Annotated in this window: 45 protein-coding genes and 1 pseudogene (1 of these 46 running past the window's edge); 34 read left to right on the forward strand and 12 right to left on the reverse strand. The window is 58.4% G+C overall.

All coding sequences use genetic code 11. The features are described from left to right. Nucleotides 1–351 precede the first annotated feature (351 nt). Complete coding sequence (locus tag ACIP02_RS17820; protein WP_400618543.1) at nt 352–1698, forward strand: hypothetical protein; 1347 nt, start codon at nt 352–354, stop codon at nt 1696–1698. Nucleotides 1699–1784: 86 nt separating this feature from the next. Here the strand turns inward: ACIP02_RS17820 and ACIP02_RS17825 are convergent, their stop codons facing one another. Beyond that, complete coding sequence (locus ACIP02_RS17825; protein WP_400618544.1) at nt 1785–2537, reverse strand: SIR2 family NAD-dependent protein deacylase; 753 nt, start codon at nt 2535–2537, stop codon at nt 1785–1787. A 405-nt stretch (nt 2538–2942) separates the two neighbouring features. Between ACIP02_RS17825 and ACIP02_RS17830 the strand changes: the two genes are divergently transcribed. Further along, nucleotides 2943–3284 (forward strand): hypothetical protein, encoded by a 342-nt coding sequence (locus ACIP02_RS17830; RefSeq protein WP_400618547.1) that lies wholly within the window; start codon nt 2943–2945, stop codon nt 3282–3284. A 520-nt stretch (nt 3285–3804) separates the two neighbouring features. On the opposite strand, the gene ACIP02_RS17835 is transcribed toward ACIP02_RS17830, so the two are convergent. Both ACIP02_RS17835 and ACIP02_RS17840 read right to left on the reverse strand, forming a co-directional pair. Continuing rightward, nucleotides 3805–4419 (reverse strand): hypothetical protein, encoded by a 615-nt coding sequence (locus ACIP02_RS17835; protein ID WP_400618550.1) that lies wholly within the window; start codon nt 4417–4419, stop codon nt 3805–3807. Then, nucleotides 4391–4699: an RNase H1/viroplasmin domain-containing protein gene (locus tag ACIP02_RS17840; protein ID WP_400618553.1), complete on the reverse strand. Its 309-nt coding sequence runs from the start codon at nt 4697–4699 to the stop codon at nt 4391–4393. The genes ACIP02_RS17835 and ACIP02_RS17840 overlap by 29 nt, the downstream gene beginning before the upstream one ends. A gap of 295 nt (nt 4700–4994) precedes the next feature. On the opposite strand from ACIP02_RS17840, the gene ACIP02_RS17845 reads away from it, so the two are divergent. From ACIP02_RS17845 to ACIP02_RS17855, 3 genes are all read left to right on the forward strand, one after another. Next, the gene (locus ACIP02_RS17845; RefSeq protein WP_400618556.1) at nt 4995–6854 is read left to right on the forward strand and encodes a hypothetical protein; all 1860 of its coding nucleotides are present in this window, start codon (nt 4995–4997) and stop codon (nt 6852–6854) included. Beyond that, nucleotides 6851–7699 carry a hypothetical protein gene (locus ACIP02_RS17850; RefSeq protein ID WP_400618559.1) on the forward strand — a complete coding sequence of 283 codons (849 nt, stop codon included), beginning with the start codon at nt 6851–6853 and terminating at the stop codon, nt 7697–7699. The genes ACIP02_RS17845 and ACIP02_RS17850 overlap by 4 nt, the downstream gene beginning before the upstream one ends. Before the next feature lie 156 nt (nt 7700–7855). Then, nucleotides 7856–9136, forward strand: a complete 1281-nt coding sequence (locus ACIP02_RS17855) for a hypothetical protein (RefSeq protein WP_400618561.1) — start codon at nt 7856–7858, stop codon at nt 9134–9136. Nucleotides 9137–9243: 107 nt separating this feature from the next. Here the strand turns inward: ACIP02_RS17855 and ACIP02_RS17860 are convergent, their stop codons facing one another. The 3 genes from ACIP02_RS17860 to ACIP02_RS17870 are packed head-to-tail and all read right to left on the reverse strand — an operon-like array spanning nt 9244 to nt 15762. Beyond that, nucleotides 9244–11601 (reverse strand): RNaseH domain-containing protein, encoded by a 2358-nt coding sequence (locus ACIP02_RS17860; RefSeq protein WP_400618564.1) that lies wholly within the window; start codon nt 11599–11601, stop codon nt 9244–9246. Next, nucleotides 11579–14740, reverse strand: coding sequence for a hypothetical protein (locus ACIP02_RS17865; protein WP_400618567.1), 3162 nt, complete (start codon nt 14738–14740; stop codon nt 11579–11581). Before ACIP02_RS17865 ends, ACIP02_RS17860 begins: the two co-directional genes overlap by 23 nt. After that, a complete protein-coding gene (locus tag ACIP02_RS17870; protein WP_400618569.1) occupies nt 14728–15762 on the reverse strand; it encodes a hypothetical protein in 1035 nt (344 codons plus the stop codon). The genes ACIP02_RS17865 and ACIP02_RS17870 overlap by 13 nt, the downstream gene beginning before the upstream one ends. A 399-nt stretch (nt 15763–16161) precedes the next feature. On the opposite strand from ACIP02_RS17870, the gene ACIP02_RS17875 reads away from it, so the two are divergent. The 5 genes from ACIP02_RS17875 (at nt 16162) to ACIP02_RS17895 (ending at nt 22860) form a co-directional block, all read left to right on the forward strand. Continuing rightward, nucleotides 16162–18228: an ATP-dependent nuclease gene (locus ACIP02_RS17875; protein WP_400618572.1), complete on the forward strand. Its 2067-nt coding sequence runs from the start codon at nt 16162–16164 to the stop codon at nt 18226–18228. Further along, nucleotides 18225–20213, forward strand: a complete 1989-nt coding sequence (locus tag ACIP02_RS17880) for a UvrD-helicase domain-containing protein (RefSeq protein WP_400618575.1) — start codon at nt 18225–18227, stop codon at nt 20211–20213. The genes ACIP02_RS17875 and ACIP02_RS17880 overlap by 4 nt, the downstream gene beginning before the upstream one ends. Before the next feature lie 93 nt (nt 20214–20306). Then, on the forward strand, nt 20307–21416 hold the full coding sequence (locus ACIP02_RS17885; protein WP_400618578.1) for a hypothetical protein: 1110 nt from the start codon (nt 20307–20309) through the stop codon (nt 21414–21416). Between the two features lie 400 nt (nt 21417–21816). Then, entirely contained in the window at nt 21817–22509 is a 693-nt protein-coding gene (locus ACIP02_RS17890) for an ImmA/IrrE family metallo-endopeptidase (RefSeq protein WP_400618581.1), read from the forward strand. 132 nt (nt 22510–22641) lie between these two features. After that, nucleotides 22642–22860 carry an MbcA/ParS/Xre antitoxin family protein gene (locus ACIP02_RS17895; RefSeq protein ID WP_279912918.1) on the forward strand — a complete coding sequence of 73 codons (219 nt, stop codon included), beginning with the start codon at nt 22642–22644 and terminating at the stop codon, nt 22858–22860. Nucleotides 22861–22979: 119 nt separating this feature from the next. Here the strand turns inward: ACIP02_RS17895 and ACIP02_RS17900 are convergent, their stop codons facing one another. Then, nucleotides 22980–23294, reverse strand: a complete 315-nt coding sequence (locus ACIP02_RS17900; protein WP_400618585.1) for a hypothetical protein — start codon at nt 23292–23294, stop codon at nt 22980–22982. An 807-nt stretch (nt 23295–24101) separates the two neighbouring features. On the opposite strand from ACIP02_RS17900, the gene ACIP02_RS17905 reads away from it, so the two are divergent. The 4 genes from ACIP02_RS17905 (at nt 24102) to ACIP02_RS17920 (ending at nt 26929) form a co-directional block, all read left to right on the forward strand. After that, nucleotides 24102–24287, forward strand: coding sequence for an AbrB/MazE/SpoVT family DNA-binding domain-containing protein (locus tag ACIP02_RS17905; protein WP_234465016.1), 186 nt, complete (start codon nt 24102–24104; stop codon nt 24285–24287). A 100-nt stretch (nt 24288–24387) separates the two neighbouring features. Continuing rightward, nucleotides 24388–25071 (forward strand): metallophosphoesterase, encoded by a 684-nt coding sequence (locus ACIP02_RS17910; RefSeq protein WP_400618589.1) that lies wholly within the window; start codon nt 24388–24390, stop codon nt 25069–25071. Nucleotides 25072–25504: 433 nt separating this feature from the next. Continuing rightward, nucleotides 25505–25711 carry a hypothetical protein gene (locus tag ACIP02_RS17915; RefSeq protein WP_400618592.1) on the forward strand — a complete coding sequence of 69 codons (207 nt, stop codon included), beginning with the start codon at nt 25505–25507 and terminating at the stop codon, nt 25709–25711. Between the two features lie 261 nt (nt 25712–25972). After that, entirely contained in the window at nt 25973–26929 is a 957-nt protein-coding gene (locus tag ACIP02_RS17920) for a hypothetical protein (RefSeq protein ID WP_400618594.1), read from the forward strand. A gap of 177 nt (nt 26930–27106) precedes the next feature. Here the strand turns inward: ACIP02_RS17920 and ACIP02_RS17925 are convergent, their stop codons facing one another. Together ACIP02_RS17925 and ACIP02_RS17930 are read right to left on the reverse strand one after the other, a co-directional pair. Further along, a complete protein-coding gene (locus ACIP02_RS17925; protein ID WP_400618596.1) occupies nt 27107–31372 on the reverse strand; it encodes a tetratricopeptide repeat protein in 4266 nt (1421 codons plus the stop codon). A 1314-nt stretch (nt 31373–32686) separates the two neighbouring features. Next, complete coding sequence (locus ACIP02_RS17930) at nt 32687–34339, reverse strand: hypothetical protein (RefSeq protein WP_400618598.1); 1653 nt, start codon at nt 34337–34339, stop codon at nt 32687–32689. 114 nt (nt 34340–34453) lie between these two features. Here ACIP02_RS17930 and ACIP02_RS17935 point away from each other — a divergent pair, with 114 nt between their 5' ends. The 4 genes from ACIP02_RS17935 to ACIP02_RS17950 all read left to right on the forward strand — a co-directional run bounded on the left by ACIP02_RS17935 (nt 34454) and on the right by ACIP02_RS17950 (nt 37727). Then, the gene (locus ACIP02_RS17935; RefSeq protein ID WP_400618601.1) at nt 34454–34738 is read left to right on the forward strand and encodes a hypothetical protein; all 285 of its coding nucleotides are present in this window, start codon (nt 34454–34456) and stop codon (nt 34736–34738) included. Between the two features lie 940 nt (nt 34739–35678). Continuing rightward, nucleotides 35679–36098 carry a hypothetical protein gene (locus ACIP02_RS17940; protein WP_400618604.1) on the forward strand — a complete coding sequence of 140 codons (420 nt, stop codon included), beginning with the start codon at nt 35679–35681 and terminating at the stop codon, nt 36096–36098. 130 nt (nt 36099–36228) lie between these two features. Beyond that, the gene (locus ACIP02_RS17945) at nt 36229–36936 is read left to right on the forward strand and encodes an ATP-binding cassette domain-containing protein (protein ID WP_400618607.1); all 708 of its coding nucleotides are present in this window, start codon (nt 36229–36231) and stop codon (nt 36934–36936) included. Next, a complete protein-coding gene (locus ACIP02_RS17950; protein WP_400618610.1) occupies nt 36933–37727 on the forward strand; it encodes an ABC transporter permease in 795 nt (264 codons plus the stop codon). Before ACIP02_RS17945 ends, ACIP02_RS17950 begins: the two co-directional genes overlap by 4 nt. 188 nt (nt 37728–37915) lie before the next feature. Here the strand turns inward: ACIP02_RS17950 and paaX are convergent, their stop codons facing one another. Then, nucleotides 37916–38839: a phenylacetic acid degradation operon negative regulatory protein PaaX gene (gene paaX, locus ACIP02_RS17955; RefSeq protein ID WP_400618613.1), complete on the reverse strand. Its 924-nt coding sequence runs from the start codon at nt 38837–38839 to the stop codon at nt 37916–37918. Between the two features lie 77 nt (nt 38840–38916). Beyond that, a complete protein-coding gene (paaY, locus tag ACIP02_RS17960; protein WP_400618616.1) occupies nt 38917–39516 on the reverse strand; it encodes a phenylacetic acid degradation protein PaaY in 600 nt (199 codons plus the stop codon). A gap of 355 nt (nt 39517–39871) precedes the next feature. Between paaY and paaF the strand changes: the two genes are divergently transcribed. The 16 genes and pseudogenes from paaF (at nt 39872) to ACIP02_RS18040 (ending at nt 56202) form a co-directional block, all read left to right on the forward strand. Next, nucleotides 39872–40645: a 2,3-dehydroadipyl-CoA hydratase PaaF gene (paaF, locus tag ACIP02_RS17965; protein ID WP_400618619.1), complete on the forward strand. Its 774-nt coding sequence runs from the start codon at nt 39872–39874 to the stop codon at nt 40643–40645. A gap of 34 nt (nt 40646–40679) precedes the next feature. Beyond that, complete coding sequence (gene paaG / locus ACIP02_RS17970) at nt 40680–41471, forward strand: 2-(1,2-epoxy-1,2-dihydrophenyl)acetyl-CoA isomerase PaaG (protein WP_400618622.1); 792 nt, start codon at nt 40680–40682, stop codon at nt 41469–41471. 2 nt (nt 41472–41473) lie between these two features. Next, entirely contained in the window at nt 41474–42991 is a 1518-nt protein-coding gene (gene paaH, locus ACIP02_RS17975; protein WP_400618625.1) for a 3-hydroxyacyl-CoA dehydrogenase PaaH, read from the forward strand. Then, the gene (gene paaI, locus ACIP02_RS17980) at nt 42984–43424 is read left to right on the forward strand and encodes a hydroxyphenylacetyl-CoA thioesterase PaaI (RefSeq protein WP_400618628.1); all 441 of its coding nucleotides are present in this window, start codon (nt 42984–42986) and stop codon (nt 43422–43424) included. The genes paaH and paaI overlap by 8 nt, the downstream gene beginning before the upstream one ends. Continuing rightward, the gene (pcaF, locus tag ACIP02_RS17985; RefSeq protein WP_400618631.1) at nt 43417–44637 is read left to right on the forward strand and encodes a 3-oxoadipyl-CoA thiolase; all 1221 of its coding nucleotides are present in this window, start codon (nt 43417–43419) and stop codon (nt 44635–44637) included. Before paaI ends, pcaF begins: the two co-directional genes overlap by 8 nt. A gap of 121 nt (nt 44638–44758) precedes the next feature. Beyond that, entirely contained in the window at nt 44759–46078 is a 1320-nt protein-coding gene (paaK, locus tag ACIP02_RS17990; protein WP_400618634.1) for a phenylacetate--CoA ligase PaaK, read from the forward strand. A 275-nt stretch (nt 46079–46353) separates the two neighbouring features. Beyond that, a complete protein-coding gene (gene paaA / locus ACIP02_RS17995; RefSeq protein WP_400618637.1) occupies nt 46354–47343 on the forward strand; it encodes a 1,2-phenylacetyl-CoA epoxidase subunit PaaA in 990 nt (329 codons plus the stop codon). A 25-nt stretch (nt 47344–47368) separates the two neighbouring features. Next, nucleotides 47369–47650, forward strand: a complete 282-nt coding sequence (gene paaB, locus ACIP02_RS18000; protein ID WP_400618640.1) for a 1,2-phenylacetyl-CoA epoxidase subunit PaaB — start codon at nt 47369–47371, stop codon at nt 47648–47650. An 8-nt stretch (nt 47651–47658) separates the two neighbouring features. Next, complete coding sequence (gene paaC / locus ACIP02_RS18005; RefSeq protein ID WP_400618643.1) at nt 47659–48417, forward strand: 1,2-phenylacetyl-CoA epoxidase subunit PaaC; 759 nt, start codon at nt 47659–47661, stop codon at nt 48415–48417. Then, on the forward strand, nt 48404–48937 hold the full coding sequence (gene paaD / locus ACIP02_RS18010; RefSeq protein WP_400618646.1) for a 1,2-phenylacetyl-CoA epoxidase subunit PaaD: 534 nt from the start codon (nt 48404–48406) through the stop codon (nt 48935–48937). The genes paaC and paaD overlap by 14 nt, the downstream gene beginning before the upstream one ends. A gap of 15 nt (nt 48938–48952) precedes the next feature. Continuing rightward, nucleotides 48953–50029: a 1,2-phenylacetyl-CoA epoxidase subunit PaaE gene (paaE, locus tag ACIP02_RS18015; protein ID WP_400618649.1), complete on the forward strand. Its 1077-nt coding sequence runs from the start codon at nt 48953–48955 to the stop codon at nt 50027–50029. A gap of 228 nt (nt 50030–50257) precedes the next feature. Then, entirely contained in the window at nt 50258–50566 is a 309-nt protein-coding gene (locus tag ACIP02_RS18020) for a DUF485 domain-containing protein (RefSeq protein WP_012272262.1), read from the forward strand. After that, nucleotides 50557–52125, forward strand: a pseudogene (locus tag ACIP02_RS18025) (cation acetate symporter); the annotation flags it as partial. The gene ACIP02_RS18020 and the pseudogene ACIP02_RS18025, both read left to right, overlap by 10 nt. A 39-nt stretch (nt 52126–52164) precedes the next feature. Next, entirely contained in the window at nt 52165–53397 is a 1233-nt protein-coding gene (locus ACIP02_RS18030) for an OprD family porin (protein WP_400618652.1), read from the forward strand. 38 nt (nt 53398–53435) lie between these two features. Further along, nucleotides 53436–55490: a phenylacetic acid degradation bifunctional protein PaaZ gene (gene paaZ, locus ACIP02_RS18035; protein WP_400618655.1), complete on the forward strand. Its 2055-nt coding sequence runs from the start codon at nt 53436–53438 to the stop codon at nt 55488–55490. Between the two features lie 412 nt (nt 55491–55902). Continuing rightward, entirely contained in the window at nt 55903–56202 is a 300-nt protein-coding gene (locus ACIP02_RS18040; protein WP_400618657.1) for a hypothetical protein, read from the forward strand. A 33-nt stretch (nt 56203–56235) separates the two neighbouring features. On the opposite strand, the gene ACIP02_RS18045 is transcribed toward ACIP02_RS18040, so the two are convergent. Continuing rightward, nucleotides 56236–57671, reverse strand: partial view of a hybrid sensor histidine kinase/response regulator gene (locus ACIP02_RS18045; protein WP_400618659.1) — the 3' portion only. It continues 208 nt past the right edge of the window; 1436 of the gene's 1644 nt are visible here — the last part of the coding sequence; its start codon lies beyond the right edge, outside the window; the stop codon is at nt 56236–56238.

Genomic DNA, 57671 nt, shown 5'->3' on the forward strand with positions numbered 1-57671 from the left:
CATTAGCGTTACGCGCTCTTCGATGGTCAAGTGGGTGTAGTGAGTAGTCATGCAGCACCTTACCTCGGGTGTTGCACTTGGTCACTGAGACCGCCCACCATACCCATCTACAGCACGCAGGGAAATTCCGCTGAGTTTGAAAAAACCATCAACGCTACACATACTAACGCCGGCTCCCGGGACGTGCGGCACCCAAATCCTGGCCACTGCGACTGATTGAAGAAAAAGGGCCGCTGACAAGTATTCACTTGAAACAGTGATGCTTCCTCTCCGGGCAATACTAGGGCCGCATAATCATATTCATTAAAATTCAATCCGTTTTTCTCAAGCGCTACAGCGCAAGGACAGAGAATGCGAACACTTGACAATTGGGCTCATCGGCTTTTGCAGGTACCGCTGCTCATCGAATGTCCTTCCATGCAGGTCATCGGCTATGACCATGAGGAACCGCTCTTCGTCGGGCCTGGCCATATTTCCATCACTTCCCGTACAGGGATGGAATTTGTCATGCATGGGAAACCCATCGACGAGAAAAAAGCCCACGAGCGCCTTTTTCGCGCCTTTGAAAATCCATTCGTCAACCTGGATCAGCTCAGGGTAATGGCAGTCGATTACGAGGGCGTTGAGTGGAACTGTGGATGGGTAGATGTACGGATAGGGGATACCGCGCAAGGCATATGGCGTCTCTCCGGAAACATACAGGTGATCATGACAAAAGCCTCGGGGACGCGGGTACAACCCGAGGCTAGCATCGAGGTGGTCTATGACGCCTCGTTGGATATTCCAATTCCACTGCTCAGCCGCAAAGAGCTACACCAGCGTGCTGAGTCCAATCTTTCTTCAGGAACTGGTATAGGACAACAGCACGTAGTTGAGGTTGAAGGCGGGCGGATGGCCTTTAGTAATAGCTGGAGTGAGAAAAGGCTCTGGGTCATGGCTTCCGGGTTCAAGCCCTCGCTTGGTGTCTTCCTGGAAAACTGGATCGGAGAGCCACTTAACATTTTGTTGGGACAATTGGTTTATCCGCGGCTGATCGCAAGAAATATGGGGGATGGTACTTCACTGGTATCACTGAGAAATGTATCTGAGCACGCTGCCGACTCGCGAGTTTCATCATTACTGTGCAGCCCCCTGCAGGTGCAGGGCGATCGTTTCTGGGAAATGTATCGACTGATTATGTCTATGATCATCAGAGAAGCTCAGGATAAAGCTGAGCCGGATCTTGCTGTCCACCAGCTGACACACTACTACCAAGAGATCGCTCAAGCGACGACAGGATCACATTGGGTATTGTGCATGACCCTGGCCAGCGTGATCGAAGGTATGGCCAATTTAATGTTTCCCGCATCTAAGCCCATACGGGGTGCTGATGATGAAGCCGATGCTTGGGAAAAATCAATTAGAAGCCTGGAGGCACACGTCCTAGAGTGGGAAGGAGAAAGCAAACTACGCCAGAGATTGATGACCTCACTGCAATCCGCACGAGAGAAAGGGGTGATACAGCGACTGAAACCACTGGTAGAAAGGGGTGTTATAAGTAAGGATCACCTCGATGTCTGGCATCGAGTGCGCAACAGCGTCATGCACGGCAATCTCGTTTCTCCCTGGCTTACTGAAGAGCTGGAGCAAAAGCTGAAGCGACTGACAGAACTGACTCACCGGTTAAGCGAAGCTTACATACGCAGGTGTGCAGAGTAGGATTTTGCACCCGAGCAGATACTGCGTGGCCTGGTTACTCAACGATGAGCCCGGGCCAGCGGTGCAATTGGTCGAAATAGATTCGATCAGCCAAACGCATCTGTCAGCAACGACTGCATGATGTGGGTGGCCGGGCCCTGCAAGAAGTACTCATCGGCACTGACTTCAAACGCACTGGGGTTTATGTGCACCACCGTCGACCCTTTGCTCAGTGCTCGTAGCGGAAGCTCCGCCGCGGGGAATACCATACCGGACGTGCCTATAGACAGGAACAGGTCGCAGCCCTCAGCAGCCGCAAGCCCTGCGCTCCAGGCGTGTTCAGGGAGCATCTCACCGAACCACACGACACCAGGGCGAATAAGGCCGTTACATGCGCCGCACCGCAGAGGCTCGATGCGGCATCCGTCATGGGACAGATCCTGGTCAGGCAGGATAGGGCCGTAAGCGACGGCGCAGTCGATACATCGTGGAGTATGCAGACTCCCATGAATGTGGATCACGCCCTCACATCCGGCACGCTCGTGAAGATCGTCGACATTTTGAGTAACGATAGTCAGCTTTGGAACGTGATTCGCAAGCTCAGCGATAGCCAGGTGTGCCGCATTCGGGATGGCCTGAAGAACCTTCGCTCGGCGCCATTCGTACCATCCCCAGCAGAGGCTCGGATCGGTTCGATACGCTTCTGCAGTCGCCAGTTGGGCAGGATCGAAGCGTTCCCATAGTCCGGTTAACGCGTCACGGAAGGTGGGGATACCGCTCTCGGCTGATACGCCAGCGCCGGTGAAGACGGTCACATGGTTCGCCTGGCGCAACCGCTCTGCAACGGAATTGACTGGCATGAAGTATCTCCTATCAAGCCATTTGTGCTGTTCAAGTGAACTGGAAGGGTGGCCCTAGCCTGGTCATCCCTATTGCCGCTTTTGGGCTATGAGCCGTAAGTGTACAAATGTACCCCTAGGCCGTTACCCCAATACTAGGCCTGAGTGAAATCAGGTTTCGAGGCATGCTCCAGGGCGTTAGCGAGTGTCTCCAAGGCGTCGGCCAAACGACCATCCTCCCGCGCGTCCCCGCTGCTTGGCGCAAACTCCCGGCAATGCCGGAGCAGGGCGTCGAGGTCGTTGTGGTTCAGATCCAGCTCTACGTACATAAGACGTCCAAAAGGGAGAGAGGGCAGCGAAGCTACTGGTATCCAAACACGCTTTAGCCGAATATTGCGCCCGGTTAGGAGAGTCTGGAGTCTAGTGGTGAAGGTTGAGAAGGAGACGCAGATCTGGCATTGCGCTGCTGCACATTATGGTGAGTCTCTCATCTCTATCGTGAATGGTGCACTGAAAAGCTTTCGCCGGGTTCCCGGCCTGGATGTGCTGACCCGGATCCACAAGGTGGATGTCGGCGCAGCGGCATTTACGATACTTGACCTCGCTATACCCAAAACGGGAATGCCATGGTCAGACGGCAGCTTTATTCATGCTCGGGAGCAGCTCAGATCGCACCTGAGCCGTTATGTGCTGAAAAGGCTGGTCGACGACAACGCGGCGCCCCCTGAGCTGCGGGACAGACTGCTCGCCATCGATCTTGGGCTCTGAGCCCCCTTCATCCCCCAGCCCCCTCAATCTGGGCCGAAAACCAGGCCACGAAAAACTCAATTTACGGTATATTTTCCTGAATAAATTGGCATTTACAGGTTAACTCACTGTATTTTCATCTTTCTAAAGGTGGCACCCTTGAAAATTTTTTCGCGAGACGGAGTTCTATATTTGAGGACAAGAAAAAAGCGAGTAGGTAGGCCACTGCCGCTGACCGGCAGGCTATCCACAGTTTTTCCGGATCAGCTTTTTCGCTTTGACGGTCTCTCGATCCTACCTCGTACCTAAGGCTGGCATCTGGTCGGCCCCGAAGGGGCTAAAGGGGAATCGCCTTCTTCGCAGCCAAAGGCTGCGCTTATGCTTTAAATACAAACAAACTCGCGTACTTTTTGAAAAAACACATATTGCGTCTCCTTCATCTGCGTGGATTTATCGTCCGGTACTGTGTTCTGGACTTCGCCCACCGTAGGCACTCGACGTCATCCCTCCAGATAAAGCCATCGCCCGGATAATCTGAGGATCATGGCAGTTGATCAATCGCATTGGCGTAATCGAAATCGATGCTGGTACCGCCGACTAAGTTGGCTTGCAGGCGTGGGCCTTCTTCCGTCGCCACCGCATAGGAGCTGAGAGCTTCGAGGTCGGCATGGGTTGCCGCCGAGAGGAGAGCTAGATACTCCTTGGCTTGCGAATTCGACACTAGCCCTGGCGCTTTGAGGCTCAAGTGATCCTTCACGCGACGCTTCAAATGTTCACGGGACGGCTGAAGGTGAGGGCCTAGGTAGACGGGGCCATCGCCAATTGGGGCCGTCAACGGGACTGCCGGCATGTGGTACAACTGGCGTATCTCTCGGTGCTCCAGCGTCCGGTTGTACAGCGTCAGCCCCCTCTGGACGTAGAGCTTGTACAGCCTACTCTTGGCGTCCAACGCAGCCTCTTTAGAGTCGACACGTTCAACTACCTGGAACACTGGCGTGATCCCTTGGGCGAGGAGTTCTGCAATTTTCACGCAGACACCTTTGCGTTTACGGCTGACGGAACCCAGGTAGTGAGCTTCGCGGCGCTCAAGGTCTATGGTTTCGCCGACGTAGAAAGGCTCGTTGGTCTCAGGGGGGGCAGATGTTGAAGACAACATGCTGAGCAGATGCCATGCCGTCTAGCGATGTCTGGAGCGCCTGGTGCGGCGCCTCAGGCACAATGTCGCTTGTTTCGAAATGAATGACGGGGGAGGCGTAACGTGCCCCATCAGGTATCCTCTGCCAGTACCATTCCAGGGCAAGCTCCAAGGTCGCGAAAGCCTCGTGTTCAGCACCTGAAACGCCTTGTGTTGCTTGTGCAGCACCACCTTCCCATGTGTTGAAAATCCCGGCTGGCTTGCCGGACACAACTGCGTAGTAGCGGGTTCTCTTGGCCATCCCTGGTTGCCTTACAGCCTCATTGGAATCGCAGTCTATCCCGAAGGGTGAGCTTGGTGATGTGAGAGACCAGTTCCTTCAGCGGTGCCGCCGAGCTACAGCTTCAGAAATGGCGATTGCGCCATCGCTTTACCCCCACACTAGTGCTCACGCCGAAGGCCAGATAGCATCACCTCATTGGCATCCGGGAAAATACGGGCTTCAGGTCACCAGCACATTCACTTGCGCTGGAGTTTTTCGACTGTGCTCCCGGACGGTGCCCAGCCTTGGGTGGTATTTGAGGAAGACGGGTTAGATGGAACCTTACAAACGTACGCTTTACGTCAGTCAACTAGCCGCTGAAATCGGTTCAATCGGTCAAGCCTTCGAAGCATTCGGGGGACTAGTAATGAACCTGGTTCTCAAGGTGCCCGTGGGCTCACAAGGCATCAATCTCAGAGGTTTTCCGGTTGGTGGTGTTGTTGATGGGGTCTCCCCGGATGGACTGTACGCTGCAGAGTATTCCGCCCTCCAAAAGTACTTCGACTCCAGCATGGGAAAAGCACGATCGGACTTACGCCATGTGCTTGCTAAAGCTCCATATGCTACAGAAATCTACTTGCTCTCCAGTGCTGTAAAAGCTACCAAGATCGCTCAGGCCTTTGAAACCGATGCTATGAATTGGCCAGAAATGAATGGGCGATCACTCCATCTTTGGGGTGCTGTAGAAATCGCAGATGCGATCATAGAGAACGCCCTGGACAATGAGCTTGCCGTTCGAAAACTGGGCCATTACCTACCGTCCCTATCTCGTTTCTCAGAGGAGGAGGCGGCGCAAGCACTCGTCCCACAGCCTGACACCGCGCGAATCCCGCGACCAGAAGTAGATGGATTGCTTGATGAGATCTTTGCTGAGCGGAACTGTGTGATTCTTGCAGGCCTGGCAGGTAGCGGGAAGTCCGATGCGGCGGCAGCTTATGTTCACCGCAATAGGCAAAAATACCACACAGTGTTATGGCTTCCAGGGGACAACCTCAAAAGGATCGAAGACTTTCAAGCGGTACCTATCATCCGCATGGGCGAGCTCCGCAATGTGGCAGGTCTGCTAAAAAATCGCTGCTGTCTGGTGGTTGTTGATGATGCAAGTGAGTCCCTTGCATCTGACGCGCTTTCATCGTTGTGCGGGCCAGGATCCCATGTACTGCTAATCCGTCGAGCCGTGACAACTGAGGCGCACGTCATTCCTCCGATGTCACAGGAGGATGCCCAGAGATTGTTGACACGCAACCTGTCAGCTTGCCCACCGCGGACGTGGGATATGATTTGGCAGGCAGTCGGAGGGCATCCGTTGACCATCAGCCTCCTCAATGCAGCGGTTTGTGAGGGAGCGACTTGGGCCGACATCGAGCAGGACTGCCGTATGCCTGGAACACTCGAATCCAATGGTCAGATATTGGCAGAACGGCTACTCGGCCGGTTACGCGCAGCATCCGAGCGGGGACTCGCACTTTTTGAATGGGCTGGCACTTCGCAAATTGATGACAAGCTGATCAAGACGTTGGCCACACCAGCAGTGGTAAGAACTCTGCGTAAATATGGCTTGACCGCTGCGAGCAGGCCGGGAGTGATACGCCTCCACGATGTAGTTTATGCAAGCCTTTCAGCTCAGAACTGGTGGACGCAAGCCGATCGGGATGCAATCACTGATAAGGTTTGCGCTTACATGGGTAGCGCTGCATTGGATACTGACTTAGCTTTTTGGTCGGCGGCGATCAATCAGCGTGTCAAAATTCAGCGCCTGGTTGAGGAGGGCGATCGCAGGCCCGCTTTCACCTACGCCATGCTATCTACTTGGTCGCCTTCAGATGTGCGACCGGAATTGCTAGCTGACCCACGCGTGGATGCCGACCTTATAGCTAAAGGCGCCAATTTAGCTACGCCTATAGCGACGATGGCCTTGATCGAGACGGTTGAGAAGTTATTCCTGCATGACAAACTCACCTCCCTCCGCCATGCGCAGCAAATGCTGAGTCAAAGAATTGATGTCTTTGACAAGCTGGCCACAGCGAAAGGGCTCACTATCAAGCAGCAGTCCGAGATCCTGCACCATAAGGGAAAGGCGCTTGTAAGGCTGAGCGTGAGCCTGAAGCCCTTGGCATTTTCGAAGGCATCATGAGTGGCCCCCAGCCTCTGCCTGAAACTGAAATCCAAATCATGCGTCTGCTCAAGAAGGGCGACCCTCTTAGCCAGCAGCGCGCAATCGATATTGCCAAGAGGATTTACAACGCGGCCACCTCAAATGAACCGGTTTCCCACTCAGTGTTTTTTGCCGCGGTTGAGTCAGGTACCACAGATCTCATCATTGCGCATGAGACACTTGTCACCACCATGCTCATCGATGCAGCAGAATTAGGCGTCTCTCAAGCGCTTCAAACGATGTCGACCATTTCAAGGTTTCTGTCCAGGGAAGCACCCGCTGTTTTAAATAAGCTGATTGCCGCGATTCCCCCTCACGTAATCGATGATCTGCCTGTACCGCAGGACAGGTTTGCCTGGGCCGACATCCTGTTTGAGGCATCACGCATCGATGGTGCACCCGCAGAGTCACAACGGGCAGAATCTTTGAGTTTGTTCGAGACGCTTCCACCTGACAGGTTTCACAGCCAGAGACACGCCGAACTGCTGCTACTGATGCAAAGACCTCTGGAAGCCAGGGCACTGCTGACCAAACGAGATGATTTGCAGGATGGCCCCTTCGCCCAACGACTCATGGCCATTGCTGAACATCAGTTAGGCAATCCCACCGTAGCCCTGGAGTGGATTGATCAGGCGTTTAAAAATTTGTCACCCAAGCAGGAGAGATACCGCTACGAGTTCCATGAGCATCGTTTCGACATCCTCGCGGCCATACCAAGCACATTCGCTGTAGCCGAACTCGAAAAGGCGATTGAGCTGAGCGCTGCTGGCAAAGAGCAGGATCGCTTAAAGAGGCGTCTAGTAGCGTTCCTGGAGACTCAGTAAAGCCAGGCGTTCGGTGAGAACCGCTTTGGGAATGACTGCCGACCATTCCGTGGTAGTCGTTCTCATTCGAGCGTTTCAGTCCCGTGAATCTCGAAAAACAAAGCCCTGTCACAGTACAATCTGCCGTCTTTTTTGCATCGGCTAGGGATTTTTCGGATGCTTGGCGTTAGCTTGAATTCCAGCAGTATCGCTACCTATGACCACTTGACCCAAACCATACATCTGAAGCGAGCTGAACAGCCTGACTTGGTCAGGCTCGCCGGGGCCGTCAACTCCCCAGGTTGGGATGCAGGGCTAGTATTGGTCGAGGGCGCATACAAGGTACTCGCGCCGTTGGCGCACGAGACCCGTCACTGGCTCGACATGAACTGCTCCATCAGAGGGCTTCGAACGCTGAAGGCAATCTTCGAGCTGCAAGCAAATCCTGTAGCAGGCACGCCACCGGTTAAAACGCTGAAGCAAGACATCACCCTGAATCATTTCATCGAACGTTACGAGCACCGGGATTTAGCCGCTCGCTACCCTTGGCAGGTCGATTTTAGCCTCAGCATGCCGCGTGCACATGAGCAAATCGAACATATCTCCCTGTGTTTTTACGGGGGCCAAGACCGTAATCGGTCAACCATTCTGTTCAAGTCCCCCATCTATCTGGGAAGCCTGTTGGAGACATGTGCTGTTTACCAAGAGCAGAGAGATGTGCTGCCTTTGTTTTTGCGAGACGGTCTGCCCCATGGTGCTCGTGGTGAGGCGGAAGAGAAAGCCCTAGGCTTCCTTAAAGATCCTAGCGCCCCGGAATATCACGCGATCATTCATGCTGTATCGATTGCAGCCCGTCAGCCCGAGGCTGTCCATGGGATCGCGCTTGCCGCAGGCCTTTGTACATTGCTACTGAACATGCCCGCGCAAATGCTAAAGGAGAGCTGCCGACGGGTTGAGGATGGATTGGGTAGCAGGCGCTATGGTAATGGCTTGATCTCCGCCGCAGGCCAGATGAGACGTATGGCAGGGGTTTGTCCGGAGGCTGCAATTATCCATAGCGTAGTCAACGAGCTGGCGCGCCGCTCAACAGCTGGCGCGTTGCCCTACAGCACTGACTTGATCTTCGATCTACTGCCATTCTGGCGAAAAAGACAGGACGAATTTTTTGAGCGCAGTCATGCTGATTTCGTGACACAAATCAGGAAAATCAAAGGGCCTGGGTACTTTCATGAGGCAGCACCTGCTCTGATTGAGAACAATCAGTGGCTCATGGAGCAAAAGTCCTTATCCCTTACGATGGGCGGACTGCCGAATCGCCCCCCAATCATCTTTGGTGACGGATTTGTACTTAAGGGTGCTGATGCCTTCGAAGGGTTGGTACCGAATTGTGAGAGTGCAGACAACTCTGCAGCAGAAGCTCTGTTGAACATCCAAAAACTCGACCCTAAAGGTGACTGAGCGCCGCCACCGCTCTACCCACAGCCTCTGGGAGCCGTCCACCTAGCCTGGATGCTTACGGCCTGCTACACCACGGCTATAAGCCGTGGTGCCTAGTTATCGCTGAATTAAAACCGCCCCTTCCTCAGTTTCTCGGCAACCGGATGATCCTCTGCGATCTGGCGGGCGGCATGAAGCGGGGAGGGAAGCCGCAAATAACCGTCCCACAGTGGCGCATTCTTGCACCAGTACCCAGCCTGCAGCGCCACCTGATCTTTGTTCGCAAAGTTTCCTTCCTGGATCATCACAAACTCCGTCACGCCCAGTTGCTGCCACGAATCCTTGAGCTGCGCCTGACTGACGTCGTAGCGCGTGTGGTAGCGATGAGACCGCACTTTGTTGAAGGTCTTGGAGTACGACGTGAAGTAGTACACCAGATCCTGGTGCTCGGCCTGATGCACGCCGATGCGGTTACCTATGTACATCGGTGCCAGGGGCGAGAGGGAATGTACGCCTGTCATTTGAGCCGTTTGGTAATCAGAGCGCGTACGGATCAACCAGGCGCTCTTCGGTACAGGGGGCAAGCCGTCGCCGGCGCCGTCATTCATGCCGGGGTACAGTCGCTTCGCACCGGCGTTGATATAGACAATCAACGGGCTGTCAGCCACCGTGGTCGGGGCTAGGAGTGCCTGCCTGATCATCAGCTTCGCAGCGTCCCCATCCAGCAGTTTCGGGCTTGCATGGATAGCGCAGAGCCCTTCGCTGTAAGTTTTCCACTGTCCCGGTTGACCTCCGTGCCCATCCACGTAGACCTGCATCTCGCGCGTGCTTACCAAGGTACGTGTGATCACGGGTAGAAAGACGTTGAGCCTGCTGAGATAATCGACATAAATCGAAACCACGGTGGTGCCAACGGGGATACCTGCCGTGCGCTCCAGCGGTAACGGTACAAATCCGGTACCTCGGATCGCATCGATGAGTCCATTGATGGCAGGGTAATCCTCAGGCGGATCAGACTCCTCCATTTTAGCCTTCCGCAGACGGCCCTTCAGTCCAGCAGCAATGCCCTTAGAGGGCACGCCATCGCCTTGAGGCGGCAGATGAAAAATGAACTGGGTAGAGATTCCGTGCTTGGCGCAAAGTGCCCGCAAGACATGTTTCGGATCATCATCGTCCTTGGTGGCCACCTCTGGGGTGGTCTCGATGATTGCCGCATCCGGCGCCAAGGCGCTCAGCCGTGGCAGCAATTCGTGAGAAAACCAGCTCTGAATATCGGCCGAGGATGTCTTGGTAGTCAGCACCCGCTGGGCATCTTTGCATTGGATCTGTTGAAGCAGCACTTCGGGCTTCGGTTTCTCTTTGAATACTGGAGACGCTGATTCGAGATTCTCGTAGGCCTTGTTGATGCGCATCATGACGTCTGTGTGCGCAGTAACTACGGCGATCCTAATCGGCCGAGCCGGCTCTTGCGGCGTTCTATCCCGCTGACCGATGAGCCGGCCGACATAGCGAGTCAGCATGGGCTTGGCAGAGGTCACGGTTTTCTGGACGTGGAAGCTTGCCTGGTCGAGGATGACCGTACCGACACCGCTCCCGATAGGTGAGCCAATCGGTGTATGGGCATGGATTGGTCGAACAGGCCCAGCTAGCGAAACCTCGTCGCCACCCAGCGCCGGCAAATGACCTTCGCCCATGTGCTGGATGAGTTCAGCAGCCGGACTGGTGTACACGGTTTGGAATTGCCCTTCGTCCGTACGCAGGGTGCGGATCTGGAATTTTGAAATCCCACGTTCTGTTTTGATCCAGGTCGCGTGTGTGGTGTGGCGCCACTCGGACAGGATATGGCTCAGGTGAACTGTAACTGAGGCGTACTGGCTGGGTACCTTGTGCAACAGCAGCAAACCCGTCGAGACAGAATGCATGGCCACTGCGCGTCGATCACCACGTTCGTAGAACAACGGGTTGTCCCACGCAAGCAGGGAGCCGTCACTGCAAACCGAGAGGTTCAACGGGACAGATGACTCCATCGGTTCGCTCGATAATTGCTGCGCGAGCATCCACGGGACGACCTTGTACGCCACCACGGACTGTCGAGGATCGTGCATGACGTCAGCGGCATAGAGAGGAGCAGGGCCCTCGGGGACGAGCAGATCGATGAAGTCCTGTTGGCCCGGCGCTGCTTTACGCAGGATGTGCTGGGCCCAGACGTTGATTGCTCGGTTCAGTTTGTCTGGCTCGATTGGATTGAGTGCCACAATGACCGGCGTTTGCTGGTTTTTGAGCAGCTGCGCGTTTACCCATACCGGGCCACCTGAGAGGTAGCTGAGGATCTCTTCGAGTGACTCAGTCGGCAGATAAGGCTTACCGAAATGATTGGCGAGCAACTGCCATCCATTTAAAAAATCTCGCGATGCGCGATACTGCATGACAGAAGGCAGCTCATCTGGATCAAAGCGGAACAGGTTAGTCCTCAGGGAAATCGTCATCAGGTAGCCCCTCATTCTCTTGAGTGCCTGCGGTGGTCTGCGGGCCTGCCGCTTCGATATACAGCGTCATAGCCTCCACGAGTCCCGCATGGTGCGTTGAAAACTCGTTCCAGTGGCCATCCTGCTTCAGCTTCTCGATCGTCCGCTCCAAAAGGATCGCCCACGTGAAACGGGTGTCAAAGAATGCCGCGTCTGCCAGGTAACAGGTGACTGGCGTGCCGCCACGCCTGGCACGGCCCACCAGTTGGGTGAGTGTGACCAGGACGTTCATGATGGTGTAGAACCGGATATCTTTGGGCTGGCTGTAAAAGTAGGGGGGAGCCAGCCGAATGCCATTGAGTATACGGTTCGCCTTGGCACGCTCATTCAGGAGTGCCAAACCTGGCGTTGCAGACGGTTCAATACTTTCGCCGACGCTGTAGCAAAGATGTGCAAGGTTGTTACCTGGCTGATCGGAAGAGGGCAGTGGCCGCACGCACACAACCACACCACCCAGCGCTGACTTACCGTCCGCAGTCACTATGTTGTGACCACGCGCCATTGGATAAATGGAGCTCACCAGCAACTGCACATCCGCATTGGGGCCGTCAGCGAACTCGACGAGATCGTCGTAGGTAAGCCTGTTCGCCAGTGGCAACCGTTCCTGCCGATCCGATTTCTTGCCTCCCCGAATCCAGGCAACCTTCCGTTGCCCCCCTGAAATTTCATAGAGCGTCGAAGCAAGTTGCTCTGCCTCGGCATCGCTTCCCGTCACCAGCAGCAAGCGTGCTCGATGACACGTGTCCTGATCTTGCTCCAACGCTGCCAGGCGACTGACAAGCCATGGCCATAGTTCATACGCCAGATCCCTTACGTGGATTAGGCGAGAATCGAGGGCAGCCCCCGATACATGGACAGAGACATTCACATTCTCGAAGCGGATGTTTCCCTTGGCATCCGGCACATCGATCAGCGTCTTGGCACTCAAGTCGAAACAGCTAGCGCCAGGGAAAAATGCGGTGGCACTGAAGCCGATGAAGGTTCGATTCACCCCGGCGTGGATCTTCGACGTGAGGTTAGGCAGATATTGAAGCGTCCGGTGAGGGTCGCCGGACATCGCTACGACCTGGAGCGACCACGTATCACGTCCCTCGTGCTTGCGTTTGAAGCCGTAAACGACGCGCTGAAGCGGCCCAAGTGGGGTAGGACTGAAGGGCGCAGAGCCTGCGAGATCCTGCTGTACCCTCAATGCCGCGGCGACCTTGGCGCGCGCAAGAACAGGGACATCTGCATAAAGGGTGCGAAGGCTGGTCTCAATAAAATGCAAACTCGTTCTGATGACCAATGACGACTTGAGCTTTTCGAGTTTCTTGTCGTTCTTCTCGCTCTTCTTCTCATTGAGCCGTAGCCCCAACTTTTTCCGTCTCGCCAGGCTATCGAGCAGCGAACCGATGCTGACCACGACCTCCGTTGGACTCGGCAGAGGGTCGTTGTGCGAGAAAGCCTGCAGGAGATCGCGAAGCGGTACCAGGTGAGGAGGGATAGCCTGTTCACCGTAGCCGCAGACGCCGTCGAGCACCAGTGGGTCGAGGCCCAGGTACTCAGCAATCATCTTGTCTTCAGCACGTTCCCACACAGTCTCGCGATCGGGCCATGTCAGGTGCTTGACGGCTAACTGGAGGAGGCGTGTGGTATGAAGGATCACCGCATTGCAGGCTCGTTGAGCGCGGTACAAGGTCGAGGCATCGACGTCTGGAATGGAGTCCCGCCCGAAAATCTCCATATGCAGCTCGGCAAGGCTACTGTGCTCAATGTGGTTACTCAACGGAAGCTCGAAGACGCTGGTATCAACCGCACTCAGCAGTAGCCCATCGATCTCGTCCACCATAAACAGCGAAGCCGATCGGAGCAGTAGCTCAAGCAGACTCCTCGATTCACCGCCACCCCCTTCGACAGCGATACGGGTGGTTCCGGATATCAGGGCATGGTGATTGACCACCACAATGTCGGCCGCCAGGGCCTGTTCAAGCATGGTGCGTTTCCCACACTGATTCAGAAACGGGCAACTACGAATGCGCTTGAACGTCTCCCGCCCCCGGCGCTCTCCTGGAATTTGCAGATTGAAGCAAGGTTCTACATCGCGCTGGCTCACGCTCCCGTCAGTAGCACAGGCATCCAGCAGGCATCGATAGTCGTAAGGATGATCCTCGCGTCCACGTGCGATGTAGTAATCGCCCGCTTTAGCTATCCGGCGTTGGGAATGCAGTGGGGCGATATTCAGGTGAGGTGCCACGATACGAACCGCGCGCTTCAATGCCTCCACCATGTTGCGTACGTCAGTGAGGTTGGGTACCGCGATCACCACGCGGTGCCCCTGCAAGGCCGTATGGATGCCCATCAACTCCATCACCACGGTCTTGCCCGTTCCCGTCGGAGCGTTGACCCGATAGAACTTCCCAGCCTGAGCGTCGACGCAACCGTCGTTGCGCACGATCGAGTTCAAGGAGCTGCAATGGCTTTGGTGCAAATGGTTGTCGGGATCTCGTCCAGCTTCGTCCAGGGCCCTGGCGATCTCGTGAAGCGAAGCCTTCTCCCAGGAAAAAATCGGAGTGTTTGGTGCCTCCAACAAGGGCAGAGGGGTATCGTCCAACACCAGCCTGGATCGCTGTTCCTCGGAGATCACGAAAGTGCGGTAGCCATCAGACTGAGTCTCACGGAGGAGAATCTGCCCTTCTGCGGGCCATTTGGTGCATGACGCAAGGGTCGGATCGCTTTTGACGGCGCAGAGCTTTTCCTCAATCAGCCCATCCAGGTCGAAGCCTGGCTGCAGATAGTAGACATCAGTCTCCTTGAGGCGTGGCGTGGTACCCAGTTCCGTCAGAAGATCATCACCCGCTACCCTGAACGGCGCGCCACCACCGAACATGATTCGTCCTGCCGCCTCAAGAAATCGCCCTGTCTGATTCAGATCTACCGGGCGATACTTGATGAGCGTGATAATTTGTTCGCGAACCTTGTCAGAAGCGCCTTCCCAGCCCATCCAGAGATGAGGCCTCCCCACCAGGAACACTTCCGCATCAGCAAGAGTGGGCTCCTTGCTGATGTACTTGATAGCCAGCCCAAGCGCCAGAGCGGCCGCATTTTCAGTTAGCGTTGGCATAGGTTTTTCACCCAACGCAGGCACTGGGACTCAGACATGATCTGCTTGGGCCAGCACTGCTCATTCAGCGTGTCCAGGAACTGCGCCTGGTAATCCGGGATGACAATGACCGTGTCCGCATGTGGAGTGCTGGCCAAGTGCAGCCCAAGGTTCTTGGTCGAATGCCAAACCTTGGCATCAAGCGAATAGGTTCGATCAACGAGGGTGAACCGCAGGTCAGACTGATCAACCTCGGGCCAAAGCTCTGCAGAGACGCCCATCCGACTGATGCCATCAAGCAAACGCATTTCCAGCAGCCCCGGGATCAAGGTAAATGTCCACAGAGGCGGGGTAAGGCGGTACTTGTTTTTGGCGGGGTGAGGCTGGATTACCCTGGCAGTTCTGACACTCACCAGCTCATCCTCCATCCACTGGAATATGCCAACCGTCTGCTCACACCAGTGCGCGCCACAAGACACAGCCCGACGGTGAATCTCCATTGGCCATCCGCAACTCGGGCACAGGTAGACCTGTCCCATACGGATCAGGTGCTGTGGAATAGGCTCGTACAGCGAGTTGAAGCTCACTTGCAGCGGAATTAGAAAGTCGAGGCTTCGGTCAGCATCAACCACACCATGATCAATCAGAAACATCCGAAACAACCGGTACTCATCATCCCCGTGGGAGCGCGTTCGGCAGAGGTCTCGGACGTTCTTCACTATTTGCTGAACACGCTCCCATCCAGCACGAGGATTCGTCTCCAGCGCTATGGCGTTACACAGCATCGTGGGCTCGTCGGCGAACTGGAGCGCGCCTTGATACCCCTGCCTGAAACGGTTATCTAGCCACTGCTCAAGCGGCAGGCTGAGGCAGGAGAGCAGGTTGGCGATTGTGCGGGGAGGAGATCCAGGCTCCAGCCACCAGAGCAGAGCACTGGCCTGTCGTAAAAGATCGTGCCGCTCGATATGTTGATGGGCATCGAGCTGAGCGGCCCTTACGATCAGGCCAAGTAGGTGTTGGGCGTCGCTATCCACCGAGTCCATAAGCCCCCCCCCTTTAGTCGGAAGCATGTGTCTCTGCGGAGCATCGTGCTCTGCACGTCGATTCACCGAATCAAAGAGGCTGGTTCAATATATCGATTACCGCAAGACAACTGGTCGGGTTAAGCACTGCATGCTGGGGCCGGCGCTTCGGTGGAACGCCCATACAACCTGGTTTGCTGCGTTGTTTTGCCTCCATACGACCCGGGCCAGGTTCCGATAAATGGCTGGAGTCGGGGTATGAAGGTATTTGACGGCTGGGCTTTGCAGTTCATCCACATCGAGTAGCCTTAGGCAGGCTTTCGTGGCATATAGCTACCACACCCAGGGAGGGATGATTGTAGCCAGGCTGGCGCTGGACTAAACCTCTCCCTGCCACTGAATCAGGATAGGGGCAGCGCTGTGTACCTTTCGGCTTTGAAAATCGAGAATTTCCGCCAGTTCGGCCATGGCGATCATGCGTTGAACATCCGCTTCAACGAAGGCGTGACCGCTCTCGTTGGTGAAAACGATGCTGGCAAGACCGCGGTGATCGACGCGATCCGTTACGTGCTGCAAACCCGGGACGCTGAATACCTTCGATTGCAGATCGAGGATTTTCACATCACCAGCAGCGGCACCCAGGCGGAAAACATCACACTCAGGTGCACCCTGGAAGGACTTAGCCCGTTAGAACTGGGTGCTTTCGCCGAGTATGTGACCTACACCGGTGGCGTGGGGCGCCTGTATGTACACTGGTCAGCTCGCCGCGTTGTTGCCTCGGCCTCAACCCGCAAATGGGTCGACATTTCGGTTCGCTCGGGTGAGCAGGGAGAGGGGCCATCACTGGACGTGGGCGTACGACAGCTGCTTGCCACTGCATACCTGAAACCGCTGCGCGATGCCGAGCGAGAAATGTCACCAGGCCGGAATTCCCGGCTGTCCCAGGTATTGAGCAGTTTCCCTAATATTGATGCGGGTAACGCGTTTGATCCCGCGGCACTCCCGACCGACCTCACCGATGCAGAAGCCCTCAGCATTGCCGGCATGGGTGATTTCCTTCGCCACTTGGTGAACCGTCACGGCGCTATCGTCTCCGCGCAGAAAGAGATCAACGATACGTATCTTCGGCCGCTATCGCTGGCTGGCCAGCCCCTAGCGAGTCGCATCGGCTTCGGGGAAGCAGGAACTGATCCCGCCAAGCTCAAGCAAATCCTGGAACGACTGGAGCTCGGACTGCTGGATCATGCCACCGGAGAGGCGCGTGGTATCTACGGGCTGGGTTCCAACAACGTGTTGTTCATGGCTTGTGAACTCCTGCTTCTAGGCAAAGAGCCTGACGGGCTTCCGCTGCTCCTCATCGAAGAACCGGAGGCCCACCTGCACCCGCAACGTCAGCTCCAATTGATGGAGTTCCTCGAAGCTGCGGCAAAGCCCTCCACGGGCTTGAGACCGGTTCAGGTCATCCTCAGCACCCATAGCCCGAACTTGAGTTCGAAGATACCGCTGCAGAACCTGGTGCTGATGCAGCGGCAACGAGCGTTCTCGCTCGCCGAGAGTGAAACCTGCCTGGCACCGGATGATTATCGCTTCCTCAGCCGGTTCCTTGATGTGACCAAGGCGGGGCTGTTCTTCGCGAAGGGCTTGCTCGTCGTTGAAGGTGATGCGGAAGCGATCCTCCTGCCGTCATTGGCACGTCGGTTGGGCAAGGATCTCACCAAGCACGGGGTCTCGATCATCAACGTGGGTGGTGTCGGCCTGCGGCGCTATTCGAAAATCCTGCAGCGCAAGGACACGTCCAAGGGCGAGATCACCGTGCCCACGGCCTGCATTACCGACATGGACGTCATGCCCGATTGCGCGCCTGAGATTCGGGGCCTGAAGGGTGTCAAGGGGACGGTTTGGCCAGACATCGCCAAGCGGCGCTGGCGCGCTGAAAAAGACTTCGGCTCCACACCGGAGGACATTGCAAAGGGCCTGAAGGAACATCGCGAGAAGCGCGGAGAGAGTGATGGACAGTGTGTGCGGACGTTCGTTGCCGATCACTGGACGCTCGAATACGACCTGGCGTTCAAGGGGCTCTCGAAGGAAGTCCATCACGCCGCATACCTTGCCATTTATGAGGAAAAGATCGACGACGGCACGGAGACCAAGGCCAGCCTGCTGAAGAAGGCGCAGAAAGCCTTCGAAAATATCCAGACGACCCATGCCTCCGAGGAAGCCCGCTGCTCTGCGATCTACAAACTGTTCAATAGGGCGTCAAAAGCGATCGCAGCCCAGCACCTGATCGACTTCATTGACCAAGGTTTCGAAAACGGTTCCTTAGATGCCACGAAATTGCGGGGATTGTTGCCAACCTATGTTGTCCATGCGATCGAATACGCAACCGGAGGTGCAGCCCTGGCTACCACCCCCAGCCCGGCTCACCCGCTCGTGGCGCCGGCAGCACCGGCAGGTTCTACTGATCCGCTGGAAGAGGCCGCCGAATGACGCTCAGGCAACTGGTTGCCCCCATTACTGACGCAGATGTGGACTGGGTCATCGAGCTTATGGGGCTAGATACGCTGGACGAGCCCCGCCGTGATTTCTTGAAGTCCATGGACACTGTCGATGTGGCAGCCTGTCCTGGGAGCGGGAAGACGACCCTGGTCGTCGCCAAGCTTGCCATCCTGGCTCGCCATTGGAAGAGCCGTATGCAGGGTATTTGCGTGCTTTCGCACACCAACGCGGCCAGAGAAGAGATCGAGAAACGCCTTGGTGGCACCGAGGTGGGCCAACGACTGCTGCGCTTTCCACACTACATCGACACTATCCATGGCTTCACCGGCCGATTTCTGGCGTCACCATGGTTACGCTCGCAGGGCATTGCACTGCAGGCAATCGATGATGAGGCCACTCACAAAGCTCGTCGAAGGGAGCTGACATATCGTGAGCACTTAGGTGCACAGGCTGCCTTCGAGAAAAAATTTAAAAGCCTTCACAACTTGCGAGTCCGGTCTGCCGATTTCGATGATCCACTCGGCGATGAAGACATTGGTTTTGCGCCACACACGGCGACCTACAAGAGTGTGGTGAAATCATTGAGCGGCGCGGCGAAGGCCGGTTACTTCTGCTTCGATGAGGTATTCGTTTTAGGGCACGCCTTACTCGACCAGGAGCCGGCCGTGGGCGGTGCATTGCGCCTGCGCTTCCCATGCGTGTTGATCGATGAAATGCAGGACACCCAACCTGACCAGGCGGGTGTTCTTCAACGGGTCTTTCCTCATGATGACCCAGATGTGTGTGTCATTCGTGTCGGCGATCCCAACCAAGAGATCTTCGAGAAAAAGACGCCCTTGCAGGATCCCTTCCCTGATCCAGGGCGTCAGTTGGAGATTTCCAGCAGCTTCCGGTTTGATCAGGCCATCGCATCGATCGCCAATCCGTTCGCGTATGTCCCAATCACGAATGGACTGATCGGACTTCGTGCTCCGCGGCAACCAGGCAGTATCCCCAACACGATCATCGTCTTCCCTGATAGCGATGCAACGGGTGTATTGGACGAATTCGGGAAGCTGGTGCTGAAGCACTTGCCGAAGGATTTCCGCAAGGATGGTGTATTCGCGGTGGGGGCGGTGCACCGGCTTGAAAACTTCAAGGCAAACCAGTACCCGAAAGCCCTGGAGCATTACTGGCCATCCTACCGGTCTGACACGACGAAGACATCGTTCAAGCCTCGCACATTCGCGGAAGGCGCACACGTTGCCAGGCGTACCGCGATGAGAGAAGCCACAGCTGCTTCCGCGGTTGAGTTGTTGGCTTCTTGCCTGATAAACCTTGGCACATTGGCGTTCCCGGGCAGCCTGATGCAACTGAGAGGTCGACACCACGCTGCAGTGGAGGAGAGGCTTACCGCGAAGCCGCATGCATTCGCACAGTATCGAGAGTGCCTTCAGTTGATCCTATTCGGGCCGGCTGAAATGACCGAACAGGACTGGCTCACGACCATTGCTCCGAGAGTGCTGCGGGTGGCAACCGCGCTTCATGATGCCGAAGGCGTGACTGCAGATCTGGAGGGTCACCAGTATCTTGCTTGGGAGACAGCCCCAGTTGCCAATGAGGCCAGCGAAAGTGGTGGCTCACTGATCAACACCTACCGGTTCCAGGATGGTACCGATGGCGTCGACATTCGTATGTCATCCATCCATTCGGAAAAGGGCAAAACTCACGCGGCCACGCTGATCCTGGAGACCTTCCGGAAGACCCACTTTATTCAGAAGCTCATGCCATGGCTCGAATGTCAAAAGGCAGCGGCCAAGCGACCACCGGACAGCGCCAAGAAGGACATGATGCTGATGTATGTGGGGATGACTCGACCATCTCAAATGCTGTGCCTGGCTGTCCGCAAAAGCAGCATGGGCGAGGGGATAACGGGAGAAAAACGAAGGGCTGCGCTAGAGGCAGCAGGATGGTCGATTCTGGAACTTGCGACCTGAGGCAAACCACCGCATCGCGGTTACGCGCTTTGTAGCGCGAACACCATGGAACAAATACTTACAGATCTGACTGTGCACTAGAAAGGAAGACTAATGCTGATCACCTCCGCAACGCCCCAAGAGCTCGTAGACTGGTTCCACACCAGGCAAGAAGACCAGCGGATCATGTGCGTCATGCTGGCGCCGGAATTGGAAGACCAGCAGAAGCTGAAGGAGTTGACTCTCCGCTTTGCAGCGGCAGACGCTTGGCTCGGCAGCGAAGTAGCTTTCATCTTGCTTGATCCCAACGGAGATTCAGCCGTGGGGCTCAACCGTGGCATGGGGGAGGTAGGGGCGTTTTCAGGCACCGCTTTTCCGCTGCGCGACACCACGGGTTTTCGAGATCTGACAGATGACTGGGCGCACCATAGAGAACATGTGGCGCAGACATCAGCACGTGGGATGGCAAGGTTCGTCCCGGAATTCATGGAGATTTTTGGGGTAAATCCCCAAGACCTGCCTTGCCTATCATTGGTCGTTCAGGGGGTGGACGAATCGATTGTTCTCTGCTTAGGGAAGGACTGGACTGTCGACGACCTAAAAGCGCATCTGCAAACAATCCGCAAGATTGTGGATGGCGCCCCGAATTTCAAAAATGAAATTTCGAGTATGGCAGGCTTGCTACCCCAATCCTTGGAGCGAATCCAAGATCTCGTCAACAGCATCAGTGCAAAGGTAGCTCAGGCATCCAAAATCTTGGATCAAGTGCTTCGTCGGCATAATGGGAACGATGAAGATCGTCAAATGGTGGCGTCGTATGTAGGTCAAGGCTGTCAAGGACGTGAGATTCTTGAAAGCGTCCTCGCGCGGTTCTCGTTCAAGGATTCTGAGAAATTCCTCAGGGACGAACAGATCACGCGCTTGTTGAAGCTGGCGGATGAACTGGATAGCCGGCGAGCACCACTGTTTGAGCTGCAACGGGGTGGGCTTTTTGTCCCATCAGTGGCGGAGCTGGCCCAGCATTGGGTTGAAAGCCGTGACAAGTTGTTCGAAGAACTCCAAAGCCTTCTACCAGCTAAGCAGGTCTCGACTACCCGGATCAACCGCAGCCAGCTGACCCGGCTCAAGTCAGTCCTGGAATTTGTGAACACCTCGGGAGATGTAGGGGGCAAGGCGGTTGCTGCGTATGAATGGATCACCAAGCTGACGGGGAAGGGCGGCTAGCCTGAACACCACGACGGGTGCGCCATGCAGGTATTGGTGATGACACCCGCCCAGAACAGGTCATAGGCTCGGTCAGGATCGACAAAATCTCCAGCCTCAACGCTAAACGCAACATCCAAAGCCATGTTTCCAGTAAACCTCCTGTAATCCATCCATCGCCACTAGAGGGGCATCCAACCACGGTCTAGCCCCCTCGACGACCATCGCCGTGACCGAATCCTCGCACACTATGTGAAGCTCGGCGATCCGTAGTGGTGGCAAAATGCGATCATCTTAATTTTGACTTAGAAGGCTCATTCAACCGTTCATCGGCAAAACCTATATGTTGGGTTAGCCAGATATTGAAAGTACTACATATTGGGCTAGATTGTGCTTGAGAGCCCATATCTGGTGTTTTGCCATGAATGAAGCGCATATCGAGAAAGCAGCGACCGATCTGCTCATGCAGATCTACCGTGATCGCCGGTACCTGTGGCCGGATCAAGATATTCCGCCGATGATGATGCGCAGCCCCCGGATCGCTGCCATGGTTTGTGGCTACGACTATCATGAGCATCCCACCCTGGGAGATACCCAGTTCAACCGACACAACACCGGCACTCGCATCGCAGGCCTGATTGATCGTCAATCGAACAAGATCGCCGTCGCTACTGAGTTTGGTGACAAAGTCCAGCTCTTCACCGGCGCGCATGAGGTCGGCCATCTTGTGCTCCACGAAGACACTGTCATGCACCGCGACCGCGCTTTTGACGGCAGTCCTCTGCAAACACCACGTGCACCTGCAGAGCGACAAGCCGATCGCTTTGCCGCCTGCTTCCTCATGCCTCAGAAGCTGTTGAGGGAACGGTTCGAGTTCATGTTCTGCTGCAAGGGGCAATTGCGCTTCAGCGACGTGATCGCGTATCACCTCGATCCCATCAATCCTGATCGACTGCTTTACGCGTCGAAAGATTCCGGTGAGCGCGAGCTGGCGCTGGCGCGGTGCACCCGGTTCAACAACCAAAACCTGGTGTCATTGGCCCAGCAATTCGGTGTCTCGGATTCGGCCATGGCCATCCGGATCAAAGAGCTGAACTTGGTGCGGTGGCCCTAGGACACCCCGTTGCCCAAGGCTTGGGGTTTCAGATCATCCAGGGCATTCGAATCACGTTCTTGAAACTCCTGGCCGGGTGTAAGCTGAAGGGGGTGTGCTCCTAACTACGTGAAGCGCGGAAGGATTTTACGCATGACTACCATGCCACCTGACCACCAAGCCCGTTATCTTGAAGTGCTCGACGCAGCACAACGCCTTTATAAGGGCGACCCTGAAGCAGCGCAGCGCTGGATGACATGTCCGTGCCGAGCGTTTGGCGGAAAGGCGCCTGCCAGCATGATCACAACCAGAATTGAAACTGACACGGTTATCGATTTTGCCAGACGCTTTGAGCATGGGTTTGGGGCGTGACTCGCCGTGGGTGGCACCTTGAGCTACATCAGATGTCGGGCCAGTTGCCCTTAGGGATGACGCTCATGGCGAGCGCTTTAATAGCCCACGTAGATCCCAGCTAATTGTGCTGTGGCTGCCTAGGCATCGCTCAGCATCTTTTCCAACTGCGCGCGCTCCCAGGTACTCATAAGCTCAATAGGATCGGTGCTGTACGACTGCATCGAATCGAAAACGTAGGCGCGGCCGTCTGGGCTGTAACAGCTGTCACAGTAGTCCAGCGCGTCGCAGTCGTTATAGAACGTGAGCACCCAGCCATCGCTCTCAATGGTCATCAAGCCACAGTAGATCTCAACCCACGACTGCTGGCCAATGCGCCGTATGGTTCGAACCCCTAGGGCAATGTCGCGCAGGATTTGATAGGCCTCCCGGGCTGTAAGTGGTTTTGCTGCCAAACGAAAGGTACCTCTGTGTTTTGGGGCTTTAGGCCTGCTCGTACCTAGCCTGGGTCGACAGCATGGTAAATGAAACTTGACGACTTGGGCGGGTTACGCGGCCATCTTTCGGCGTTGAAAATCGAAACTTCCGCCAGTTCGGCCAAGGCGGTCATGCGTTGAAAATCCAGTTCAACGAATGGGTGACTGCTTTCGTTGGTGATAACGATGCGGGTAGAACCGCGGTCATCGATTGGGCCCTGGACTCCAGCTGCGGTCTTGAAGGGCTCCCCACTAGCGAGCAAACGTCGATTCTGTTGGGCAACCCACTGCATAGGATCGGGATCTAAAAACTAAGGTTTACCTTAGTTTTTGCGGTTTATGTCTCGGCTGGCTAGAAAATCTAAGCAATAGCTTAGTTTTCCGCCGACTCTACCAAGGCGATGTCCCGCAGCGGACGCGATGCCGGTCTGAAAATCACGTATTCTGCTCCCAACCGGTTCGCTGCTTGGAGGGGCACTTTGAGGGCAGATATTCCCAGAGCTCTGACTGAAAAAGAGTTCATCGACATGATGCAAGAATTCAAGTTGGCCGGGCAGTGGATGCAAGAGCAGTTGGCGCTAAATCGTGCGGCTCAGAACGCTGCCGACCCGAAGCAGTCCACCATGAGCTCTTCGGAACGACAGGATGCTGCAGATTAGCGCAACGCAACCGTCGCCAATGGTCGACTAGCCCTGCCAGGCTGGGCCTGGGTGCCCTCTGCTACCAGTTGTAGGCATGTGGGCGTAGGATGGAGGCTCCCCATCAGCCCAACAAGAGCCGCTCCTTATGAAAGAATCCGTGCGGACAGTGAAATGCCAAGATCCAGGTGATGGTTCTGGGGATGTCATCATTGACCTACCCGACGATGTCCTCGAACGCATGGGCCTGCAAATCGGTGATTCCCTGACCCTTGAGTTGATAGGCGGGAGCGTAGTGCTCAAGCCAATTCGTGATGCAGACGCCCAGCCCTAAGACAGCAATCAACCCATTGCAGTCGTTAGATAAGTCCACAAAACAAGGGGCGATTCACAGTGTGGCATCATCAACGGCTACGATTGCATGAGGGAAACGCGTGATTTGGTTTCTGGGTGACGTTCATGGGCGCTTTGATCATGTGATCCAGATGGTAAAGCTTCATCGTCCCGAAGCAGTGGTCTTCCTGGGTGACCTAGAATGCAGTTTGCCCTTGGACATGATCCTGCGCCCGATCCTAGAGCAGGCAGAGATCTGGTTCATTCATGGCAACCATGACAGCGATCGTCCAGCCTACTGGCATAACCTCCATGGCTGCGGCCTCGCTGGTCGCAGCCTGCATGGCAGGGTAGTGGAGATTGCTGGCTATCGTATAGCGGGGCTGGGTGGCACGTTTGAGTCGCAAGCCTGGCTACCAGGCAGCCCTGATACCGGCATCCAAAATTACGGGGACTTTCTCGAACGCCTCGCGCTCAGACCTCAGCACGAAGACATCGTAGCCACGAAGAAGCAGCACGCGCTTTCTGCAATCTACCCGGACGACTACTTCTCTCTTGCGATGGAGAAGGCGGACATTTTGGTTTGTCACGAGGCTCCGAGCTGCCACCCGCACGGCTTTTCAGAGATCGATGAGCTCGCCCAGGGAATGGGTGCAAAAATGGTCGTGCATGGACATCATCATGATTGCCTAGATTACAGGTCAGAATGGACAAAGCTGGGGTTCGAGGCTCATGGCGTGGCGTTCAGATCCATCATGGCCATCTATGGCTCAGTCATCTATTAAGGTTTGTTATGTGCACGCGACGGCAAGCATAGACTGCGCTTATTGTTTTCTTCAATTCACATGCCAACCATAAAAGATTTTCACTATAGCGCCAGTAAACCGGTCGGAGAGATATGCGCTCAGTGAGAATTAAATACACTTAGTTGACTAACTCTTGCTGTTTCTGGGGCTCGCTTTGCAATGCATTGATTCTGAAAGTGGATTGAAGCCCCATCTATTAAATACACTTAGCATACTATTAATAAAATTGATGGCGCATTAGCACTATATTGTTATTACATAGTTTCGTGCCGCGCCTTTAGTTGCAATGGCTATGTATTGACGAACAATGAAAGTCACCTTGACAGGCTTGGCGGACGGCCTACTCTCAACCCCACGACGCCCAATGAGCAAGTCTGCTACATGGCTTCAATGAGTGCATGGAGTAGGTCAGATGAAAAATGATCCCATAGTTGTGGAGATAGACTTCACAGCCATAGATGTTCTGTTCGCCGACGCAGATTCCTCTGCGGCAGAGCAGAAATGCAAACTGATTACTTACCAAGACTCCAAAACAGGCGTCATCCTTGATTATAGCCTTGAACCCAGGAGTCCAGACGATCTGAGCGAAACGAATGAGGATGGGCAGCTCCCCAAATAGCTGCTTTATGAGTCATGTGAGGGCGGCAGTGTAAACAACCACATCGGTACCGTTTTTTTAGACAGAGGCAGCTATGACCACCCTTATCGCTCTGGCAACTGATCACGCCGCAACCATTCTCGCCCTACGAGATGCACAAGTGGACTACTCCGCGCTAAATGAAGTGATAGCGGGCTGTCTGGGTATGAAACCTTTGCTTTATCAATTGAGGAGGAGGGTGTTGCTGAGCCCTGTCATAGTCTCGGAGATGCCGAAGCACTGGTGCTCAACATTAAACTGGGTGCTGAACGGGCAGTGAACATTTATGGCGCCTCAGAACCCTTCCTGACGGCATGCCTAGAGGGTCTTGAGCAAGCGGCCAAGATGATCACACGTGAAGGCAAAATGTCTCAGATGTCTGTCTATCGTGGCTTCAAGGACTTTTATCTCCGGCATGCGCATGACGATGTCCGCCGCCGTTTGATCGAAGGAGGGTGGGAAGAAAGCACCCTCGGCATGTTACATCCTACCGATGACGACGAGCCTTCAGCGTTATGGACTACGTCTGATCACTGGGTACTGGCGTGCCACGGCACATGCAAAGACGGAGACGGAAACACACTCGCCACCACTTGCAGCGTTAGGTACGCAAAAGCTGGTCGGGCTGGCCTTATTTTCGAAGCCTTCGAGTCCAATTTTAGCCTGCTCGAAACCTTATATGTCTCGCTTGAGGTATTCGTGCCGGATATTCAAGTCTTGGCTGAAGATGGGTCGGTTTGTCGCCCCAGGGTGACATTGATTTGTGATAACACAAGCATGAGGATTTTAGGAAGCGCGGTTGGTGACACTGAAGACACCACGGAGTTGGCATTAAAGGCTTTGGAACAATCACTCGGTCAACCAGTGCAAGTGCATAGCACTTCGTATGTACACTGGGGTCAACCTCTACAGTACTTCTTTGACGCGGGCGAGTTAGGTGGGAACGAATCATTCAAGCAATGTTGCGAGCGACTGAACTTGGCGGTGCAGCCATCCCGCGGGCCTAAGGTTGGTGGCTTGGTAGAGCGCTTTTTCGGGTCTCTCAGCACCAATCCTTTCCACCGTAGGCTCAATTTTTACGGGCAGGATGAAAATTGCGTCGTCACGATGGAGGAATTTATGCGATTGCTGACGGCGAAAATTGAACGCTATAACGATTCCGACAGCGAGCGACGCGGCCTTACGCCGGGTCAGCGGTGAGCTCAGTTTTATGACGCCCTTAGTGGCAAAAACTGACACGCCAAGTCTTCTGTTACTTACAACACAATCCGATCTGAACCTTCAGAGCTGCTCCCATTTGAAGCATCAAACAGGAACGGCATGGCTGGACGACACCGAGCGTCCATTGAGGCTAACAGGCCGCAGGCCGAGAGCTGGTCATGCGCCACGCTCCTCAGTTTGCTGCCCATCCGAGCCTAACGCAGGCACCTCACTTCCGGTCTCTACCTGGGTGGCAGTCAACAGCGATGGGGCTACTTCTGACCAGAATGGGACTACGAAGGCGTAGGTGATCTCCGCATTCAGCTTGACCAGCTTGCAAGGACGCTCCGCTCGCTGTTCAGCCGCTTGCAGGCTTCGCTCTATGGCTCGACGAGCCGCGGGACTGATTCTGTATGTGTGGAATTTTAGGAAGACCTGCTCAATGGCCAACTGACGGAAGCCTTCTGGACAGTGCGGGTGCCTGAACAGCGACTCGAAGCAGAACTCAATCAATTGGAGCATCACACCTAGGTTGCAGCGACCCTGCATGAACATTCCGCACACAAAATCTAAGAGCACGGGTACTGCAGTGTGGAACGCGAGGTGTTCTTGAGCTAGGTAGCTACGCAGGCGGTTGATGCCGAAATTCGCAAATGTCTCCCCCTGATTCATCATGATGATGAGATCCACCGCTCGAACCGAAACAAAGCTTCGCCTGGTCATGACAAGTCGCATTACGGCTCGTGAATACTCCTCCTGTGTCAGCCCGTCTGCCCGTAGAGCTTCCCTCAGCAACATTTGAGTGGACGCGCCAACGATACCCAGCATGCCGGCAAGATCGCGTAACCGCGCATCGATCGACAAAAGCCCTGCACCATACTCTTGGCAAGCGAGCAGAGCTGCATGGTCTTCATCGCCCAGGATGTCCTCAAGCATCTGCAACTGCTCGGACGCCTCTAGTGGCCCGTATGCCGGCACCACCTGGCAGAATGCTTCGATAGCCGTCTCGATTGATTCGAGATACTCACGATCCTTGCGCCAGGCGTCCTCAGTAAGCTCCTGCATGGCAAGCTGGCCATCGTGGGAAAAGAGCGTACCGCTCTTTCGATAGTGGGCCGATTTCTCTAACTTTACGTCCAAGAGCTGCTTGGTGGCAGCTGTGACGTACAAACGAGGGAAAAGCTCCAGGACGTCGAGCAACCCGAGAGTTGCAAGTTCCACCAGCATCGACAGGTCAATGAACCATGCCTGATCCTGGGACGTGCCAGTTGGGAAGACATCGTGGGGGTCTAACCCCGTCGAAACCTGGAGAAGCGACCCTTCATCAGGCCAGCCCCTCACCAGTTCAATGACATCCGTGCCCAGGAGACGGGCGAGCAGGGCTAGGGTGGCATGATGCTGACCGTACAGGCTGATGGTATTGAGGGTCTGAGATTTCTTCTGCTCTAGTTGATCGACGAAGAAAGACGCATCGATCTCGCCGTCTTCTCGCGTTGGAATACTCATCGCCAAGACTGTCTTGCTCGGGACAACCGAATTGGACACACGCTCGTAAGAGAGGTCGATCAGGCGTCGATGGAGGGTGATGATCCGCTTCACCGTTAGCGTCTGCTCACCCACCACACTGCCGACGGTTGTGGTATCACCAACTTTCAAACCAAGCAGCTGACCGGCCCGTGGCGAGTCCGCAGCAACGAACTCACCCGCAGTTGCCAGCGGCTGCTCGGAGGAAAAATCGATTGAGACATATCCAGTTTTGCCAGCGCTGTCTTCAAGTTCGACAGCGGTACCTTCCTCAACTGTGGAGGGAAGGGCATGAACGGCCTCAATCTCTTTCGATGCGAGGAACATGAGAGAAATGTGGCCGGCTGCGGCTTCAACGTCCTCCCCACTCAATCGCATCGCACGGTAGATACGGTCAAGACCACGCTCCTGCAGACCTCTGCTGAGCTCTGCGTTGGCCAGCTTCAAGTGTTCTTGAGCGGAGCCGGTTAGCTGTGCAGGTAATCTGGCCAGAGCTTCATCCATTCTGCCAGGGCTCTCGTTCGCCAGAACCTGAATGAGCAGTAGCCAACCGGCGACCTCACCAGGGCTTTCAGCGACGAGCAACTCAGCCATTTCGTGCATTCTTGGCCAGTCACAGGCCTCGCCGTAAACACTCAATGCCACCTGGCGTGCATCTGCTGAGTGTCGCCATTCCCCTGGAAGCGATTCCAAAAGGTCTCGAACCTTCGCTCTCTGACCACTGAGCGCGTAGCAGTGCAGCAAATCAACGTGCATGGGACTGAACGAGTCTCTTGGAAGGAGGCGTTCAAACATCGCGATGGCGTCACGGTAACGTCGCACATGAAGCATCCATTGGGATGCCATGGATAGATCCAGAAGGTCATTGCTATGCGGCGCGAGCCCAACGATGCGATCCTCGTATGCCTGACGCATCGCCTCGTTACCCGCATACGCCCGGGCAGCAAACACGCCATCACAGATGCTGCTGTTTTGCGGGGTGATACCCAGATGGGCGAGCTCACCACGTACAGCCTCGTGCTGGTCTTGGCGTAGGAGCAACTCCCAGTGCATATGCCGCAGCATGCGGGTCGCTTTGCGAGAGTCATCCGAATCAGGCTGACTGATCTGAGCACTGTAAGCTGCGGCTAGCATCTCCGGATTGTTGGCGATCAGGCAGGCTTGCCCGAAGATCACCCGCGCTTCATTCGGGAGCTGTTGGATTTGATCAGCGCAGCAGGCAACAGCATCACTGTGACGCTGGAGATCGCAGAGCGCCTCTAACTCCACCCTGACCGTTAATTCATCCTCGGGAACGCCACGCTGTCTGCCAGCTTCAATCATGCTCAGCGCATCAGCTGGCTCCCCCAGTAACAAATGCGCATAAGCCAGGTGGAAGACGATTACGGATTTTGTCCTGGGGCTCTGCTCAGCCCATAACACACCCTCGCGGTCATCGAACTTCGACATGGCGTCGAGGATCAGCGCACGCCTATCTTGGGGCTGCGATCGCGTGTTCACGTGGAAGGGGTTGGCAGTGGCCAATCGAAGGACAAACCGGAGATAGTTTTCGAGTATGAAAATGGAACTGTCTGACTGCTCCATTGCTGTCCGGATGGCATCCACAGCGGCTTCATCATCTCCGGCTCCAGCCATTGAACTGGCGAGCAACTGCCAAGCTCCCGACTTGTCACGGAATGCCTCAGGTATCTCCTCGGTCGTCAGCTGCTCTCTGTTCAAAAGCCTTGCATTGGTCAGCGCAACCCAGACCGAGTATGAGTCAGGGAAACGCGCGATGGCCTCCTGTCCAACCTGGATCGCAGTCTGCACGTCATCCTTGAGCATCGACGCCCGGACAAGGCCGGCTGTGATACGCTCATCATCCTGGTAAAGGCTGGCAGCCATTTCCAGGTCTGCCGCGGCTTTCACGTCCTCCGCCAAATGCAAGAAGCACATCCCTCGCAGGAAATACCAGCGGGCCTGTTGGTGCGCATCGTAAGTAGGGAGACCGTCTTCGAGAACCTCCAACTGCGCCAGCGCATCTCGGTACCGATGATCGTTGTGGAATTGACTGACACGATCAAGCTGGCGAGAGGCGAGGGTGTTATCTGAGGCCGGGCTCACCGGCGGAAGTTTATCCGCGAGGAGGGTACTTATGGCAGGGCGGCTGCTTGAGAACAGGGGCTCCAAGTACTCCGCTAGCGGGGCAAGCTGTGTGCGACGCTCTTGGCTGACAACTACGGTGCCCAAGCTCAGGTCTTTGATGGCGTCACGCATAAGCCGCGACCTTTGAAAATCTTGAGCTAGCCCTTCCAAGTGCAAATGGATTGAGGTCAGGTCGATTTCTGCGCCACTACCATTCAGCTCAGCACAAACGCCGACCAACTTCGCCCACACAGCGCCACTGTCCTTATGCGGCAACGCGTACTGGATCAGTTGCTTCTGCAATCCAACGTCTTGGCTACGATCCGAATCCAGGTCGTGAGGGAAGAACTTCAGGTGAAGCGCAAACTGTAGCAAGTCGTCGTTTGCGACAGGCGCTTCATTGTAGTGCTCAGCTGCGGCTTTAATGGCCGCGTACGCAGCCCTGTTTCGATCATTGCTCCCTTCAGCATGAACGCGGGTGTACCAGGTAGCGTGTGACAGCGAGCCAAGCGCAAGCCTCACAACCTCCACAGCGCTCTCCATGTGCGATGAGCTGGCTACGTGATAAACGATCAGGTTGTCGTCGACCCCGCGCTTGAAAGTCGGCCTTTTGAAGTCGAGCCAGGCAAGCCCCACGGATTCTCTGAATGCTTCGTTGCTGGCAGTCGCCCTGGGCGATCGCTTCATCTGCATCCTGATGGTTGCTTTCTGGCCGGTGCCGGGAGATACAGCCTGGATCACCAGATCGTCGGTGTTATGGCCGAACGTCCTGCCTTGGAACAGCAAGCCCTCCATGAAAAAGCCCTCGCGCAACCCTGCACAGTGATCGCCAAGGCACATGGCGAGTAGGCGCACCGCCTGGACACGATGTTCGAACGCAACGCCTCGCGCGCCCGTAGAAATAGGGCTTGCGACCTGTTTCTGCCGGCTATTCGATTTAGAAGCGGGAGCTTTTGCTGCCTTTGTCCTTGGAGGCCGTGCCATACCTGGTTCGCGCAAATGAGATGCTGGCCATCTTATCATCTGGTGATTAGGTGGAGTGGACTGGCATCGAGATCCGGAATGCCCCTGGGCTTCGCCCGGCGCCGGCGAGGTGAGGTGAAAGCTCGCTATCGAGGCCAGCTAGGATGAGCTTTGGTAGCTGTATATGTATACAGCTATCTTGCGCCCCCCGAGTTTTGCTGACCTTTTTAGCATCCAAGGGTAGGGCGCCAATAACCCTAAGCGACCACACATCCGTTCAATGAAGAGGACTGGGAGCCCTATATTCCGGGCACTAGGAGCTTAATGACCTTTGGCTTGATGCCTCGCAGAGGAGGCAGGTTGTCGGTTTTTCGGGCTTTAGCATTATACTGTATATACATACAGCATATCGGGCCTCGGGTATTGATACCCACATCAAAGGCAAGCTTTGGTAGGTAGCCGTAGTTTTTTACGTCGTGTACGGTAACCATTCTTTCGATCACGCTACGCTGTAGCCAGGTCATTTTTGGGAGACCAGTGGATGAGAAGGAATGGACGCCGACGCCGGGCAAGACTTGCCATCGCACGGATGATTGCAAGGGTTGAGCGACTGGAGAAACTGGGCCAAGCAGCGAAGCAAAGTCTGCGGCAACGCCTTTGGGAGAGCCTGACCGTCTTCCTCCGTGGGGTTAGCCGGAGCCAGGCCCGCCAGTGATCTGAGGTTGCAAGATCAGTCTTGAGTGTCTATTTCAACCATCCTCCTTAACGATCCGCCTTGCCGCGCAGCGGTGATGTATCCCTGCGCGTTTTAGACTCGTTGGAGAGATTGAGTGACCTGAGCAACCAAAGCAAACGGAGTGCGCAGGCGTGAGGATGGAAGCCCGCCAGGGGCAAGACACACGCTCAGCGGGCGGCTTGATTCACGACAGCCGTGCTCCTAGAGCCACGCTCATACAAGCTCTTTCTGTGCAAGGTAAGCCAAGAGGAGGAGGGAAGCGATGGTGCAATCACTCGCTCACCTAATCGTAAAGGCACGCATCGACCGACGCACTTGGGTGAACGTTAACTGCTCGATTTTCAGGGCGGTTTCTGTGGCCGTATTTGTAATTGGGCTTTTGACACTTATCGTGTGACATATCTGCATCCCTAATCCGTCAGCCCAGAAAAAATATTAATTTTGATCGACTCAATAATCAGTAGTGAGTTACTGACGTTATCACACCAGTCCATGATTCGAGCCGCACGCAAGATCCTTTCTTGATCGCCACCCGAAATGTGGATAAATGGAGTCCAACTGGGATTTGGCTGCACACCCATGGCTACCGCGTCCAGCCTGGCCCGAGAATAATTACCTGTCCAGCTCGCCGGCGGAGCAAGACAAAACGCGTAAAACTCATGCGCATCAAGCGAGGTTAGCGAATAAAAGCTCTTGCATTTTATGTAAATTGACCACAGTAGTAGCTTCTCAAACGCCACCAGCTTTAACCGATCGGCACTGCATGAACGATAAATTCGAAGGATCTCAAGCGACTCCATCGCAATCTTGAAAAAACGTCTTGGAAAGCAGCTCTTAATATAGGCCTGTCCTTGGGACTTGGACAAAACGAGTACTTCCCTACGTCTCATCCCGAATAATGGAGGAGGGCACTCCTGAATGTGATAGCCGGCGTCTAGATCCGCAGGGGCTTGGTGCTGAACGTCCTCACGGGCCATAGAAAGCTGCTTACGCTTCCAGCCCAATCGGTACTGGCGCGAGTTTTCGCTCTTCGAGTTAGGAATGGAGGCTGGCGGATCGAGCTGGCTTCGATGAAAACCTACAGCTCGATCAAGCAACCTGCTTGGAGAACACTTCAAGCCAGGCATTTTGGGAAGCCTATACATTAGCTTGTCTAGCAAGGCTTGGGTAAGTATTGGGTCGATTTCGCCCGGAGATGGGATGGCAGTTATGCCCAGGCTCCGCCTGTATCTAATAATCGCATCTACGAGGGCTTGAGGTACGGGGATGTTATAGTCCCGTAGATGACCTCGCATGATAAAGCGCGGATTTCTGGTGGCGATTGATGAAAAACAGGCCATCGAAAAGTGGCTGCGCTCTGCGCGCCATTCTTTGAAACTCAGGCGAAGGTGATAGCAGACCGAAAACACAAACAGACTACGCTCAGAAACCTTAGTGCATGGTGTCAGGTTGGCGAGATATTGGAGATAGTCCACGGCCTGAGAATCGTCAAGATCACTGAAAGGCGCTCTTGGTGGTTTGTACAGATCTGAGGTCGACAGCCTGGGTTGCATACCCAATTCCGGGCTCAAGAATTTGAAAAACCGGTTAATCACGTACCCCAGTTCAGGCTCTGTAATCGACTGTCCAAATGGTTTCCAGTCCCCGGCATGGCACTCGGCGCCTCCGTTGGTAACAAATCGAGCTTTACGAGCACCAATCCAAGGCTCTGGCGGCGTTGCACAGAAGGCGCTGAAGTCCCTGATATCTGATGCCATAAACTCATCCAATGGCTTCCTCGCAATACAAATCGCCCAAAGCACAAACTTTTCGAGGAACCCCACGATGCGAGATTTGCTTCTTAGGCCGGACGGAAGGCTCTGGGCGTAGCGGCAAAAATGATCATAGGTTTCGACTGCGGCGATGTTTGCCGGGAACGACGCCAGGTAGCCATAAATCAGGGCAGATTGGTATGCGGTGCGCCCATCGGCTTCGATACTGTCGTTGACAGAGTCTTTAGTACGGCATGCTGTTTCACCGCGGTGTGTGAGAATTGATCTCGGGGTCACCTTGACGTCCTTCATGGGGCCGATTAGGTCGATGCTTCGGCACAATGTAGCCAAGTCTCTAGCTTTAGCAATTCTGCAAGACAAACGAATGGCGCAACGCACCATTTTTCCGTTTTGGTTCCAACAGCGATGACCATGCCTGCGCAAAGCGGCTCCGAGAAACTAATAGATTTCAGTTGCTTAAGTGCGCCGGAGATGGAGGTCGAAACATTTTTCCGTTTTGGCTCCGGCAGGCCAGTAGGCAAAAAAACGAGCTCACGCCGCTGGGGCATTCCGTTTTGGGTTCAACAGTGGCCAGCTGCAGTTCTTGTTTTACCTGAGCTTTGGCGGGCAATGCATTGGGAAGGTGTTGTTTCCGGTGAAGCGACAGAGTTCCGTTTTGGTTTCAACGTCCACACAGGGCGCTGGGTGTAAAGTCTGGTTTTCAGGGGGCTGGTGACACAAGTGACCGTGCACGGCTAATACGTCATTTAACATAATATGCATTATGCGTGAGTCTGTATATGGTCACTAGTCCATGAGTCAGCCACTTGGGGACCAGGACAAGCACTCCAGTCGACCCTTGCCGCATCGGTCACTCTTTCTGAACACCATTCCCAATGCTCAACAGGAATTGCCTAAGCCCATGCCGGCCCCAGCTCTGGGTACCGCAAGCACTCTGCATTCTGGCTCGCCAAGCGTTTTCTGCCTACGCTTCGTGCAATGTAATTCCCGATGCGCGGGCCTGGACGACGTTACTTTGCTGCAATCCACGGTTAAGTCTCAGCATTCCTACCTTGACGCTGGCGTGACTGCACGTCCTGAAACCCGTGGCAACGCTGCGCAACACGGATATCGGTTTCTGGTCGGCTACGTGATCTCACTACGTGCAGCGCCACTACGCCATTGACGGCCACGCTAAACAGCGTTTTATGTGCGCCAGGCTCACAAGCGACAACGTCAAGTTCAGGACTCTTTAAACCCGGCGCCACGCGTTACCGCAGTGGTTTGCACACAGTCACGGTTTACCAGTGTCGACCCTTGGTACAGCTCACAGAGAGCACGGATTTCGAACGCGCCAGCAATTTGAACGTCGCGGAAAGACGTGCCAGCTTTGCTCTGCAACTTAGAATCCACGTTTAAATACAGACATTAAGGGCTGCGTATCAGGGCAATTGTTTAATCGCTGTAGTTGTATTCACTTAATAGTTTCCACGTGTAGAATCCCCTGCTTTAGTGTATGTATTGAGTGCGATAAATTATAACTACGCTAAATACTCATTTAGTGTAGTTATTGCTGCACAGTTAGCGAAAATTTCTGGGAAACATGAGATTATGCCCTTCTCTGAAGCCACTCTCACTCGGGACAGGAATCATGCGCAGGTCGATGCTGTTGCTCGCAATCACGGCAATTGCTGGTTGTCAGACGCCCATGCCAACTCCCAATCCCCAGATGGCCTGGGTCGATCTCTCGGTGCCCTTCCCCAATGACAGGGTATTGATGGCCGAACGCCTGGATAGAGAGCGTTTGCGCGACGGGCGCTTTTTTCAGGTCAGCCCAGGTAGCCATGTGTTGCTGGTCCGCTTCGATTATGAAGTGGGCGGTGGCGGCGGCATGAGCTTGATGGGCGGCACCACTGTTCGCGAATGCTACCTGACCCTTTCATACGCGTATTTCAACGCGGGAGAACGTTACTTGCTGGAGGCTCGCTCGATGGCGCTGACACCGGAGGCACGCTTGTACGATGCCAAACGCAATGTGGTGGCAGAGGACAGCGAATTCTATTGCCTGTGATCATCGCTGCCGGCATGCCAGCGCTGAGCGTGAGCGAAACAGCGTCATTAATGCTGGAGTCCAAGGCCCCTGCCCTGATACCTGGAATAAGATGTCGGCTTACCTCCCCTTGGCGTCAAGGAACACACTTTTGAACGGCCCACAACCCACACATGTTGCAGATGTCTTGCTGGAGGCCAGGCAGCTGAGCCGTATCGATCCGTCGAGCCAGATCGCTCTGCTGATGCCCACCGACTTTGCCTTGCGTGCAGGCGAGCGCGTAGCGCTGGTTGGCGCTTCGGGCTCGGGCAAGAGTGTCTTGCTGCGCACGCTGGCACTGCTGGATGCACCCAGCGCGGGTGACGTCCTGTGGCTGGGCCAGCCCGTCAAAGCTGCACAAGTTCCACATTTTCGCACGCGGGCCTGCCACCTGGCGCAACGCGCCGCACTGGTCGACGGCAGTGTCATGCGCAACCTGCAGCTGCCCTTTACACTCCGCCACAACCGCCAGTTCAGCTTCGACCTGGGCACGGCTACGCGCTTGCTGGATATGGCCGGCAAGCCCCGCGAGTTTCTCGACAAGGCGGGTGCCGACCTGTCCGGTGGCGAAGCACAGGTGGTTGCCCTGGTGCGGGCGCTGCTGTTGGCGCCGCAAGTGATGTTGTTCGACGAACCGACCTCGGCGCTCGACCCGCATTCAGTCGCTGCCGCGGAAGCGCTGGTGATGCACTGGTTCGCAGCCGCACCTGCCGAGCGTGCCTGCGTCTGGATCACCCACGATCATCAACAGGCCCAACGCATCAGCACGCGAACACTGACCATGCACCAAGGCACTTTGCTGGATGAACGCTGCCCATGAACTACCACAACCTTGACTACGGCGACGTGGCCATTGCTGCCGCCCTTATCCTGATCAACGGCCTGCTCTCGCTGCTGCTGAAGCTGCAGCTGGAGCGCCAGTTGCTGTGGGCGTCGCTGCGTACCATTGCTCAGCTGCTGGCGATCGGTTACATCCTCGGTTGGGTGTTCCAGCATGCCCAGTGGTTCATCGTGTTGCCGTTGATGGTGGTAATGACCTTGATAGCCGGTTTCTCCGCCGCCGGACGGGGCACGCAGCGCCACCGTGGGCTGTTGGCCGACACTGTGCTGTCTGTCGGTTTGAGTGCCTGGCTGGTCACTGCCATCGGCCTGTTGCTGGTGCTGCGCGTGCGCCCCTGGTACGAGCCGCAGTACGCCATTCCGATCCTCGGCATGATTCTTGGTAACACCCTGACCGCCGTCGCCTTGGGTATCGAGCGCATGACCCGCGAACTGACTAGCCAGCGCCCGGTGGTGGACATGGTCCTGTCTTTGGGTGGTACCCGCTGGGAAGCGGCCCGCGCCGCCGCCAGCCAGTCGTTGCGTGCCGGGATGATGCCGACGCTGAACCAGATGTCGGTGGTCGGCATTGTCAGCTTGCCGGGCATGATGACCGGGCAGATTCTGGCCGGTCAGCAGCCCGAAGATGCCGTGCTCTATCAGATTGTCATCATGTTCCTGATCGCCGCCGCTTCGGCGCTGGGTACGGTCTGCGCCGTGCTGATGACCTTCAACCGGCTGTTTTCGCCCGCACACCAGTTCATGGCGCACAAGCTGGTCAGGCGGGGCTGAGGCTGGCCAGCTGCGTCCGGCATAAGGTCTACCATGATTAACATTAATCCAGATGTGGGAGCGGCCTTGTGCCGCGAAGCGCCGCGCGGGCGGCGCTTGATCTCACCAGCACTCCAAGTCTCAAGGCAAACCCTAGTCGGCCCCTTACCGCTTGACTGACTGGGATTACACCATAGAGAGCCTTATCATCAGGCCAACCCACCAAAGCGCCTGTAGAAGCTCTCGTTCACATCAGGCAAAGGCCCATCTGCCGTCTCGAGCGCTGCGTTAAGCCATTCTTCCGCCTTGGCGTAGACCAGGCGATACAGGTTGCGGCACAGTTGGCGGGCGGCGCGGCCTTCCCAGTCGCCGGGCAGCAGTTCGTCCGGCAGTTGCGGGTCGCGCAGCAGCAGCCTGCGGTACTCGTGGATAAGCAGTGTGCGCGCCAGGAAGCAATCTTGGGCCTCCAGCGCATCCTGCTCTTTAAGGCTTTGCCATAACGGCCGGAACAGCTGGATGAACTCGCTGTATTGCTGGCCCAGTTCGTCGATACGCCAGCTCTCCCGTACCTGGGCGCGCATGGCCTTGGAGGCCAGTACTTCCTGAGTATGGGTTTCAAAGACGATGCTGTCGTCGCTGGCTTCCAGTTCCCGCAAGGTAGCCGCCAGGTCGCCTCGGTCGGCGCGTGGGCAGCCGAGCAGGTTAGGTGCCATCGCCCCGAAGCCTTGCCATTCCAGTTCTTCGCGCACGGTCTTGCGCTTGCCGGCGTCGAGTTGCGACATCAGCACCAGGGTCCAGGCGCCGTCCCAGGCCGGCTGGCTTGGGCTATAGACGCGCTTGAAGGCTTTTTCGAAGCGCCGACGCCCTGTGCCGGTCAGGCTGTAATAACTGCGTCGACCAACCTTTTCGGCGGTCAGCCAGCCTTCCTTGGTAAGGCGGAAGATCGACGTGCGGATCAGGCGCTCATTGATGCCGATCGGCTCCAGCAGGTTGATCAGGCTACCCAGCCAGACGGTCCCGCCGTGCGGTTCGATGGCATCGCCATACAAGGTGATGATCAGTGAGCTGGCGCGGATTGGCGTCTGCTCCTGAAAGCGGGTGATCAAAGTGTTCAGTGGGGCAAGATTGCTCATGGGCGAACTGTGCGCGGTTAAAGCCCCGACTATACCTGCGCGGCGGGCCGCCTGGCCATTGCGTGTGGCTACAAGGCTCATGCGCTGGCCTGGGCTTTGGGGCGGACCCCGGTGTCTTCCATGCGCGGGCGCCCCGGCTCGGCTGCAGTCAGCGGCGGGCATTCGACCATGCTGTTCATGCAGCGCTGCGCCAGGTGCTGGTACTCGGCGGTGCCGCGCTGCTTCCAGGCCAGCTCCTGATCGGTCAACGGCCGTTTGACCTGCGCAGGCGCACCCATCACCAGGCTTTGCGCCACACACTCGAAGCCTGCCTTGACCAAGGCCGTGGCCGCGACAATGCAACGTGGCGCAACGTGGGCGCCATCCATCACCACTGCATTCATGCCGATCAAGGCGTCTTCGCCCACCCGGCAACCGTGCAGCACCGCGCCATGGCCAACGTGCCCGTTGCGTTCCACCACCGTGTCGCCCCCCGGGAAACCATGCATCACGCAGGTGTCCTGCAGGTTGGCGCCCTCCTCCAGCACAATGCGGCCGAAATCGCCCCGCAGCGAAGCCAGCGGGCCAATGTAGCAATGCGCGCCGACGATAACGTCGCCGATCAGTATTGCGCTGGGGTGCACATAGGCTGTCGGGTGAACCACCGGCGTCAGGCCGTCCAGTCGATAGCAAGGCATGGCAAAGCTCCTGAAATGATTCGAAACGTGACCAGATCTTGTATCGTTCTGTATTTGAGCGTCAATTGATTAAATCGTGTATCACTTCTGTCGCCTAGACCCGCGATCCGTAAATTCAAGTGATCCTCTGCGAAATCGAATAGAAAAATCGTTTTTCTAGCGCCAAAGTCGTATTTTTGAAAGCTTTATGACTTTCACGAAGAGATACACGAAATAATTTGGCATCTTGCTTTAATGTATCGCGTTATGCATATACTGGCTTCACCTGGACGTGATCCCGCATCTCGCCCCTGCAAACAATTCCAAGAAATGCCGGCCCCACGATGTGCCGTGCGTGCAGCCAGAGGAACCCGATATGCCGCGATATCTCGCTGTGCAGGCGCCCGAACACGGCGTACAGCTCATAACCCTGCAACGGCCCGAGGCGTTGAATGCCCTGTGCACCGAGCTTTTGGCAGAACTGGCTGCGGCATTGGGCGCTGCCGATCAAGACCAGCAGGTTGGCGCGGTGGTGATCACCGGCAGTCGCAAGGCATTCGCCGCAGGAGCCGACATCCGCGAAATGGCCGAGCGCGACTTGGTCGGCATTCTCAATGACCCGCGCGTAGCCCACTGGCAACGCATCGCTGCCTTTGCCAAGCCGCTGGTTGCCGCCGTCAACGGTTATGCGTTGGGTGGTGGTTGCGAGCTGGTGTTGTGTGCCGACATCGTCATTGCCGGCAGCGACGCCCGTTTCGGCCAGCCAGAAATCAACCTCGGCATCATTCCCGGTGCCGGCGGTACCCAGCGCCTGTTGCGCGCGGTCGGCAAGCCGCTGGCCATGCAGATGGTCCTGACCGGCGAAGCGATCAACGCCCGCCATGCCCAGCAAGCCGGCCTGGTCAGTGAAGTCACCCAGCCCGAATTGACCGTGGAGCGCGCCCTTCAGGTGGCCCGCAGCATCGCCGCCAAGGCGCCGCTGGCCGTACGCCTGGCCAAAGAGGCGCTGCTCAAGGCCGGTGATACCGACCTGGCCAGCGGCCTGCGCTTCGAGCGCCATGCCTTCACGTTGCTGGCCGGCACTGCCGACCGCGACGAAGGCATCCAGGCCTTTCAGGAAAAACGCCAGGCCCGCTTTCTGGGCCGCTGATCATCCTTCCCTCGACTGACGGAGCGAGTCTGTCATGACTTTCCAGCACATCCTGTTTTCCATCGAGGACGGCGTTGCCCTCCTTTCATTGAACCGCCCTGAGCAACTGAACAGTTTCAATACGGCCATGCACCGGGAAGTGCGAGAAGCGCTCAAGCAAGTGCGCCAAAGCAGCGACGCGCGCGTGCTGCTGCTGACGGCTGAAGGCCGCGGCTTCTGCGCCGGCCAGGACCTGTCCGACCGCAACGTCGCCCCCGGCGCCGAGATGCCAGACCTGGGCGAATCGATCGACACGTTCTACAACCCGCTGGTGCGCACCCTGCGCGACCTGCCGCTGCCGGTAATCTGTGCGGTCAATGGCGTGGCCGCCGGTGCCGGCGCCAATATTCCGCTGGCCTGCGACCTGGTGCTGGCCGCGCGCTCGGCCAGCTTCATCCAGGCCTTCTGCAAGATCGGCCTGGTGCCAGACTCTGGCGGTACCTGGCTGCTGCCGCGCCTGATCGGCATGGCGCGGGCCAAGGCCTTGGCCATGCTGGGCGAGCGCCTGGCCGCTGAGCAGGCCCAGCAATGGGGGCTGATCCACCGTGTGGTAGACGATGCGGCGCTGCGTGACGAAGCACTTACCCTCGCCCGCCAGCTCGCCACCCAGCCAACCTACGGCCTGGCGCTGATCAAGCGCAGCCTCAATGCAAGTTTCGACAACGGTTTTGATGAGCAACTGGAACTGGAGCGCGACCTGCAGCGCCTGGCCGGGCGCAGCGAGGATTACCGCGAAGGCGTCAGCGCCTTCATGAATAAGCGCACGCCAGCCTTCAAAGGGCGCTGAACATGGGCGCACTTGCAAACACTGTACAGGTGGCGGTGATCGGTGCCGGCGCCATGGGGGCCGGCATTGCTCAGGTCGCAGCCCAGGCCGGCCACCCGGTAAAACTCTATGACAACCGCCCGGGCGCAGCCGCCCAAGCGGTGGCAGGCATTGAGCGGCAACTGGCTCGGCTGGTGGAAAAAGGCAAGTTGCCGGCCACTGAGCGCGAAGCCATCAGCGCCCGGCTGTGCCCGGTCGATAGCCTGGAGGCGTTGGCTGATGCCGGCATGGTAATCGAAGCCATCGTCGAGAACCTGCAGGTCAAACAGGCTTTGTTCAGTCAGCTTGAAACCCTGTGCGCCAGCGACTGCATCCTTGCCAGCAACACCTCGTCGCTGTCCATCACCAGCATGGCTGCCGGCCTGCAGCGCCCCGGGCAAGTGGTTGGCATGCACTTTTTCAACCCGGCGCCGCTGATGGCACTGGTCGAGGTGGTGTCGGGCCTGGCAACCGACCCGGCGATAGCCGCCTGCATTTACGCTACCGCCCAGGCGTGGGGCAAGCAGCCGGTGCACACGCGCTCTACCCCGGGCTTTATCGTCAACCGTGTGGCGAGGCCGTTCTATGCCGAAAGCCTGCGGCTGTTGCAAGAAAGCGCAGCAGATTGTGCCAGCCTCGACGCATTGCTGCGTGACGCAGGTGGCTTTCGCATGGGCGCATTCGAACTCACTGACCTGATCGGCCACGACGTCAACTATGCCGTCACCTGCTCGGTATTCGATGCCTTCTATGGCGATTTCCGCTTCCAGCCTTCGCTGGTGCAGAAAGAACTGGTAGACGCTGGCCGCCTTGGCCGTAAGACCGGCCAGGGTTTCTATAACTACGGCGAAGGTGCTGAACGCCCGCGGCCAGCAGAGCTGCACAGCGCCGCCCGTGTAGAAGCCTGCGTGATCGAGGGCGCCCTCGGGGTCATGCAGCCGCTGGTCGAGCGCTTGCGCCAAAGCGGCATTGCCGTGACCCAGCGTGCAGGCACCGGCCTGATCCAGGTCGGCGATGCCACCCTGGCCTTGTCCGATGGTCGCCTGGCCAGCCAGCGCGCCCGCGAAGACGGCCTGCGTAACCTGGTGCTGCTCGACCTGGCGCTTGACTACGGCAGCGCCAGCCGGCTGGCCATCAGTTGGTCAGCCGATACCAGCGCCAGTGCTCGCGACCACGCCGTAGCCCTGCTGCAGCGCGCCGGCCTAAAAGTGACCGGCGTTGCCGACCTGCCCGGCCTGGTGGTACTGCGCACCGTGGCCATGCTCGCCAACGAGGCCGCCGATGCCGTGCTGCAGGGCGTTGGCAGTGCCGCCGACATCGACCTGGCCATGCGTGCCGGGGTCAATTACCCCTGCGGCCCGCTGGCATGGGCCGCGAACATCGGCATAACCCAAACCCTGCGCGTACTCGACAACCTGCAGCGCAGCTACGGCGAAAGCCGCTACCGCCCTTCCCTGTTGTTACGTCGCTGCGAAGCCAAAGGAGGCACCCTGCATGACTGAAGTGGAACTGGCACAAGCCTGTGCCGACGCCATGTACGCCCGCGACCAGGCCACCCAGGGCCTGGGCATCAGCCTGCTGGATGCCGGCCCGGGTCGGGCGACCCTGCGCATGCCGGTGCGTGCCGACATGATCCAGGGCCACGGCACCTGCCACGGCGGCTTCCTGTTTGCCCTGGCCGACTCGGCGTTCGCTTTCGCCTGCAACAGCTATGACCAGGCCACCGTGGCGCTGGGCTGCAGCATCGACTATCTGGCCCCGGCGTTGCACGACGATGTGCTCACCGCCCATGCCAGCGAGGTCAGCCGCAAAGGCCGTACCGGCCTGTACGACGTGCGCATCGACAACCAGCGCGGTGAGCTGGTGGCGATGTTCCATGGCAAATCCTACAAAGTGCGCGGCACCGTGCTGGCGCAGGAGACACAAAATGACTGAACCCACCCGTGCCGATGCCTTGATCATCGATGCCGTGCGCACCCCGATTGGCCGCTATGCCGGGGCCTTGAGCGGTGTGCGTGCCGATGACCTGGCCGCCGTGCCGCTGAAGGCGCTGCTGCAGCGCCACCCCGAACTGGACTGGAAAGCGGTCGATGATGTGATTTTTGGCTGCGCCAACCAGGCGGGCGAAGACAACCGCAACGTGGCGCACATGGCCAGTTTGCTGGCCGGGCTGCCGCTGGAAGTGCCGGGCACCACCCTCAACCGCCTGTGCGGCTCCGGCCTGGACGCCATCGGCAATGCCGCCCGCGCCCTGCGTTGTGGTGAAGCCGGGCTAATGCTGGCGGGCGGTGTCGAGTCAATGTCGCGTGCGCCATTTGTGATGGGCAAGTCCGATCAGGCCTTCGGCCGCGCCGCCGAGCTGTTCGACACCACCATTGGCTGGCGTTTCGTCAACCCGCTGATGAAAGCGGCTTACGGCATTGATTCGATGCCGGAAACGGCTGAAAACGTGGCTGAGCAGTTCGGCATTTCCCGCGCCGACCAGGATGCTTTCGCCTTGCGCAGCCAGCACAAGGCCGCAGCAGCACAGGCCCGCGGCCGCCTGGCGCGGGAAATCGTGCCGGTCGAGATCCCGCAGCGCAAAGGCCCGGCCAAAGTGGTCGAGCATGATGAACACCCCCGCGGCGACACGACGCTGGAGCAACTGGCCAGGCTGGGTACGCCCTTTCGCGAAGGCGGCAGCGTTACCGCCGGCAATGCTTCGGGTGTCAACGATGGCGCCTGCGCCCTGTTGCTGGCCAGCAGCGCCGCTGCCCGGCGCCATGGCCTGAAGGCTCGCGGCCGAATCGTCGGCATGGCGGTGGCCGGCGTGGAACCACGGCTGATGGGTATCGGACCGGTACCGGCAACCCGCAAGGTGCTGGAGCTGACCGGTTTGTCGCTGGCCGACCTGGATGTCATCGAGCTCAACGAGGCGTTCGCCGCGCAAGGCCTCGCCGTGCTGCGCGAGCTGGGCCTCGCTGACGATGACGCACGGGTCAACCGCAACGGCGGCGCGATTGCCCTGGGCCACCCGCTGGGCATGAGCGGAGCGCGGCTGGTGACCACGGCGCTGCATGAGCTGGAAGAGATGGGCGGCCGCTATGCCCTGTGCACCATGTGCATCGGCGTTGGCCAGGGTATTGCCATGGTCATCGAGCGCCTCTGAGCGGTTTCGACCCACCGCCTGTTACCGAACTGAAAGCAGCCGTATATGCTGCCTCCATGACACTCACCGCGCGGCCTGCAAGCGGGTTTGCGCGGCGTACAAGAACAATTCGAGTGAAGCCATGAACATGTACCATGATGCCGATCGTGCCCTGCTGGACCCGATGGAAACCGCCAGCGTCGACGCCTTGCGCCAGCACCAGCTGGACCGCCTGCGCTGGAGCCTGAAGCACGCCTACGACAACGTGCCGCTGTATCGCCAGCGCTTTGCCGAGTGCGGCGCGCACCCCGATGACCTCAAGTGCCTTGAAGACCTGGCCAAGTTCCCCTTCACCGGCAAGAACGACCTGCGCGACAACTACCCCTACGGCATGTTTGCCGTGCCCCAGGAAGAGGTTGTCCGCCTGCATGCCTCCAGCGGCACCACGGGCAAGCCGACGGTCGTCGGTTATACCCAGAACGATATCGACACCTGGGCCAATGTGGTCGCCCGCTCGATCCGTGCTGCCGGTGGGCGCAAAGGCGACAAGGTGCACGTTTCCTACGGCTATGGCCTGTTCACCGGCGGGCTTGGCGCGCACTACGGCGCCGAACGCCTGGGCTGCACGGTAATCCCCATGTCCGGCGGCCAGACCGAGAAACAGGTACAGCTGATTCGCGACTTCCAGCCCGACATCATCATGGTCACGCCGTCGTACATGCTCAACCTGGCTGATGAGTTCGAGCGCCAGGGCATCGACCCGCACAACCTCAAGTTGCGCCTTGGCATCTTTGGTGCCGAGCCCTGGACCGACGAGCTGCGCCGCTCGATCGAACAGCGCCTGGGTATCGATGCCCTCGACATCTATGGCCTGTCGGAAATCATGGGCCCCGGGGTGGCGATGGAATGCATCGAAACCAAGGACGGCCCGACCATCTGGGAAGACCACTTCTACCCCGAGATCATCGACCCGGTCACCGGCGCGGTGCTGCCAGACGGCCAGCTGGGCGAGCTGGTGTTCACCTCGCTGAGCAAAGAGGCATTGCCGATGGTGCGCTACCGCACCCGCGACTTGACCCGCCTGCTGCCCGGTACCGCGCGCCCCATGCGCCGGATCGGCAAGATTACCGGGCGCAGCGACGACATGCTGATTATTCGCGGGGTCAACGTGTTCCCGACGCAGATCGAGGAACAGGTGCTAAAAATAAAACAGCTTTCAGAAATGTATGAGATTCATTTGTATCGTAATGGCAACCTGGACAGTGTTGAAGTGCATGTGGAACTGCGTGCGGAGTGCCAGCACCTGGATGAAGGCCAGCGCAAGTGGGTGATTGGCGAGCTGAGCAAGCAGATCAAGACCTACATCGGCATCAGCAGCCACGTGCACCTGCAGCCGTGCGGCACGCTCAAGCGCTCCGAGGGCAAGGCTTGCCACGTGTATGACAAACGGTTGGCTAGCTGATCTCATTCGGCTGCCTACTCGGCCCCGGATTGTCCGGGGCTTTTTTTTGCCTGTGTGAATGCTGGGGGCGCTTTGCGCCCCTTTCGCGACGCAAGGCCGCTCCTACAAGGTACGCGATCTCCTGTAGGAGCGGCCTTGTGTCGCGATCGGGCTGCGCAGCAGCCCCCTAGGCCGGCAATGCGATACACAAATCTTATTAGATACACATAAAACTGTTTGACGTTATGTTTTGTATCGCTTACAAATGACTCATGCCTCAGCAGGAGTCTGCCCCCATGTACGCACAGCTAGTGGAAACCGGAGTCAAGCGCGTCAAGTCGCTGGAAGAAATGTCCCCCGAGGAACGCCACTTCCAGGAAAAAATCGACGCCGAAATCAAGATCGAAGCCAAGAACTGGATGCCCGAGGCCTACCGCCAGACCCTCATCCGGCAGATCTCCCAGCACGCCCACTCGGAAATCGTCGGCATGCTGCCCGAAGGCAACTGGGTCACCCGTGCCCCCAGCCTCAAGCGCAAGCTGCAGCTGATGGCCAAGATCCAGGACGAAGCCGGCCACGGCCTGTACCTGTACAGCGCCATGGAAACCCTCGGCGCCGACCGCGACGAAGAAGTCGCCAAGCTACACAGCGGCAAGGCCAAGTATTCGAGCATCTTCAACTACCCCACCCTCAGCTGGGCCGACATGGGCGCCGTGGGCTGGCTGGTGGATGGCGCCGCCATCGTCAACCAGGTGGTGCTGCAGCGTACCTCCTACGGCCCTTACTCCCGCGCCATGATCCGCATCTGCAAGGAAGAGAGCTTCCACCAGCGCCAAGGCTACGAAATGCTCCTGACCATGATGCGCCACGGCACCCAGGCGCAGCAGGACATGGTCCAGGACGCCATCAACCGCCTGTGGTGGCCGGCGCTGATGATGTTCGGCCCCAGCGACGAGCATTCGCCCAACAGCGCCCAGTCGATGGCCTGGAAGATCAAGCGCCAGACCAACGACGAACTGCGCCAGCGCTTCATCGACCAGACCGTGCCACAGCTGGAACTGCTGGGCTGCACCGCCCCCGACCCTGAACTGAAGTGGAACGACGAGCGTGGCCACTACGACTTCGGCGACATCCAGTGGGACGAGTTCTACGAAGTGATCAAGGGCAATGGCCCTTGCAACCTGGAACGTGTCGCCACCCGGCGCAATGCCATCGAGCGTGGCGCCTGGGTACGCGAGGCCGCCGTGGCCTACGCGCGCAAGCAACAGAACAAGAACGCCGCCTGAGCGGCGATTGATGCGGAGATCGAAAATGTCTGTCTGGACCCTCTACGAAGTGTTCGTGCGCAGCAAGCACGGCCTTAACCACAAGCATGTCGGCAGCGTGCACGCCGCCGATGCCGCCATGGCCATCGAAAACGCCCGCGAGCTGTACACCCGCCGCAGCGAAGGCGTGAGCCTGTGGGTGGTGCCTTCGGCGCTGATCACCGCCTCTTCCCCTGACGAGAAAGACCCGCTCTTCGCGCCCTCGGACGACAAGGTCTACCGCCATGCCAGCTTCTACGAGCTGCCCGATGACGTCGGACACATGTGAGGTCGACCATGCATAACGAAGCCCTTATCCCGTACCTGCTGCTGCTTGGCGACAGTGCCCTGGTCCAAGGCCAGCGCCTCTGCGAATGGTGTGGCCGCGCCCCGGCCATCGAAGAAGAACTGGCCCTGATGAACGTCGGCCTCGACCTGGTCGGCCAGGCGCGCAACTGGCTGGAATACGCGGCCGAGCTGCTCGATGACGGCCGTGACGCCGATGCCCTGGCGTTCCGCCGGGACGAGCGCGCCTACCGCAACCTGCTGCTGGTCGAGCAACCCAACGGGGATTTTGCCGTGACCATGACCAAGCAGTTCCTCTACGACGCCTGGCACTTCGCCCTACTGCAGCGCTTGGTCGAGTCCGCTGACGAACGTATTGCCGGTATTGCCGCCAAGGCCCTGAAGGAAGTCACCTACCACCTGCGCCGCTCCAGCGAATGGGTGCAGCGCCTGGGCGGCGGTACCGAAGAAAGCCGCCAGCGCATGCTCGCGGCTATCCCGGCGCTGTGGCGCTTCACCGTCGAACTGAGCGCCGCTAGCGACAACGAAGTACGCCTGGCCGAAGCCGGTATCGCCGCCGACCCGGTTGCGGTAGGCGTGGCCTGGCTCAGGCAGGTGGCCGAGACATTCGCCACGGTTGAACTACCCCTGCCGAAAGCCGCCAGCCATTTCTACCTGGATGGCCGCAAAGGCCTGCACACCGAGCACCTGGGCCTGTTGCTGGCCGAGATGCAGTTCCTGCCAAGGGCCTACCCCGATGCAACCTGGTGAGCTGATTGCCGGCGACCGCGGCGCGCGGGCGCAACAGGGCGACGACCTGGCGCGGGCCTGGGCGGTGCTGGGCCAGGTCATGGACCCGGAAGTGCCGGTGGTCAGCGTGGTCGACTTAGGCATCGTGCGCGACCTCGACTGGCGTGCCGGGCACCTGCACCTGGTGGTCACCCCGACCTATTCCGGTTGCCCGGCCACTGAAGTGATCGAGGGTGACATTCGCCAGGCGCTGGAACAGGCCGGCTTCACCGCCCCGGACCTTGAGCGCCGGCTGACCCCAGCCTGGAGCACCGACTGGATCAGCGAACTGGGCCGCGAGCGCCTGCGCGCCTACGGCATCGCCCCGCCACAGGGCAGCGCCAGCAAGCGCAGCCTGCTCGGTGACGCGCCCCGGGTGTGCTGCCCGCAGTGTGGCAGCGCCCATACCGAATTGCTCAGCCAGTTCGGCTCCACGGCCTGCAAGGCGCTGTACCGCTGCCGCGAGTGCCTGGAGCCGTTCGACTATTTCAAATGCATTTGAGCCGTGGAGAACACCATGAGCCAGTTTCACAGCCTGACCATCAAGCAAGTGCGTAATGAGACCCGTGATGCGGTGTCGATTGCCTTTGACGTACCCGATCACCTGCAGGACCAGTTCCGCTTTACCCAGGGCCAGTACCTGGTCATGCGTACCCAGCTGGACAACGAAGAAGTCCGCCGTTCCTACTCGATCTGCAGCGCTGTGCAGGACAGCGAGCTGCGCGTAGCCGTCAAGCGTGTGCCGGGCGGGCGTTTCTCGGCGTTTGCCAATGAAGTGCTCAAGGCCGGCCAGCAACTGGAAGTGATGCCGCCTTCGGGCAGCTTCCATGTGCCGCTGGACCCGGCACGCCAGGGCAACTACCTGGGCGTAGCCGCCGGCAGCGGCATCACGCCGATCCTGTCGATCATCGCCACCACCCTGGCCAGCGAGCCGAACAGCCGCTTTACCCTGCTCTACGGCAACCGTTCCAGTTCCGGTGCGCTGTTCCGCAACAAGCTCGAAGACCTGAAGAACCGTTACCTCGACCGCCTGAACCTGATTTTCGTGTTCAGCCGTGAGCAGCAGGACGTCGACCTGTACAACGGCCGCATCGACGCCGACAAGTGTGGCCAGCTGTTCTCGCGCTGGCTGGATGTGCCCGGCCTGGACGCCGCGTTCATCTGCGGCCCGCAGGCAATGACCGAGACCGTGCGCGACAGCCTGCAGGCCAATGGCCTGGGCAAGGAGCGCATCCATTTCGAGCTGTTCGCCGCTGCCGGCAACGAAGCCCGCCGTGAAGCCCGCGAGGCCGCGCGGCAGGTGGACGCGGCACTCAGCCACATCACCGTGATCAGCGACGGCCGCGCCCTCACCTTCGACCTGCCACGCAACACCCAGAACGTGCTGGACGCCGGCAATGCCATCGGCGCCGAGCTGCCCTATTCGTGCAAGGCCGGTGTGTGCTCGACCTGCAAGTGCCGGGTAATCGAGGGTGAAGTGGAAATGGACAGCAACCATGCCCTGGAAGACTACGAAGTGGCGGCCGGGTATGTGCTGTCGTGCCAGACCTACCCGGTGAGCGACAAAGTGGTCCTCGACTTCGACCAGCTCTGAAGAAAATGCACGGGCTGCTAACGCGGTCGCTGTAGGAGCGGCCTTGCGTCGCGAAAGGGCCGTAACGCGGCCCCAGGATCTCGGCCCTGATCACAGATTGCCGGGGCTGCTGCGCAGCCCTTTCGCGACGCAAGGCCGCTCCTACAAAGACCGCACAGGCAACACCGGCAAGCAACACCCCGCGTGACCTCACAAAAAAACAATTACAACACTCAGAGATCGCAACCCATGACACCCGAACGCATAGAAAGTATCGCCAACCATCCCGACTTCCAGCACCTGGTGCGGCGCAAGCGCCGCCTCAACGGTAGCCTGACCCTGGCCATGCTGGTGATCTATTACGGCTTCGTCCTGCTGGTGGCATTCTCGCCCAGCACCCTCGGCCAGTCCCTCAGCGGCGGCGTGACCACCGTCGGCATGCTGGTGGGCGTGCTGATGGTGCTGCTGTCCTTCGCCCTCACCGGCATCTACGTGCACCGTGCCAACAACGTGCTCGACCCGCTCAACGACAAGGTCAAGCAGGAGTGCGCACAATGAACTGGACCGCCATCTCGATGTTCATGGTGTTCGTCTGCTTTACCCTGCTGGTCACCCGCTGGGCCGCCTTGCGCACCCGCTCGGCCAGGGACTTCTATACCGCTGGCGGCGGCCTGACCGGCATGCAGAACGGCCTGGCGATCGCTGGCGACATGATCAGCGCCGCATCATTCCTGGGTATTTCGGCCATGATGTTCATGAACGGCTACGACGGCCTGCTATACGCCTTGGGCGTACTTGCCGGCTGGCCGATCATCCTGTTCCTGATCGCCGAACGGCTGCGCAACCTGGGCAAATACACCTTTGCCGACGTGGTCAGCTACCGCCTGGCGCAAACCCCGGTGCGTCTGACCTCCGCGTTCGGCACCTTGGTGGTTGCCTTGATGTACCTGGTGGCGCAAATGGTCGGCGCCGGCAAGCTGATCGAGCTGCTGTTCGGCATCAGCTACCTGTATGCGGTGATGCTGGTTGGCGTGTTGATGGTCGCCTACGTCACCTTTGGCGGCATGCTCGCCACCACTTGGGTGCAGATCATCAAGGCGGTGATGCTGCTGTCGGGCACCAGCTTCATGGCCTTCATGGTGCTCAAGTACTTCGGCTTCAGCACCGAGGCGATGTTTGCCAGCGCCGTTGCCGTGCATGCCAAGGGCCAGGCGATCATGGCGCCCGGCGGTTTGCTGTCCAACCCGATCGATGCCATATCCCTGGGCCTGGGCATGATGTTCGGTACCGCCGGCCTGCCGCATATCCTGATGCGCTTCTTTACCGTCAGCGACGCCAAGGAAGCCCGCAAGAGCGTGTTCTACGCCACTGGCTTCATTGGTTACTTCTACCTGCTGCTGATCATCGTCGGCTTTGGCGCCATCGTCATGGTCGGCACCGAGCCGTCGTACCGCGATGCCACTGGCGCGATCATCGGCGGCGGCAACATGGTCGCGGTACACCTGGCTCAGGCCGTGGGTGGCAACCTGTTCCTGGGCTTCATCTCCGCCGTGGCCTTCGCCACCATTTTGGCCGTGGTCGCCGGCCTGGCGCTGTCCGGCGCATCGGCGGTCTCCCACGACCTGTATGCCTGCGTCATGCGCAAAGGCAAAGCGACCGAGCAAGAGGAAATGCGCGTGTCGCGTATCGCCACGCTGGTCATTGGCCTGCTGGCGGTCATCCTTGGCCTGATGTTCGAGTCGCAGAACATCGCCTTCCTCTCCGGCCTGGTGCTGGCGGTGGCGGCGTCGGTCAACTTCCCGGTGCTGCTGCTCTCGATGTTCTGGAAAGGCCTGACCACCCGTGGCGCGGTGTGCGGCAGCATGGCCGGGCTGGTCTCGGCGGTGGTGCTGGTGGTGTTGGGCCCGGCGGTATGGGTCAACGTGCTGCACAACGAATCGCCACTGTTCCCCTACAGCAACCCGGCACTGTTCTCCATGAGCCTGGCCTTCCTCGGCGCCTGGGCGTTCTCGGTCACCGACAGTTCCGAGCGTGCCACTGAAGAGCGCGGCCGCTATCTGGCCCAGTTCATCCGCTCCATGACCGGTATCGGCGCTGCCGGCGCCAGCAAGCACTGACTTCAAGGACGAACCACCATGTCGGGTAAAACAACAACAATGAACCGCACACACTTCATGTCAGCCGCCTGGCTGGCCACCCTCGCCCTGCCGATGTCGGCCATGGCCGATTTTATCGGCGACAGCCACGCGCGGGTGGAGCTGCGTAACCACTACATCAACCGCGACTTCCGCCAGAGCAACGCGCCCCAGGCCAAGGCCGAGGAATGGGGCCAGGGCTTTACCGCCAAGCTGGAGTCGGGTTTCACCGACGGCGCAGTCGGCTTTGGCGTCGACGCCATGGGCCAACTGGGCATCAAGCTCGATTCCAGCCGCGACCGGCGCAACACCGGCTTGCTGCCGTTCGGCCCGAACAGCCATGAACCGGTCGACGACTACAGCGAGCTGGGTCTGACCGGCAAGGTGCGGGTGTCCAAGAGCACCCTGCGCCTGGGCACCTTGCAGCCGATCCTGCCAGTGGTGGTGTACAACGACACGCGTCTGCTGGCCTCGACTTTCCAGGGTGGCTTGCTGACCAGCCAGGACCTTGAAGGCCTGACCTTCAACGCCGGCCGCCTGACCCAGGCCAACCTGCGCGATTCCTCGGGGCGCGACGACATCGGCTATGGCGCGGCGACCAGCGACCACCTGGACTTTGGCGGCGGCAGCTACGCCATTACCCCGCAAACCAGCGTCAGCTACTACTACGCCAAGCTGGAAGACATCTACCGCCAGCAATTCGTGGGCCTGGTCGACACCCGCCCGCTGGCCGAGGGCATAAGCCTGCGCAGCGACCTGCGCTATTTCGACAGCCGTAACGACGGTGCCGAACGCGCCGGCAACATCGACAACCGCAACTTCAACGCCATGTTCACCCTCGGCGTGCGGGCGCACAAGTTCACCGCGACCTGGCAGCAGATGTCCGGCGACAGCGCGTTCCCGTTCGTCAACGGTGGCGACCCGTTCACCGTCAACCTGGTCACCTACAACACCTTCACCCGCGCCGGGTTGGACTCGTGGCAAGTGCGCTACGACTACGACTTCGTCGCCATGGGCATCCCCGGCCTGAGCTTCATGACCCGCTATACCGATGGCCGCCACGCCGAAACCGCCACGGTCAGCAATGGCCGCGAGCGCGAACGTGACACCGACATCACCTACGTCGTCCAGAGCGGCCCGTTCAAAGACGTCAGCCTGCGCTGGCGCAACGTCACCTTCCGTTCCGGCAATGGCCTGACCAATGCCGTGGACGAAAACCGCCTGATCATCGGCTACACCCTGGCGCTGTGGTAACCGCACGCCCCTACATTTTCAACAGCATGGAGAACAGCATGTCTGCCGCCCCTACCCTGCAGAGTTTCATCGCCGGCCGCTGGCTTGGCCAGCACGGCGCCCAGGCCATGCGCAGCGCCCTCGACGGCCATGTGCTTGCCTATAGCCATGAAGAGCGCCCGGACTTCGCCGAAGCCGTGGACTTTGCCCGTGCCCGTGGCCTGGCCAGCCTGATGGCCATGGACTTTCAGCAACGCGCGCAACGCCTCAAGGCCTTGGCCTTGTACCTGGCCGAACGCAAGGAGCAGCTCTACGCCCTGTCGCACCACAGCGGCGCCACCCGTGGCGACAGCTGGATCGACATCGAAGGCGGCAATGCCACGCTGTTCGCCTATGCCGGCATCGGCAGCCGCGAACTGCCGTCGGGCAACCTGGTGCACGAAGGCCCGGCGATCCCGCTGGGCAAGCAAGGCCATTTTGCCGGCAGCCATGTCCTGGTGCCGCGCGCAGGCGTGGCCGTGCACATCAACGCCTTCAACTTCCCGATCTGGGGCATGCTGGAAAAGTTCGCCCCGACCTTCCTGGCCGGTATGCCGTGCATCGTCAAGCCGGCGACTTCGACCAGCTACCTGACCGAAGCCGTGGTGCGCCTGATGAATGCCTCCGGCCTGCTGCCCGAAGGCAGCCTGCAACTGGTGATCGGCAGCACCGGCGACCTGCTCGACCGCCTGCAAGGCCAGGACGTGGTGACCTTCACCGGCTCTGCCGACACCGCCGCCAAACTGCGGGTCACGCCGAACCTGATCCGCAACTCGGTGCCGTTCACTGCCGAGGCCGACTCGCTGAACTGCGCCATCCTTGGCCCGGACATAAGCCCGGACAGCGAAGAGTTCGACCTGTACATCAAGGAGGTGGTGCGTGAAATGACCACCAAGGCCGGGCAGAAATGCACCGCCATCCGCCGCGCCATCGTGCCGGCCAAGCACATCGACGCGGTGGCCACGCGCCTACGCGAGCGGTTGAGAAAGGTGGTGGTCGGTGATCCGTCGCTGGAAGGCGTGCGCATGGGCGCCCTGGCCTCCCATGACCAGCAGCACGACGTGGCCGAGCGGGTGCGCAGCCTGCTCAACAGTTGCGACCAGCTGTTCGGTGCCAGCGATGGCTTTGCCCCGCGTGGCGAAGGCGTGGCCGAGGGTGCCTTCTTTGCTCCGACCCTGCTGCAGGCCCGCGACCCGCATGCCGACGGCGGCGCCCATGATATCGAAGCGTTTGGCCCGGTCAGCACACTGATGGCCTATGACGACCTTGACGAGGCCCTGGCCCTGGCCGCCCGTGGCAAGGGCAGCCTGGTGGCGACCCTGGTGACTGCCGACCGCAGCATCGCCGCCAAGGCCATCCCGGTGGCTGCTGCCTGGCATGGCCGCCTGTTGGTGCTCGACAGCGAGGCTGCCAAGGAGTCCACGGGCCACGGCTCGCCACTGCCGCAGCTCAAACACGGCGGCCCGGGCCGCGCTGGCGGCGGTGAGGAACTGGGCGGCCTGCGCGCAGTCAAGCACTACCTGCAGCGCGCCGCCGTGCAAGGCTCGCCAAGCATGCTCACGGCGGTGACCGGCGAATACGTGCGCGGTGGCGAAGTGATCGAAACTGAAGTGCACCCGTTCCGTCGCTACTTCGAGCAGCTGCGTATCGGCGAGTCGCTGCTCACCCACCGCCGCACGGTCACTGAAGCCGACCTGGTCAACTTCGGCTGCCTGTCGGGCGACCATTTCTACATGCACTTCGACGAGATTGCCGCTAAAGCGTCGCAGTTCGGCAAGCGCATTGCCCACGGCTACTTCGTCTTGTCGGCGGCGGCCGGGCTGTTTGTCTCACCAGGTGCCGGGCCGGTACTGGCCAACTATGGCCTAGATACCCTGCGCTTCATCAACCCGGTGGGCATTGGTGACACCATCCAGGCGCGGCTGACCTGCAAGCGCAAGATCGACCAGGGCAAGACCAGCCCGCTGGGCCAGCCGCAGGGTGTGGTGGCGTGGGATGTGGAGGTGACCAACCAGCTGGGCGAGCTGGTGGCCAGTTATGACATCCTGACCCTGGTGCTGAAACAGCCCGACTAAGGGGCTGACAGGCATACGCAGAACCTGTGGGAGCGGGTTTACCCGCGAAAAGGCCGGACCTACCTGCCGGCCAATTCCGACCGGCCGTTCACCATAGTCGCGGCCACCGCATTCGCGGCTAAAGCCGCTCCTACACAGGAATCACAGGTTCCGTAGGAGCGGGTTTACCCGCGAAAGGGCCGGACCTGTCGGCCAATTCCGACCGGCCGTTCACCATTGTCGCGGCCACCGCATTCGCGGGTAAACCCGCTCCTACAAGGACCGCACATCCCATGTAGGAGCGGGCTTACCCGCGAAGAGGCCCGCACAGGCCAAATAAAGGCCAAGGGCCACCTCGTACATCTGCCCTAATCGCCCCACCACCCCCTTGGCGTTATAGTCCAGTGAGAACAACGCCAAGGAAGTCCCCATCATGCACCCCTTCAAGCTCGTCCTCAGTGCCGCCCTGCTGGTCGGCGTCGCCGGCTGCCAGACCATCAACCCTTCCGACGATACCCTCAAGCAGCGCACCGAATTCGTCCTCAACACCAAGGTCTCGAAAGTCGCCGACGTGCGCAGTGACAGCACCCTCACCTACTACACCGCCACCACCGCCAAAGGCCAGTACGAGTGCCAGATGCCCAGCGGTGCCATCGTCGCGGTTGGCGGTATGGGCCTGTACCAACCCACGCCTTCGTGTATGAAAGAAGGCCAGGCCATCATCCTGCAATAACCCCCCGCACAGGCTCTGCGCCCTCGCGCCGGTCTAGCCGACCGGCGCCGCCGGCTCCTCGCGCAATGCGCGCAGGGCCGCACGCAACTCAGCCGGGCGCACCGGTTTGGAAAGCACGGTGATATTGCGCTCATGCACCACTGCCTGAATTTTTTCCGGATCATGCCCTGTCATGATCAGCGCCGGCACTTCCCAGCCGCGCTCGGCGCGCAGCCGGTCGATGCAATCGACCCCGGTTGCCTCCTGCCCCAGGTCATAATCGGCGACAATTACCGCACAATCACTGCTCAGGCCCACCGGCGAGCTGTGCGCTTCAACCTCGCATCCCCAGCGCTGCAACAGCGCCGACGTCGCCCGCAGCACGTTGTGGTCGTCCTCAACCAGGCACACCCGCAACCCGCCGAGCAGGCCGGCGGCTGCAGCCGAGCGCTCATCCGCCACCTGGGCTGGTTGCGCAGCCAGGCAGGGCAAGCCTTGCAGGCTTACCGCCGTGCCGTGCCCTGGCCGCGAGCGCAACTGTACCTCAAGGCCCATCAGGTGCCCCAGCCGCCGTACGATCGACAACCCCAGGCCCACCCCCTCGACATCCTTGTCGCGCACCTGGCGCACCCGGTAGAACTCTTCGAACACCAGCCGCTGGTGCGTTTCTTCTATGCCCCGTCCCTGGTCGTAGACCACGATGGCAAGGCCATCGGCACGGCGCCGTACCCCCAACAGCAAAGGCCGATGGGCCGCATACTTGAAGCTGTTGGACAGTACGTTCTGCACCATGGTGGCCAGCATGCCGCGATCGGCACAGGTCCAGTAACGGCAGGGGCGCAAGCGTATCTCTACCCCGGCCCAACGGGCGGCCTCGCTGTTCTGGCGTACCAGGTCGGCCAGGAATGCAGCCAGGGCAAAGGCTTCTTTTCGCGGCTGCACACGACCGTTGTCGAGGGTGTAAAGGTCGAGAATGGAGCGAAACAGCTGCGACACGTTAAGCAGCGAACGGTCGATGCTGTCGACCAGCCGCCGTTCGTCCTTGCCCAGTTGCGACTCGCGCAGGCAGGCGGTGAACAGGCCGATAGAGTGAATGGGTTGGCGCAGGTCATGGCTGGCCTGGGCCAGAAAGCGGGACTTTTCGCGGTTGGCTGCTGCGGCCTGTTCCGAAGCCTTGCGCGTGCGCTCCAGCAGCAGGTGCGCATAGATCGGGATCACCGTACTGGTAGTGAGCAACATCAGTACCATGAACGGGTTGGCCTGCCAGTAAGGGGTGATTTGATACACCACCAGCAATGCCGCCAGCGCCAGCACCGTGGCAATGACCAGGTAACGCGAGCCGAAGCGCATGCCGTTGCCCAGGTTCACCCACACCATCACCGCATAGATCGGCAGCGCCGCCTCGCCGCCCACCACCAGCCCGAAGCAGGTACCGGTGTAGTCGTGCACCATGCCCAGCACCCGTCGCCAAGGGTAATGCCCAGGCCAAT

The sequence above is a fragment of the Pseudomonas sp. NPDC089408 genome, from assembly GCF_044749445.1.
Taxonomy (GTDB): domain Bacteria; phylum Pseudomonadota; class Gammaproteobacteria; order Pseudomonadales; family Pseudomonadaceae; genus Aquipseudomonas.

Bases quoted from the DNA above. Each gene is read 5' to 3' on its own strand.
- ACIP02_RS17820 (WP_400618543.1), top strand. From the start codon at position 352: ATGCGAACACTTGACAATTGGGCTCATCGGCTTTTGCAGGTACCGCTG.
- ACIP02_RS17825 (WP_400618544.1), bottom strand. From the start codon at position 2,537: ATGCCAGTCAATTCCGTTGCAGAGCGGTTGCGCCAGGCGAACCATGTG.
- ACIP02_RS17835 (WP_400618550.1), bottom strand. From the start codon at position 4,419: ATGTTGTCTTCAACATCTGCCCCCCCTGAGACCAACGAGCCTTTCTAC.
- ACIP02_RS17840 (WP_400618553.1), bottom strand. From the start codon at position 4,699: ATGGCCAAGAGAACCCGCTACTACGCAGTTGTGTCCGGCAAGCCAGCC.
- ACIP02_RS17845 (WP_400618556.1), top strand. From the start codon at position 4,995: ATGGAACCTTACAAACGTACGCTTTACGTCAGTCAACTAGCCGCTGAA.
- ACIP02_RS17850 (WP_400618559.1), top strand. From the start codon at position 6,851: ATGAGTGGCCCCCAGCCTCTGCCTGAAACTGAAATCCAAATCATGCGT.
- ACIP02_RS17855 (WP_400618561.1), top strand. From the start codon at position 7,856: ATGCTTGGCGTTAGCTTGAATTCCAGCAGTATCGCTACCTATGACCAC.
- ACIP02_RS17860 (WP_400618564.1), bottom strand. From the start codon at position 11,601: ATGACGATTTCCCTGAGGACTAACCTGTTCCGCTTTGATCCAGATGAG.
- ACIP02_RS17865 (WP_400618567.1), bottom strand. From the start codon at position 14,740: ATGCCAACGCTAACTGAAAATGCGGCCGCTCTGGCGCTTGGGCTGGCT.
- ACIP02_RS17870 (WP_400618569.1), bottom strand. From the start codon at position 15,762: ATGGACTCGGTGGATAGCGACGCCCAACACCTACTTGGCCTGATCGTA.
- ACIP02_RS17880 (WP_400618575.1), top strand. From the start codon at position 18,225: ATGACGCTCAGGCAACTGGTTGCCCCCATTACTGACGCAGATGTGGAC.
- ACIP02_RS17885 (WP_400618578.1), top strand. From the start codon at position 20,307: ATGCTGATCACCTCCGCAACGCCCCAAGAGCTCGTAGACTGGTTCCAC.
- ACIP02_RS17890 (WP_400618581.1), top strand. From the start codon at position 21,817: ATGAATGAAGCGCATATCGAGAAAGCAGCGACCGATCTGCTCATGCAG.
- ACIP02_RS17895 (WP_279912918.1), top strand. From the start codon at position 22,642: ATGACTACCATGCCACCTGACCACCAAGCCCGTTATCTTGAAGTGCTC.
- ACIP02_RS17905 (WP_234465016.1), top strand. From the start codon at position 24,102: ATGAAAGAATCCGTGCGGACAGTGAAATGCCAAGATCCAGGTGATGGT.
- ACIP02_RS17915 (WP_400618592.1), top strand. From the start codon at position 25,505: ATGAAAAATGATCCCATAGTTGTGGAGATAGACTTCACAGCCATAGAT.
- ACIP02_RS17925 (WP_400618596.1), bottom strand. From the start codon at position 31,372: ATGGAGGGCTTGCTGTTCCAAGGCAGGACGTTCGGCCATAACACCGAC.
- ACIP02_RS17930 (WP_400618598.1), bottom strand. From the start codon at position 34,339: ATGAAGGACGTCAAGGTGACCCCGAGATCAATTCTCACACACCGCGGT.
- ACIP02_RS17935 (WP_400618601.1), top strand. From the start codon at position 34,454: ATGACCATGCCTGCGCAAAGCGGCTCCGAGAAACTAATAGATTTCAGT.
- ACIP02_RS17940 (WP_400618604.1), top strand. From the start codon at position 35,679: ATGCGCAGGTCGATGCTGTTGCTCGCAATCACGGCAATTGCTGGTTGT.
- ACIP02_RS17950 (WP_400618610.1), top strand. From the start codon at position 36,933: ATGAACTACCACAACCTTGACTACGGCGACGTGGCCATTGCTGCCGCC.
- paaX (WP_400618613.1), bottom strand. From the start codon at position 38,839: ATGAGCAATCTTGCCCCACTGAACACTTTGATCACCCGCTTTCAGGAG.
- paaY (WP_400618616.1), bottom strand. From the start codon at position 39,516: ATGCCTTGCTATCGACTGGACGGCCTGACGCCGGTGGTTCACCCGACA.
- paaF (WP_400618619.1), top strand. From the start codon at position 39,872: ATGCCGCGATATCTCGCTGTGCAGGCGCCCGAACACGGCGTACAGCTC.
- paaG (WP_400618622.1), top strand. From the start codon at position 40,680: ATGACTTTCCAGCACATCCTGTTTTCCATCGAGGACGGCGTTGCCCTC.
- paaH (WP_400618625.1), top strand. From the start codon at position 41,474: ATGGGCGCACTTGCAAACACTGTACAGGTGGCGGTGATCGGTGCCGGC.
- paaI (WP_400618628.1), top strand. From the start codon at position 42,984: ATGACTGAAGTGGAACTGGCACAAGCCTGTGCCGACGCCATGTACGCC.
- pcaF (WP_400618631.1), top strand. From the start codon at position 43,417: ATGACTGAACCCACCCGTGCCGATGCCTTGATCATCGATGCCGTGCGC.
- paaK (WP_400618634.1), top strand. From the start codon at position 44,759: ATGAACATGTACCATGATGCCGATCGTGCCCTGCTGGACCCGATGGAA.
- paaA (WP_400618637.1), top strand. From the start codon at position 46,354: ATGTACGCACAGCTAGTGGAAACCGGAGTCAAGCGCGTCAAGTCGCTG.
- paaB (WP_400618640.1), top strand. From the start codon at position 47,369: ATGTCTGTCTGGACCCTCTACGAAGTGTTCGTGCGCAGCAAGCACGGC.
- paaC (WP_400618643.1), top strand. From the start codon at position 47,659: ATGCATAACGAAGCCCTTATCCCGTACCTGCTGCTGCTTGGCGACAGT.
- paaD (WP_400618646.1), top strand. From the start codon at position 48,404: ATGCAACCTGGTGAGCTGATTGCCGGCGACCGCGGCGCGCGGGCGCAA.
- paaE (WP_400618649.1), top strand. From the start codon at position 48,953: ATGAGCCAGTTTCACAGCCTGACCATCAAGCAAGTGCGTAATGAGACC.
- ACIP02_RS18020 (WP_012272262.1), top strand. From the start codon at position 50,258: ATGACACCCGAACGCATAGAAAGTATCGCCAACCATCCCGACTTCCAG.
- ACIP02_RS18030 (WP_400618652.1), top strand. From the start codon at position 52,165: ATGAACCGCACACACTTCATGTCAGCCGCCTGGCTGGCCACCCTCGCC.
- paaZ (WP_400618655.1), top strand. From the start codon at position 53,436: ATGTCTGCCGCCCCTACCCTGCAGAGTTTCATCGCCGGCCGCTGGCTT.
- ACIP02_RS18040 (WP_400618657.1), top strand. From the start codon at position 55,903: ATGCACCCCTTCAAGCTCGTCCTCAGTGCCGCCCTGCTGGTCGGCGTC.